The organism is Psychrobacter sp. 1U1 (assembly GCF_051847535.1).
Taxonomy (GTDB): domain Bacteria; phylum Pseudomonadota; class Gammaproteobacteria; order Pseudomonadales; family Moraxellaceae; genus Psychrobacter; species Psychrobacter saeujeotis.
The window spans coordinates 346,030-403,700 of sequence record NZ_JBPYDD010000003.1 but is presented as its reverse complement, the minus strand read 5'-3'; the positions used below and the strand labels follow the sequence as shown (position 1 = coordinate 403,700).

Here is a 57,671-nt window from a genome sequence, read left to right as displayed (position 1 = left end):
GTAGAATTAACAAAGAAAAATTGGTGCTCATTTAGATACGTTTTATTAGTAAAACTTACTACTGTATCTTTTTCTAACGATTATAATTAAACAAGCACTTATAATATAATTATATAATATTCGGGAGAGTTTTTATGTCAAAAGGACAAACATTACAAGATCCGTTCCTAAACTCATTACGTAAAGATCGTATTCCAGTGTCTATTTTTTTGGTAAATGGTATTAAATTACAAGGCCAAATTGAATCATTTGACCAATATGTCGTTTTATTAAAGAATACAGTTAGTCAAATGGTTTATAAGCATGCCATCTCAACTGTAGTTCCAGCACGTAATCCACGAGGCGCTAGTACTACTGCATCATCGAGTAGTGGTATGCAGACTCAAGGTACTAACGGCTACCAAGGCGGCAGTAATAACAGCGGGTTTGAAAGAGGTAGTAATACAGGCGCAGGTGGCGGCTTTGAAGAACGTGGCTTTGCCTCTAATCGTAGTGGTTTTAATCGTGGCGGCTTTGGTCAGGGACAAGATCGCGGGTTTGAACGTGGTGGTCTAGGTCAAAGTCAAGATCGTAGTTTTGAGCGCGGTGGTTTTGGTCAAGACCGCGGATTTGAGACACCAGCAGAAAACACGGGATTCAATGAAAAGCCCAGCAATGACTTTGATGACGATAACAACAATAACTAATTGATGCTATTTACGAAGGTATATTGTTGAAGTCTATTTTAATAAAAAGATCTGCTATTGAGTGGGTCTTTTTTTTATCAACAACTTCACTATTGTAAGACTATCAAGCATTTGAACGGGGCAGCTAATAAGATGTCTGAATATTCTTTAAACAATATAGTTGATATGTTTTTTTAATCAAGATTACATTGTACAGTTCTAAGTCATATTATTAAAATGGCTCTTAATATAGTAAAATATATTATTAATGATAATTACCGAGTCAAACCATGAGTAACTGTACAAACAATCTTACTGACGACCAATTTATGACCACTGCCATTGACGCTATTCAAACTGAGATAGCCGCGTTGGCGTTATTAACTGAACAGATAGACGATAGGTTTGTGCAAGCTTGCAAAATCATTTTGGCTTGTAAAGGTCGGGTAGTCGTGACTGGTATGGGTAAGTCAGGTCTGATCGGGCGCAAGATAGCAGCGACGTTTGCTTCTACTGGTACGCCAGCATTTTTTATGCATCCTGGTGAGGCAGGTCATGGCGACTTAGGAATGCTTGTAAAGGGTGATGTGTTACTGGCTATCTCCAACTCTGGAGAGTCGGATGAAATCAAGACCCTATTGCCAGTGGTTAAGCGTTTAGGCATTCCGCTGATAAGTATTAGCCGAGACAAGCGCGGTATGTTGCCACGCGCAGCCGATATTATATTGACCCTTGGCAAGTCACAAGAAGCTTGCCCGCTTAATCTGGCACCTACTTCTAGTACGACGGCAACTTTAGCGTTAGGAGATGCTTTAGCAGTGGCTTTGGTACATGCGCGTAATTTTACTTCAGAAGATTTTGCCTTATCGCATCCAGCAGGTGCGCTTGGTCGACAGCTATTAACACGAGTAGAGGATTTGATGCATAGTAATGTAGATAATTTGCCGCTTGTTAATCAAAAAGCGCCATTACAAGATGCATTATTTACGATGTCTGCAGGCCGTTTGGGCATGACTGTTGTAATCGACGATGAGCAAAAAGTCGTCGGTGTGTTCACAGATGGGGATTTGCGCCGTGGTTTGGAAAAACGCATTGATCTTGCAACACCCATACAAGACGTAATGAGTACTAATCCACGCCAAGTAAGTAAGTCAATGCGTGCATCTGATGCCTTAAGTGTCATGAATGAAAATGCAATCAGTCAACTACTAGTGATAGATGAAAAAGAGCATTTAGAAGCCATCATTACTGTGCATGATTTGCTACAAGCAGGTGTGAAATAAGCGCTTAGACTAAATAGGTTTCACATTTAAATAATAAGACTTTATAAGAGATAAATTATGCAAGACTTAATCGAAAGAGCAGGACAGGTTAAAATGTTGGTCTTGGACGTTGATGGTATCTTGTCAAACGGTCAGATTATCTATGATGCTAATGGTATTGAGACAAAAGCGTTTTCGGTACAAGATGGGGTCGGTATTAAGTCTTTGGCACGCTATGGTATTTTAACTGCTATTATTACTGGCCGTAGTAGCCCTATGGTCAATAAGCGTGCAGCAGAGACTGGCATCGATTATGTGGTGCAAGGTCGTGATGATAAGCTTATCGCTTTAAAAGAGCTACTCTCTACCTTAGATCCAGCGCTTAATATTACGGCTGCCGACTGCGCTTATATGGGTGATGATTTGCCTGATATTAAAGCCATGCAAACCGTCGGCTTTGCAGCGACAGTACCTAATGCGCATGCTGAGGTTGTCAATCGCAGCGATATGGTAACGACGTGCACTGGCGGGATGGGGGCAGTACGTGAAGTGTGTGACCTGATCTTAAAAGGTCATGGACAGTATCAAGACTTTATTTCACACTATACGCTTGATAAAGTGCCAGCGCAGGATGATTTATCGTGAATACTCGTGTCCTAGTTGTTTTGGCCTTAATTATTGCCGGTATTGCTGGTTGGTTTTTTCAACAACAAGGTAAGATCACACCGCCAGTAAACATAGAAGCTTCTGAGGTGGATTATGAAGCGACTGATATAAAAGCGGTACAAACCAATGAAGAGGGTGAGACCGAATACGAGTTAAATGCCGATTCACTTACGCATAATCCAGTGACCAATCAAGATGAGATGTCGGGTATTACCATGAACTGGGAGCCATCTGATGAACAGCGTTATCAAATTCAAGCAGGTAGTGCTACGATCAACCAACAAACAGGGGAGCTGCTTTTGTCTGGTGGTTTTACCTTAGTTAGCGAAGACAAAGCGAGTGGATCATCAGATATTGAACCTATTGAAGTCACAGGTCAAACGCTTAAAGGCAATACCAAGTCTCGTCAAGTCTATAGTGATGAGTCCGTCAAAGTTGTGCAGGGTATGAATCGCTTTGAGGCTTCTAGTATGCAGGCCAATCTTGAAACTGGCGAGTATGAGTTTGGACAAGTGGCTGTGACTTTCACACCTGCTGAGCGTCAGGATCAGGCTTTATTTTAATGTCTTGTATATTACGTATTATTGTCTTAGATAGTTTAAAATAGTTGGTAAAGGTAATAGCAGCAATTGGCTCGCTTATTGCTACTTATCCATTAAATCAATCTAGGTTGCTCGTACTACTTAATAGCTTTTGCTTTTCTACTACTTATTACCTTCTTATCATAAAAGAGTAACTGCTTATGAAATCTAACTTTTTGCCTGCCACTAGTCAAAATTATATGTCGCAAATTTTACGCGTATTGCCAATGGCTATGCTAATAGCATTACCACTATATAGTCATGCATTGCCATCAGATGCCAACCAGCCCATTAAGTTATTAGCAGATAAAGCGACCTATAGCGAGCGTACAGGTATTACCAGTTACTCCGGTAATGTCATTATTACCCAAGGCACATTAAAGCTTACCGCTAATGATATTACGGTAAATCTCTCGCAGCAGCGCAGCATTAATTCAGCAGTGGCAACCGGACGGCCAGCGACCATGCAACAAGTTATCACTCAAGAAAAAGGCCTAGCAAAAGGTCAAGCAAACAAGATTGATTACAATGCAGTGAGCGGTATTATTACTTTAACGGGTAATGCAAAACTGGTGCAAAACGGTGCTAGTTTTGCTGGTAATGTCATCCGTTATAGTCTCAAGGCTGGCGATGTTGAAGCGACAGCTGGTGGTAGCCAGCGTGTTGAGTTGGTATTGCCGCCAAATAATAGTACCAACCAAAATAGTATACGCTAAAATAATATACCAAATAAGCGCTTAAATTTGCCTTAGTACGAGTAACATATGAGTGATAATAGTAGTTTGAATAGCGACTTTGATAATCAAAACATATCTGTGATAAACAGTACGCCTACGCCCAGTGTTGAACGTCTAACAATGCAAAATCTAGGCAAACGTTACGGTAAGCGCTGGGTAGTCAAGGATGTCTCTTTTTCAGTCGAGCAAGGGCAAGTTGTTGGGTTATTAGGGCCCAACGGTGCAGGTAAGACAACCAGTTTTTATATGGTAGTCGGTTTGGTTAATATGGATAAAGGCCGTGTGACCTTAGGTAAAATGGATTTGTCTAAATATGCCATGCATGAGCGTGCTCGAGCTGGCATTGGTTATCTGCCACAAGAAGCTTCTATCTTTCGTAAGCTATCTATCGAAGAAAATATTTTAGCTATTTTACAAACTCGTAAAGAGCTATCAGCTACTCAGCAGAGGCAAGAGCTTGAAAAGCTCATCGGAGAGTTTCATTTAGAGCACGTGCGTCAATCACTAGGCATGAGTGTCTCAGGCGGTGAGCGTCGCCGCTGTGAGATTGCGCGCGCTTTGGCCGCTGATCCCAAGTTTATCTTGTTAGATGAGCCTTTTGCTGGGGTTGATCCTATTTCAGTTGGTGATATCAAGGAAGTTATTTTAACGTTGAAAAACCGAGGCATCGGTGTGCTCATCACCGATCACAATGTACGTGAAACACTCGCTATCTGTGAAAAAGCTTATATTGTCTCAGAGGGGGCCATCATTGCCGAAGGTACGGCAACTGAAGTCTTAGATAACGAACTGGTAAAATCAGTTTACTTAGGTAAGGATTTTCAAGTATAGATAACGGTTTGCGTTATCTTTTTATTGCCTAAAAAACTCTAGAACATATGATTAAGCGTACATCTATGAGGGTCTTAATTAACCTTGATTTCTTGCCTATCAGTACCATTTAATCAAAGTAATTCAACTATTTACTAATGGTCTTGGTCAATGCTCATTGGTAAACATTCAACATACTCAACCTCATTCTTTCTTCTCAAAACTATTATTAATTTACTATAAATTATAATGTCTCTTTTTCTATAAAGAACAGTATTTTGACCTTTTCTTATCTCGCAACTTAAACAGGGTGCATATACGATGGCAAAAAATAAAAGTAGCTACGTCTGTCAGCACTGCGGTGCGCATTTTGGTAAATGGTCAGGACAGTGCTCTGATTGTGGCGAATGGAACAGTTTGGTTGAAGCACCAAATGTCAGCATGCCACATCATAATAAAAATACAGCCAAACCCGCTGCGAATCGAGGAGCACCGCGCGGTGCAAATGGTGGTACTCCAGCAGGAAACTATTCAGGAACGCAAAGTGCGGTGATGCCGCTTAATGCCGTTAGCGTGACTTTAGATACACGATTACCAACAGGTATTAGTGAGTTTGATCGAGTATTAGGCGGCGGTTTGGTAGCGGGTTCTGTGGTATTGATAGGCGGTGATCCAGGCATTGGTAAATCTACTATTTTGCTTCAAACAGCGACCAATATGGCACGTGCCGATTCATTGGCAGGCAGTGCTCTGTATGTCACAGGGGAGGAGTCACTGGCGCAGGTTGCAATGCGAGCCAAACGCCTAGACCTACCAGCCGATCGCTTGCGAGTGTTGGCTGAGACTAACGTAGAAACCATTTGTGCTGCCTTGACCCAAGAGCAGCCTGCGATTGCTATCATTGATTCGATTCAGACCATTTATACCGATGCGATCAATTCAGCGCCCGGCGGCGTCAGTCAAATTAGGGAGTCTGCGGCTATCTTAACGCGCTATGCTAAGCAAACGGGTACGGCTTTATTTTTGGTGGGACATGTGACCAAAGAAGGCACGCTTGCAGGACCACGTGTACTTGAGCATATGGTTGATACGGTTTTGTACTTTGAAGGCCAGTCTGATTCACGATTTAGAATGATCCGTGCGGTCAAAAACCGCTTTGGCGCGGTCAATGAGTTGGGCATCTTTGGGATGACAGATATGGGTCTTAAAGAGGTTGCCAATCCATCTGCTATATTTCTAAGCCGCTATGATAAGCCTGTTGCAGGATCAGTGGTAATGGTCAGCCGCGAAGGTACACGTCCATTATTGGTTGAGGTACAGGCGTTAGTCGATGACTCACAAGGACAGCCAAGACGTATGGCTTTAGGGCTTGATTTTCAGCGTTTATCGATGCTGCTTGCTGTGATGCACCGTCATGGCGGTATCCATACTAGTGGACAAGACGTTTATGTCAATGTAGTTGGCGGCGTCAAAGTAATAGAAACGGGCTCTGATTTGGCAGTACTATTGGCTTGTGCATCCAGTATTAGAGAAAAACCATTACCCTCATCATTGGCGGTGTTTGGTGAGGTAGGTTTGTCAGGAGAGATTCGTCCTGTACCAAACGGACAAGAGCGCTTAAAAGAAGCTATGAAGCATGGTTTTACTCATGCCATTATTCCAAAATCAAATGCACCTGCTAGTGATTCACCGCAGTTTAAAGGTATTGTCGTACATGCTGTAGAGCGCCTAGATGATGCAATAGAAAGGGCGTTTGAAATTTATTAACTACGTCAATAAGACAATGTGTCAATAACATAACTGCTAAAAAAGCAGTCATAAAAAAAGTGTCAAACTTATACAAGCTTGACACTTTTTTGTATTTTAATCACTTTTCACACTGCTAATTTCCATACATCTAAATTCTAAAATCGTTTACAGACCTAATGCAATCTTATAGGTATCGATCTTAAAACTATGGACCTGAAACACGTTCAATTGATACATTACCAACACCTTTACTGGTAATACCCAAACGTTTGGCTGCACCATAAGACAAATCTAAAACGCGATTACCGTGGAATGGACCGCGATCATTTACTTTTACAACCACACTTTTGCCATTGGTTTTGTTTGTCACTTTTACATAGCAATTCAAAGGTAGGGAGCGGTGAGCGGCAGTCAAACCGTTCATATCAAAAGTATCACCGCTGGCTGTTTTGCGACCATGAAACTTACGTCCATACCAAGAAGCAAGACCAGTCTGTTTGAATTTACTGACAGAATTAGAAGCGACAGCAGTCAATCGCTCTAATACATCCTCATCATCAGTAACTTGGCTAGTATCATCGGCGAGCAAAGAGCTGTTAATAGCCAATGACACTGGTTGACGCGCAGATTTAACTAAGCTTGAAGCGTTATCATGTTGACGAGTAAGCTCGCCAAGGACACGATCAATATGAGAGGTGTTGTCTTGAGATAAAGTAGAGAGAGACGTTTTTGCTTCAATCGCATTAGTATTAGAGGCTACTGCAGAGCCAGCAAACAAACATACCGATATTGTAAGTAAACCAGATAGACGCTTATTCATAGGTACCTCTATAACTTATATATTAAGACCTGATATCTAAAACCTTGTATTGAGCGCAAAAAATTCAGCAAATTTATAAATGCGTCAATTTTTTTATCCTTTCCTACAACGTAAAAGCTAATACGTAGGAACAGTAATTAAACAGGCTTTAGGATAGGGATAATTTTTATGTTGGAAGTTTTTAATATAAAACCAATTATTAATCATATAAAAATGCAATTACTTGGATTTGTTATGAGTACGTTAACTTAGGTAGTAGCTTTGAAAGATAATTGCTGACTATACGTAATAGCTACGACTAGAATATAATTAATTGCAATCTTTCTTATTAGAACTGTATTGGTTATGTATCAAGTATTATAAAAAAGAGAGTAACGCAATTTTTTGTAAATCGCAAGTGTTAATACTGACTTACAAATGTTAGTTATTTAAGTAAATACTATAGTGCACTTGAATAATAAAATAAATATTTAGGCAATAATAACAATGTCTTATATATTATAAGCGATGAATTTTTGTCTATCTTTTACTTTAATCGCTTTTATGTTGCACAAAGATACTTTAGAACCTTTACAAAATTCGTTTGTATTCATTTATACGAATTTTATTATTTATAATATGTTTTTCTATATGCTATATATTGAATATATAATTAATCATTTATAAAATTTTTATTATGTATGCCAGGGCTTATTATTTTTTATAGACTTTTTTTGATTTTAAGTTGTACCTTCCCAACAGTTATTTAAAATTGCAGCCGACAACGTATCTTTTTACCTATAATATTTAGGATAAGCTGTATGTACTAGTTGGTTTAAGCAATAAAAATCTGCTACATGATTTTATGAGCAGATTTTGTATCGTATTATAGGATGATGAACTTTGTTTGAGTGTTTATTCAGCTTTGTGGGTATGGATGGACATTAAAAGACCAAATCCTCCCATTAATGTTACGATTGCAGTACCACCATAACTGATAAAGGGTAGAGGGACGCCCACTACCGGCAGAATACCTCCTACCATACCGACGTTGACGAATACATACACGAAAAATGACATGGCGATAGCGCCAGCCAATAGGCGACTATAAATATCAGGTTGCGTAAGAGCAATATAGAGTGCACGTATCAATAAGCACGCATATATTAGCATCAGTAATATGACGCCAAATAGACCAAATTCTTCTGAAAAGGCTGCAATAATAAAATCAGTATGACCTTCAGGCAAGAAATGGAGTTGTGATTGTGTACCTTCTAAGTAGCCTTTACCTGATAACCCGCCAGAACCTATGGCCGTCTTTGACTGAATGATATTCCAGCCGGCTCCTTGAACATCGGCTTCAGGGTTTAGCAATGTTAATACGCGTGTACGCTGATAGTCATGTAATAAAAAATTCCAAGCGATAGCGATGAGAGGTACGGCTAGGATGGCTGCAGCTGAAATCAGTCGCCAAGATAGACCTGCCAAAAATAAAACAAAGAGCCCGCTCGCGGCAACCAGCAAAGAGGTACCAAGGTCTGGCTCTTTTGCAATGAGTATGACTGGCACAATAATAATGCCCAAGGTAATTAAAATACTGGAAAATGATGGTGGCAAATCTCGTTTGGACAAAAACCATGCACACATCATTGGCATACCAAGCTTCATAAACTCTGATGGCTGAACGCTACCAAATCCTGGTAAATTGATCCAGCGCTGTGCTCCCATTCGTACTTCACCAATAATCTCAACCAATACCAGTAGTATCAGTCCCATGACATAAAATACAGGCGTCAATGTACGATAGAGGCTAGGCGGTACTTGAGCCATAATGAACATAACTGTAAAAGCCACGCCATAGCTGACCGTCTGCCTCAAAACCATACCAACGTCTTGAGTTGAAGCACTATATAAGATAGTTAACCCAATACAGCAGATAAGTAGTAACAGTATCGTTAGCCATGGGTCTATATGAATATGTTGCCACAGCGTTCGTTCATGACGTTGACCGAAATGATGGCTTTGGCGAGAAAAGCGGTACTGTGGGTTAAATGACATAGGCGAAAATGACTGTAATCATGGAAGGTGTATGGAAAGGACTGGTTTGTAAGTGCTTATTATATAGCGGTAAAAGAGTAATCTAATCATCAAACATGACAATGGCAGCGGTAAATAGCCAAATTATTCACTATTATTAGGAGCGATAGTTTAGCTTGCTTGCGTAAAATTTGATAGTATCGATAAAATATTTGTTGATGATAACGACCTACATGACTCACGTAAATAATAAGCTTGATAATTTTGTCCATAAATCTGTATGTAAACAGACCGAAATTTTTACTTCTCAAAAAGCCATCCCTCCTACAATACTAAAACCCTATATGACATCAATTATAAAACCCTTAGTTATATTTATTTTTTGTAGTAGCAGTGTTGTTGGCCATGCTGCGATTTTGAATGATAGCGAACGACGTATTCAAGTACGTCATAGCAGCAGTAATGCTTATATTGCACCTTCTGCCAGTACCAGTAGTCGAGCGACTGTACTGGGTGGCGATAGTATGCAGGGTTTAATCGAACAAAAACAACGCGAATATGAGCTTGATACCAAGCTATCGATCGAAGAGAACAAACGGATGAATGTTAATACTCGTCGTCCAAATTATAATACATCAAACATTAGAAAAGTGACTTATAGTCCTAAATACAATACAGCCAGTAATACTTATAATAGTATGATCAATATGGACTTTGATAGCTGGTTAAATAGCAATAGTTTTCGCGCGCAAGAGGTTGCCAATTATCATCGTTACCTGAGCGCACAGATTGGTGCTCAAAACGTACCGCCACTTAAAGAGCTGCTCACTACTGCTCGTAGTTGGGATAAATGTGGCTATGAACCTTATCAGCTACCGCCGCAAGAGCTGTGGTCAAATATCGTTCCTACTTTGAGACTTTATGCCAATCTAAAGAATCAGGGTATCTTACCTGCAAGTAGTAAAATACGCTCGGTATATCGTAGTCCAGGACTTAATGGTTGTGCAGGTGGTGCAAACAGTAGTAAACATATGACCGCAGGTGCTATAGATATTTGGGTGCCTGAATACGAGAATGATCTTTGGCAGTTAAGTAGTTTACAAGACAATTTATGCCAGTATTGGCAATATCAAGGTCAATCACACAACTTTGGACTGGGGTTATATTCAACCGGTGCAATTCATTTAGATACGCAAGGTTATCGAAAGTGGGGCTTTAATCATACTAGTAGTAGCTCATCATGTCGCTATTAAACACAAACAATATTGTGACTTAAAGGATAAAATACGGTAAAACTTACAATCTTAAATGTTTTAAGTATGATGACCCTGTCAAACAGGATTCGAGCGCGAGATAAGTGTCATATTATCGTGTGATTGAACCTTTAATCACTAAAAGCTGGTAACTTAGTCTCAAATAATGCTTTAATATTGATAAATAATTGTCCATATTTTATACAGTTTCTTGTTAAAAGACAGAAAACTCAGGTTTGACACAAGCAGGTTTTATGAAGTGTTTCCGGTCTATAATATCAAATGCCTACCGTACTCAATCAAATATGTCATATCTAGCCCTGATTGTTGTTACAGTATCAATTGTACTCTTTAGTTATTCTTGTAGTCCAAAACTATCTGTCGATAGTCAAGCTAATACTGCAACAAACACGCAAAAACAGCTTGAAGCAGCAAACATCGAAGATAACATTACCAACTCTTATGCAAGGCTGGCGGCTCAGCGTGCAGATATCTGCCCCAAACTGCTACAAAAAGACATGAATAGTAATGATATCGAGCGCGTAGCCGAAGTGATGGTCAATGATTACTGCGACTATTTTTTATATCTAAATACGGGGCAGCGTCTCGATGTCAATGTCGACAATAGACAAATAGAGGCACTACTGATTGTACCTACTTTACATAATTTTGCTAATGGGGAGTATGAAGTGGCATCTTATGATAAGCATGTGATTCGGTTAGCTTATAATGGCGCTACCTATAAGCCTAAACACTTGAGCTATGATGTGGCGATAACGGTTACGGACTAAATATCCGTAACACGGTTTCTGATCTTCTATTAATAATTTTTGCTAAAAACGCTACTCAGCATGCATTTCTTTGTTCTTCCAAGGATCATCCTGCCCAACTGTCACGATTAAGAATTTGTCTGGTTCAAGAGTATTGCGCAAAGTCTGGTTAACCCCTGATAGCTTTACATTGTCAATACGCGTTATATAGTCTGTCAGATAGTTATCTGGCAGTTGATAAAAATTCATCATTCCTAGCAAGCCATTAATCCCCGCATTACTTGCAAAGCCCATTGGGAAGCTATTCTTCATATTGTCCGTGGTCAGACGCATCTCATTACTAGTAATCCCACTATCTAACGTATCATCAATGACTGCTAGGCTTGCATCAATGGCGTCACGAGCCTTGTCATTGCGTGTTGAAAAACCTATCTGATAAGGACCACGAGCCAGCATTGGATTCATAGAGCCAGATATACCATAGGTATAACCGAGGTTTTGACGAATCTCTGTCATTAAGCGCGCATTAAAATTACCACCTGCTAATACTTCGTTGCCTACTGCAAAGTTGGTTTGTTGTTGCTGCGCTTGTGAATCGGTAGCGCGCTTATTACCTAATTGGCCCATCAATACTGTGGTTTGGGTGCTAGGAAAAGGGATATGGATATGCTGTGCTTGGGTGAGGGGTTTTGGCTCGGCTAAAGTGTCCGCTGCCACACCTTTAGGTAAATTAGCAGTAATGTCTTCAGCGAGTTTTTTAGCTTGAGCAAGCGTCAAGTTACCAGTCATTGCTAAGGATGCATTGGCAGCGACAAGGTAGCGGTTTTGAAAATCAGTCAGATCTTTTTTCTCGATGTTGGGCACAGTCTCAAGTGTACCCGATGAAGGATGGGCATACGGATGGCTGCCATATAAAGCTTCATCAAAAGCAAGACTGGCAAGGCTATTAGGATCTTGTTTTTGTTGTTGCAGACCGACGAGTAAGCGTGCTTTGTTACGCGCTAAAATTGACTGATCAAAATTTGGCTTGGTTAGTATTTGCGTCATCAGATCAACGGCTGGTAAAAGATGATCGTCATCAGAGAGGCTACGTAATGAGACGATAAACATATCTTTATAAGCACTACTATTTAACTGAACCCCTAATGTCTCAACCGCTCGCGTAAAGTCATCTTCATTCAAGCTCTCAGTGCCTTGTGTGAGCATGGTAGCGGTCATATTGGCAATGCCAAAACCGTTCGGGCGTATATTAGCATCGCGTGCGCTACCTGCGTTAAAACGCAAATCAATATCGACGATAGGTAGCGTGGTTGCGCGTACAAATGATACGGGTACGCCAGCTGTCGTTGTAAAGTGTTCGATAGTGGGTACAGTCACTTGTAACGGTTTGACGTTGTTAAGACTAGTCAGCTTAGACAGAGCAGCAATGGGCGCGTTTGCATCGACCGCAGCCGCAGGCTCACGATATTCTTCAGCAACGACTGCATCTGCATAAGCTGGAGCAATAAGCATCGTAAACCCTAACACGATGCTGGCATTGAGATAGGACTTACGAGTAGGTTTAGACTGTTTTATATCTTTATATTGAAGCGTTTTTTTTATAATGGGTATCGAGGTTTTCTGAGTCATATTTGTCTTCTTATAATGTTCTTAAATAACGAGTTTCTTAAAAATGGAGTGGAGTACAATCTTGTTCCCCGCACTGAGTTTTAATTATTGATGATCAATTATTTGCTTGAGCCTTACTTATCTTAGCTTTATCCATTTTTTCTTCAGGTGGCACGATATGCATGACAGTCAAATTATCTTTTACAAGATACTTTTTGCTAGCAGCCTGAATATCAGCGACGCTCACGCCATCAAGCTTGGTAGGTAAGCTTGCAAGCAGTCTGTCGTCAAGACCGATAGATTGTAGCGAACCTATCATGCGTGCTTGGCCTTGCATACTGTCTTGCGCATAAACTAAGCCCGTAACGGTGTTGGTTTTGGCACGACTTATTTCATCAGTATTGATAGGATCAGTGGCGAGTTTATTAATTTCAGCTGTAATAGCATCCTGTGCTTGCGTTAAGGTCACGCCCTCACGCGGAGTCGCCTGTATTAAAAACAGTCCATCACCGCGATCAAGCAGGTCATAAGAAGTTCCGACGCTGGTGAGTAAACCTTGCTCACGTATGAGTCGGCTTTCTAAACGCGCCGATAGACCACCATCTAAGACATCTTGGGCAAGTGATAGCGCATAAGCTTGCTTTTCATTATCCGCGCCAACGGTTGTTAGGCTAGGGACGTTGTAACCCATTAATAATACGGGCACTTGTACTGCCTGCTCAGAGTCAACTTTTTTATAACCACGGAAGCCTTGCTGCTTTACCGCTGGGCGTGTTGGTAATTTGCTGGAAGGTAAGTCACCAAAGTAGCGTTTGACTTGTGTTAAGACCTCCTTTGGCTTAACGTCACCCACGATAACTAAGGTTGCATTATTAGGGGCATACCAAGTCTGATACCAATCTTTTAATTCTGCCAGCTCAATCGATTCAAGCTCATTCATAGGTCCGATGACAGATTCGCCTTTAGGACTATCCGGTAAGGCTAATAGTCGAAACGATTCGTAAGCTTTGGCAAGTGGATTGTCATCAGTACGCTGGCGGCGCTCTTCCATGACCACTTGATGCTCTTTAACAAAAGCTTTTTCATCAAAGACTAAGTTGGTCATCCGATCTGCCTCTAATTCTAAGGCTAAAGGCATTCTATTAGCAGGGAATAGCTCATAGTAGCCCGTATAATCGTAGCTGGTAAACGCATTGTTAACGCCACCAAATTTAGCAATCAAGCGTTCATAATCGTCACTTGATACGTCAGCTGTGCCTTTGAACATCATGTGTTCGAGCAAATGCGAGATACCACCTTTGTTTAACGGCTCATCTGCTGAGCCAACCCGATACCAAATCTGCGTCATCGCGACTGGCGCTCGATGATCTTCTTTGATAATGATTTTTAGCCCATTTTCTAACTGATATTCATGCCGACCTGACATATCGATAGCCAAATCTGAGCTCGCGGCTGGCTTAGCAATTACTGTGTCAGACGTAGCTGTTTGCTGGAAGTTACTGGTTTGACATGCAGTCAAGGTAGTAGCAAGCGCTAAGGAACAGGCAATACGCAACGAGATAGCAGATAACGATGAAGACAAGGACATAGGGTTTTCTACTTATAAAACAGTGAATGATAGATTTGGAATAAAAATGAAGAAAAAGTATAAACGATCAAAAGCCAAGCATTAGGTACTGTGTACTATAGTGTTTTGTGTCCACCAACGATAACGCTGGCGGTTGGTTTAAATGCTTGCGTCGTACTACAACCTACGGCTGATAACAGTAGTATAGAGATAATTAATGCATATCCCATGTTGACAATAAGTGCCAAATGAAAAGGTTTTTTAGCAGAATTATTTTTAGTTTTATGAGTTGGTATGAATGTTACTGTTGATGACATAAGTATTCCTAATATTCTAAAACCCAGTTTGTATAAAGAATGCTCTTGTAAATTTATCTTTAATCTTAGTATAGCGTTACGAATTTACAAAATCTTCTTTAGATCATTAATCAAGTCAGCCGTTGGCTCTAATGCTTGCAAAGATGCGCAGCCGACTGTTGAGAAAGATAGTATTGCGACCAAAGATAGAGCTGGCCAATTGGCTTTTTTATTGTCGAAAGCATGTTTAGAGTCAGACTCTAATAAATATTTGCGCTGCGGCAAAGATGCATATTGTGAGATGCCAGTTTGCTTTAAAGGTGGCATAGCAGCTCCTATTCAATAAATAAAGAGATTGGATGAGTAAAAAATAGCTCAAAACAGATAAGTATAAGCTTGACTGTAGCGAAACCTACGTTTGGTAAAGTCAGATTTATGTGTCTAAACCTTAACCAAATTTTATAATAACTCTACTATTACTGTATCATTCGCTATCATGCTCCGCGCTAAGCGCTACTTGAATTATGCTAAACTAGCACAAGAATGAAGCTTTCGTTTTGATGATATTAGATATACTGATGTCAATTTACACCATTATTCATTACAAAATAAATATATTACTGACATTATTAACCTTTAGGGCAAGCTTATGAATAATCCAAATAATGCCAATCGCGTGGTCATCAACCTTGATGGTAGCCTTGATGATTTAGATGACGATGATATTACCTTACCAAGTCTGCCGACGCAATCAGTCCCCATTATTGATGAGCCTGACGGCGTTATTGAAGCTGATAGTCAAAACCACAAAGGCAGTCAGACGTCAAGTGCAGACACAGTAGGTGTAGAGGCAGCAGAACAAATAGCGTTAGGTGCACCGATTATAATGCCTGAGGCGCAGCATACGGGTGATGATGCATTAGTTAGCAATGACCAAATCGAAAACAAGATTAATCCTACTGCTATACCAAAGATGCCGCTACAAGAGCAGTGGACGGATACTGCTAGCCAGCATCTACCAGCTGACACTAAACAAACCAACACTGACGATGCTGTAAGACAAGCTGCACCAAGTACTTCTCAGGCACTGGCTGACGATGATGCAAACCAAATGGATCAGCTACAAGAAGACGAGACGCAAGGTCGCCAAAAAGGAAGCTGGTTTAACCGCATGAAGTCGGGACTTAGTAAATCACGTAAAAACCTTGCAGAAGGTATGGTGAGCATACTTATTGGTGGCAAAGAGATCGATGATGAGCTGTTGGAAGAGGTAGAGGACCAGCTATTAGTCGCCGATATTGGTGTCAATGCGACTAACCGTATTATCAAGAGTTTAACTGAGCAAACAACGCGTGGCGATTTGATTTATGCGCATTCATTATATAAAGCACTGCAAAGTGAGCTCGTTGATATCTTAACGCCAAAAGTTGCGCCATTGGTTGTCGATACGAGCAAAAAACCATTTGTTATTTTGGTTGTGGGTGTTAATGGTGTGGGGAAAACAACCACTATTGGTAAGCTTGCCAAGCGCTTACAAGGCGAGGGTAAGTCAGTTATGTTGGCGGCTGGTGACACTTTCCGCGCTGCCGCCACTGAACAGCTACAAATCTGGGGTGAGCGTAACAGCATTCCGGTTGTGGCTCAAGGCCATGGTTCTGACAGCGCTTCTGTTATCTTTGATGCCATGCAATCTGCAAAAGCCAAAAACATTGATGTATTGATAGCTGACACTGCCGGACGTTTGCAAAACAAAACGCATCTGATGGCAGAGCTTGAAAAAGTAGTACGTGTCATGCGTAAAGCGGATCCAAGTGCGCCCCATGAGGGAATGATCGTTCTTGATGCGGGTACAGGTCAAAACGCCATTAACCAAGTGGAGCTGTTTAATAAGGTAGTGCCGCTGACAGGCATCACTATTACTAAGTTAGATGGTACTGCTAAAGGTGGCGTGGTGTTTAACATTGCCGAAACCACTGATGTACCGATTCGTTATATTGGGGTTGGCGAATCAATCGATGATTTGCGTGCCTTTAGTCCAAAGCAGTTTGTCGCAGCACTTTTTGATACAAATGACAGCTAAGCCTTTTTGCAGTTTTGGTATTATTTTACTGGCACTAAGCTGGAGACAGTTATGATAGTCACTACAGCACGACTTGATCAATATCAACTCATTCTAATGGCTGGTGCCAGTAAAGATAATACGCCCAAGCTTACTGAAGTTAATTGGCTTATGGATGGTCAATCGTGGCGTCACTCCAAATCATCTGCCAAGCTTAAAAAACATTACCAGCTTAACGATGATGACTTTATATTTATAGACAAAAATGACTTGAGCAGTAGTGATGCTACTCAAGCTTTATTACTAGCAGCTATCGACCAGCTTTATGAGTATGCCAATGGCAAACGCCACACTTTTGACTTGCCATTAGACATCTCTTTGGGTACTCAGTTTCAGCAAAAAGTATGGCATGCATTACAAGGTATCAATCATGGCGAAACCATCAGCTATGCCGCACTGGCAAAGCGCGTTGGTAATCCTAAGGGCTTTCGTGCGGTCGCTAATGCTAATGGTAAAAACCCTTTTAGTATTATTGTTCCTTGTCACCGAGTGATTGCTAGTGATGGCAAGTTAGGTGGGTATACTGGTGGAGTAGATAAGAAGCGATATCTACTTGAGCTTGAAGAATTGACAGGTAAAGTTTAGTTTTGACACTCATGATAGAAGGTGGCTAAATGCAAAGAAGCCAAACGTTCTACAACGTTTGGCTTCTTTGTGTTAGATATGCCGTCCTAAAGGTAGGTTTAGATGACGAATAAAAACTATTGCTCTAGCTGAGCCATGACATCAGCAGAGAAGTTTACGTTGCTATAAACCTCTTGTACATCATCTATATCTTCTAACATATCAATCATTTTCATGACTTTTTCGGCATCATCGACATTGTCTATTTCAGCAATGGTGGATGGCGACATGGTCACCTCAGCATTGTCAGAGACCAATCCAGCTGCATTAAGGGCATCTTTGACTTGGCCGAAATTGTCTACATCGGTAATAACGAGTAGTGATGTTCCGTCATTTTCAATATCAAGAGCGCCTGCATCTAGTGCAGTGAGCATGACTTCATCTTCTAAGCTTACGTCATTAAAAGTGATTTCACCGCGCTTAGTAAATAAATAAGCAACTGAACCTGAAGTACCCAAATTACCATCGAATTTGGTAAAGGCATGACGTACTTCACTGACGGTACGATTGACATTGTCAGTCATCGTCTCGACCAATACAGCGACACCGCCCACACCATAGCCTTCATAGCTAATCTCATCCATATTTTCGGTATCGCCGCCACCTGTGCCGCGATCAACCGCGCGATTAATGGTATCGCGGGTCATATTGACCGATAAGCCTTTTTCTATAGCGGCGCGAAGACGTGGGTTTTTGTCAGGATCAGGATCTCCTTGCTTAGCGGCGGAAACGATTTCACGAATAACTTTGGTAAATACTTTACCTCTTACTGCATCCTGACGGGCCTTGCGATGTTTGATGTTTGCCCATTTTGAATGACCTGCCATAGTATGTCCTTAAGTGCTATATGCTTTTTAGTATGATATCAATGTGAGTCATACCTATTATATATACTGCGTTATAACCAAGTTTACATGTTTTAGTACATACCAATCTCAGCATAACTAAGCGCTGCATTTACTGTTGTGATGTTATAAGCTTACGCTGACATTAGCAATTTGTATGTTGTTGAGCGCTATTTTTTGCTACACTGTGGCATCTTACACGTTGCAACAATGGCTATAAGCGATCAATATTATAGACCAATTTTGCGTATTTTGACTAATTTGCGCTTATTCATCACACTTTAAATCATGAAGTGCTACCCAGCCATTGATTTTATGAAGCCACTGACTCTATGAAGCAACCAACCGCTGAAGCTATTACTCATTTGCGTAACCGCATTCACATTATTATTGAAGGCACAGATACTCGTTTGGGTAAGCTCTTTGATATTGTATTGTTGATTGCAATTTTGGCCAGTGTCGCCGTAGTAATGCTTGATAGTGTGTTATATATGCGCTTGCAGTATGGCACACTGTTTTTTTATGCAGAATGGTTTTTTACCATTTTATTTACGATTGAGTATAGTCTCAGGCTATTTTCGGCCCCCAATCGACTTCGGTATGTTTTTAGTTTCTTTGGTATAGTAGATTTATTGTCTGTACTGCCAAGCTATCTAAGTTTAATTTTTGTAGGGGTACAATACCTGCTGGTAATACGCATCTTACGTATTTTGCGTATTTTTCGTGTGCTTAAGCTCAAAGCCTACATGCAGCAGGCAGGTTTTTTGGCCTCTGCACTCAAAACCAGCCAGCAAAAAATCACCGTGTTTTTCTTGTCACTTGTCCTGCTAGTGACCATCTTTGGTTCGGTTATTTATGTGGTAGAAGGACCGGAGAATGGCTTTACAAGCATTCCATTATCTATCTATTGGGCAGTTGTTACCATGACCACAGTAGGTTACGGGGACATCTCGCCAAAGACACCGCTGGGTCAAGCAATTGCGACCATGGTCATGATTACAGGTTATTCGATCATCGCAGTACCAACGGGTATCTTTACATCAGAGCTGGCACGTAACATGCGACCACAGCTTAATCCTATTACTTGCCCTAATTGTGGAAAGTTTGGTCATGCCGTTGGCGCCACATTTTGCGATCGTTGTGGGCATGCGCTGCATGTCTAAACGTCTTTGATGCTACTATTGTATTTTTTATAGTTCAATGTATTCATCAACCAAAGATGAGAGATCGATTTCAACACCAAGGTTCACCAAATTCCAATATTGTCCTGACACAGTACGATCAAGCATCATTGTCGTTGCAGAAGGCTGAAACTGACCAAAGTATTTTAGGGACGTGCGCATTTGAGTGATGGCTTCATGATGCACCTGACTACTAGAAAAATCAAAAGCGTCTTGTTGATAAGGCAAAATAGATAAAGGTTTAAGACCAATAGCAAGCCACTCTTGGTAGAATTCGCCAGGAATGTCCGTATCATCAGTCCGGCGTATGCCTAGCGCAACCAAGTCCTGTTCAAGAGCAGTCACATCGGCTTTTATAGCATGCTTGGCAAACCGTCGAAATAACTGTACTTCGTTATCGCTATAGCTGCGAATACCACCAAAATCATAAGCGACTACGCTACCATCAGTCCGAAAAGCAAAATTACCTGGATGAGGATCACAGTGCATTCGGTATAAACCAAATAGCTGACCGGCGGTAAAATGAAACAATCTTTCTGCTATTTTTTGCTTGATATCATTATCCCAGGTCGCAGCTACCGTCAAATTTTCTCCGATCTCTTCTGTCAAGGTCAAAATTCGTTTGGAAGAATGGCTGCCTATGACTTTGGGTATTATAAGACCTTTATCTTCGGCGTGAAATGCACCAAATACCCGTAAGTTATGCGCTTCTTTATTATAGTCAAGCTCATCATAGAGGCTTTGCCGTATCTCATTAAATAGCTTATCTTGTAGCTCGCGGCTCATATTAAGCACACCAGCAATTTTTAGCGCCACACGTACTTGTTTTAGGTCACTGTCACAATTTTCATCCACATCGGGATATTGAACTTTTACCACGACCTTTTGGCCAGAGGGTAGAGTGGCTTTATGTACTTGACCGATAGAAGCAGCTGCAAAAGGGGTTTCTTCAAATTCATCAAACAGCTCATCAATGGGCGCTTTAAGCTCGCGCTCTACTTGTGCGCGTATCTGTGCATACTGCATGGGCGGCGCATCTTTTTGTAGTTTTTCAAGCGCAGTTGCCACTTCTGGTGGAAATACATCTTTGTATTGCGAAGCGATTTGTCCCACTTTCATGACAGCGCCTTTCATCTCGCCAAGGGTCTCAGCGATTTGAACACCCACATCTTGCATCAGTGCCGAGCGTGCCTCCAAACGTTTTTCTTCGTCACTAGAGAGATGCTTTAGTGAGTTTTTAGCGGCCTTTCCTGCAATACTTGCAGTCATACCAGCAAGCTTCATAAAGCGTTTTCCGGACGATTTTGCCATTCATATCACCGTATATTATTTCTTTGGTTTTTGTCCAAAAATTAAGAGTTGTTCTAAGAACAAGCCATGTTTGATGCAATTTTCCTACCAATAAAACATTTCATACCAAAACCAAGTTGGCGTTTTTTGACAATGTGTCTCACGAATTCTTATTTGCAGTAGGTAATAGTGCAGTATTATTCAGATCAATACCGTATAAATTTATCAACCAGTAATCGAGTGCCATCTGATAACCTAAGTGACCTAAACCACATATTACTCCCATTGCCACATCGCTCAAGTAAGAATGATGCCGAAAAGATTCACGAGTATGAACGTTTGAAAGATGCACTTCTATGAACGGCTTTTGGGTAGCCAGTAAGGCGTCGCGGATAGCAACTGATGTATGAGTGAATGCAGCTGGATTAATAATAATAGCATCTACTTGTAAGCTTACATCTGTCAATAATCCGTGTTGTTGAATAGCATCAACGAGCTGACCCTCATGATTGGACTGAACGCAAATAAGTTCAACGTCATGACATGCTGCTCGCGCCGCCAGACATTTTTCGATATCGATAAGTGTGGTATGGCCATAAATTTCAGGTTCACGTTTACCTAGTAGATTTAGGTTCACCCCATTGAGAAGTAGTATTCTACGTGTTTGTAAACTGTCCGTTTTTGCGCTCGTAGCTGATAAAGAGGGGGCACTCATAAGTTTCTCTGTGGATTAAAATGAATGTAGTGTTGGGCACTTGTAGTACAAATAAAAAAACTGCTATGTTAGATATGGGACTTTATCACAATAGCTCAATCATAAGTTTATAAAAAATTACATAGAAAGCTTACCTAAATAGCAAAAACCATGTTAAATGACTTTGTGTTGCTAAAAACACATGCTATGATATTTTTAAGTAGTAAGTCTTACAACTTTGTTGCTCTCGTCTTTAAAGCAGTTCTAAAGATCAATTATCTATAGACGATGACGCAGTATCGTTACTAGGCATATTAGGATATAACAATTTCATCTGAGAAAACGTTTTTATTATTTAATAAAAATAAGTGTCCTGATATATTTTAAGTGTAATTTTTAAATAACCTTATTTAAATTGTTGTTAGTTAAATAAGTGATTTCATAATCTTAGACCCCGTTTACATGCAATGCTGCAAAGGAAGTTGGGGCTAGGTGTAATTTTAGGAAGCAATATTATGTCAGATCGTGAGCAAGGTGTCGTTAAGTGGTTTAATGATTCAAAAGGCTTTGGTTTTATTCAACGCAATAGTGGTGAAGATATTTTTGTTCATTTTCGAGCGATTCAAGGGGATGGTTATCGCTCTTTAAAAGATGGCGAAAAAGTCGAATTCAATGTGGTTGAAGGCCAAAAAGGCCTACAAGCTGAAGAAGTTAGAAAAGTGGAAGACTGATCCGTCTATTATATCAGTTTAGGTTTAATAGTTTTATTGACTACTGATATACTACTGAGTCAAGCCTGTCTAGATTATCGATATTGCAATATTGATATATAGACCTTGGGCTTGGCTTTTTTACGTTAAAGCTTTACCAAAGTTTATGGTAGGCTTGTTATCATGCGAGTCTGTCATTACTACTATATAAGGATAATTTTTTGAGTCACTTTACAACATTTACTGATCTACCACTTTTGGCGCCAACATTGCGGGCAATCAGTGATTTGGGCTTTACTGAATTAACGCCTATCCAAGCTCAAATATTACCCCATACTTTGGCACATCAAGATGCAATTGGACAAGCGCAAACGGGAACAGGAAAGACGGCAACTTTTTTGATTACCATCATGGAGGCCTTGCTTAAGCGTCCTTTTCAGGAAGAAGAAGAGCGTCACTTGGGAGAGCCGCGCGCAGTAATAATGGCACCGACACGTGAGCTTGCCCAGCAGATTTTTGACGATTGTATTGCTTTGACCAAATATACAGAATTACACAGCGTATGTATTATGGGTGGCACCAATTATGAGACTCAGCAGCACGAGCTCGAACGTCAGTATGTCGATATCTTGGTTGCAACACCGGGGCGTTTGATAGATCTTATGCATAAAGGCATGCTTTATTTGGATCGAGTAGAGGTGCTGGTATTAGACGAAGCGGATCGTATGCTTGATATGGGTTTTATCCCTGATATCAAGCGCTTAGTAGGTCGAATGCCAGCCAATACGGATCGTCAAAGCTTACTATTCTCAGCGACATTTAACCAAGATGTTATGAATCTTGCTTATCGATGGTTGCATGAGCCAGAGTTTGTCGAAATCGAGCCTGAGCACAAGACCAGTGAGCTAGTAGACCAACACTTTTACTTATTAACAGAAGATCAAAAGCTAGAAGCGTTGCAGCGTATTATTACCGATAAGTCAGTAGAAAAAGTCATTGTCTTTGCCAATCGAAAGGATCAAGTAAAACGTTTGTATCATAAACTGCGTCAATCTCACAAAATCGTTATGTTATCAGGCGATGTGATTCAGCAAAAGCGTGAAAAATATTTGCAGCGTTTTAAAGATGGTAATGCCTCAATCTTAGTTGCAACCGATGTGGCAGGGCGCGGCATTCATGTTGATGATATTAGCCATGTGATTAACTATACTTTACCAGATCAGCCCGATGATTATGTACATCGTATTGGCCGTACTGGGCGCGCTGGCCAAACAGGTATTAGCATCAGCTTTGTAAGTGAAGACGATGCTTTTAATTTGCCAGCGTTAGAGAAGCATTTAGATACCAAGTTTAGCCTTGAGCAATGGCAGCAGTAATTGTATCAATATTAAAAAGTTAGTACTGACAGAAAAAAGCCTGCAGCGATATTAACGTTGCGGGCTTTTTTCGACATGCTTATATTTTCTTACAAGCTCATAGGAGATTGGTTTTTTATGAGCGTAACTATTGAGAGTGGTTCATAGTGTCTGCGTCAGTATCCATATTATGCATACTATGGTCCATCTGACTCATATCATGATGATTAGAGCCGCCTGCTTCAGATGTTATAGCAGCAGGGTTGCCATGACTCATGTGTGTATCGCCACCATGTCCGCCGTGCATATTAGCCATGATAATGGGCACAAACATAACAGCCATTCCTGATAGTACCATCACTACACCATTTAGCTGGCGCAAGCGAAAGCGCCCAATTTTATCACGCATCCAACTAACTGTTTCATGAGTGGCAACTAACATCGGTACTGTACCTAGACCGAATACAAACATCAGTGCTGCGCCTCCTAAAGGGTTATGAGCGACGACTGCGATGAGTAGAGCGCCATACACGAGTCCACAAGGTAAAAATCCCCATAACAGACCAGCGGTCAATGCGCGTGGAAAAGTAGTGAGTGGAAATACCTTTTGGCGTAGCGGCCCAAGAAATTGCCAAAAGCGCATACCAAAACGCTCAAGCTTGGTCAAAAATGGCGCGCCCAGCATAGTGACACCAACCAGCACTAAAACCGCGCCCAGTAAAAGACGCGGCATGCTATTGCCCATCATCAGAGGCTCAAGTACGGTTGTACCGATCAATCCTGCCAGCAAACCCAAAAACGAGTAGCTAAGTAGACGCCCAAGATGATAAGTGGCGACCAAACCTCGGCGCTTGGCCGGGCTTACGTCCTTCATCGACAATCCAAAGGCAGTAACCAGTCCGCCACACATGCCTAAGCAGTGCGGTGAACCAAAAAACCCCATCAATAATGCTGCAACTAATAATGCTGTGGTCATAAGCAGCACCTCTTAAAATATGTAGTAAACGAAAATAGTATTTTATTAAAAGTCAAAATAATAACGCACTGATAAAATCAAAGTTTTTAAAAATCTAATGCTATTCTTTAGTATCGAGATCAGTATTGCTATCAGTATTTAGTGGTTTACGAGCATCCAAATCCAAGCTTTCGGCATCAGCGGCAGTAGACATAGTATCCGTTTGCTCAGAAGAATCAGCTGATTTATGCGACTGGATAACTTGACGACGCTCTTGACGATCATCTAAGATAATGCGCTGTGAGGCATTATCTAAGTCCTCAAATTGATTGGATTTTACGGCGTAACGAACAGCCCAAATAGCTACCACGAACAGCATCAAGCTTAGTGGAATCAATAAAAATATACTGAGCATGGCAAACCTCTTGAATAGCCGCTTATTCTATTATTATACACTTATCGCAAGTGTAATAAATTTAACTTTATGATTGAAATTTATGCAATGAAATCTGCATAGCTTTGAGATACCTAAATCATTAATCAAAGGTTTTAACCGCATTACCTCGAGGCGTTAATAATTGTTGAATACTAACGTCTTCTGCAAGCCGGCAGTCTAATTGCGGGCGCAAGATATCACGTAGGTAGGCAGCTATTTCATAAACAGCACGTCTTGAATGGCTCAAGTTTTGTGCAGGCTCCATCCAATCAAGTGACACAGGTAATGGCGCGTTTATAGGCGTACTATTGACCCCATTTAAAGCAAATTGTCTGCGAGCTCGCGCCATATGGTAATTATCGGTAATAAGGTACACATGGTATAAAGGCACACGCTTGGCAGTAAACCGAGCGTTTTCACAGGTGTTCATACTGGCATTTTCGCTAATGGGTTCATCGATACCATGCTCTATAAGCCATTGACTCATCCAAGGTGCCTCAGCGCCACTGATGATAATAGGTAGGGGCAAGTCATGATAGGCAATGGCAGCAGTACGGATACGGTTGAGACTATAACCATTGAGAATGATTTGGTTACTATTGTCGTTAGTGAGACCGCCGCCAAGGACAACGTAGGCAGAGGGTGGTGAGCTCATAGCATCAGCTGGTATGGCAGGTAGCGTTAGATGATCGAACACATAAATGACTGCGCGAGAAAATAGCGGCGTGAACAGACTAACGAGTATTAATATGATGGCCGTCGAACCCAATAAGAAAGTTATATTGATAATACGGAACAACTTAATCATGCGTTCAGCGGAACGTAAGTAGTGGCGAGATAGCCTATGAGACCATGAACGCTTAGACCTCATGCTCACCATATCCAACTGTACCATCAGCATTAACCCAAACCGGCTCACGAGCTAAAGTGATAGCAAACTTTTCATAGATATAGTTTATGATATGGTTTTGGGCAGCTAACACATCAGCTTGAGTGGCTTGATAGGGACTATGATTGGTAAGGACTAACGCTTGTTTTTTATGAGTAATGATGGGTTCAATACCACCACCTTTTAAGCCTGCTTGCTCTATTAACCAGCCTGCTGCAACTTTAACTGTCGCATCTGGCATCGGGTAGCCGATGATATTAGGGTAGATGCTCTGTAATGATGTAAACAGGCTTAGATTGATTATAGGGTTTTGAAAAAAACTACCACAATTGGGAAGCTGCGCCGGGTTAGGAAGTTTTTGTTGACGAATATCGATGATAGCATGCATTACATCGACAGGCGTCAATTGTCCGCGTCCTTGCAGCTTGGCATAGTGTTGAGCCACTGTCTGTACATCACCATAGCTTGCCAAAACCTTTGTCGCATCAGTATGCAAACGAAAGCCCACCCGGCTAATCAGCCAAGTATTTGGTGTGCGCTTAAAAACACTATCGCGATAACCAAACTTACAATCAGTAGCAGTAAGATGATGCCAAGTTTTGGTCGGTAAATGATAAGCGCGAACATACTGCAGGGAGTCCTCTAACTGCACGCCATAAGCACCGATATTTTGCACAGGAGCTGCCCCAGTGAGGCCTGGTATCAACGCTAAATTTTCTAGCCCGTACCAGCCTTGATTGACGGTATGAATAACCAGATCATGCCAGTTTTCACCTGCCATCACTTCAATATCGACATGATCTTGGGTCTGATCGATAAGGATAATACCACGCATGTGTGGTCGTAATACAGTCGCTTGCAGTTGCGTGGGCAATAAGACGTTGCTACCACCAGATAGCACAAACAATGAGGAATTAAGTTCACTATCGTCTGTATAACTTGCCATAAAATGGTCTAACTGTGCCTCGCTTGTCAAAGTCACTACAGTGTCAGCGATGCAAGCGAGCGCCATTGTGTTGGCGTAAGACAGATCATGCAAGCAATCGTACTGAGCATTAGGAGCATGGTGCAAATCTGTAGTCATAACACGACCTATTAGACAAATAAATAAAAAACATCAAAGCAGTAGCCAGGTATAAGCTAGACTTTAATACGCTGGCTATTATAAGGGATATACGGTATAAAAGCAGATAAAATGCTTAAGTTTTAGTGCTTGGTATCGTGATGCTGAGAAATCTAAATCTCCCTTACATGGCTTTCCAGCTTTCAATCCATGCTTTGGCGCTCGATTCAACACGTTCAATGACGTCTTCAAAATCATCTCCATCACCCTTATAAGGATCTGGAACGTCGTCGCCGCCATAAGTAGGATCTTCTTCGCTAAATAATGCCAATTTAGCTAGAGGCGCTTGCGATGTATTATTAATACTATCTTTTAATGCTTGCAGGTCAGCCAAGTTCTGAGCATCCATTGCTAGAATCAAATCAAATTCGCGAAAATCATCAGCATTTATCTGCCGTGCAACTAGCTTACTAATATTATAACCGTGACCTTTAGCGTGACGCTGAGATCGGACATCAGGAGCATTACCAATGTTCCAATCACCTGTACCTGCTGAGTCTACCTTGATAGAGAGTCCTGCAATGGCAATCTGTTGACGAAAAATTTCCTCAGCAGTTGGTGAACGACAAATATTACCTAGGCAAACCAATAGAACAGAAGATGGAGCGGAAGCTTTTACCAGCATAACATGACCTTTTATGACAAAAATGCTCTATAAGACCCATATGAAATGTATGGCTTATTAGCATGTCAATAAATAAATAAGTGAGGGCTAATTTATAACAATAACCGGCGGTACTCTTGCAAATTTTAACGATTTTACTTGAAGACTATTATTATTTAGCGTGGCTTGATAAGCGTAACGATTAACGTCACAAATAACAAGCACACAGAGTCATCAACAAGCTTTGTTAATCTTGTTGATGTTTAAAGCGTTGTAAATCACGGCGCTGCTTTTTGTTGGGTTTATTATCAGGACGTGCAAGGTTGGCAAGTTTGCGCTGTTCAGCGTAGTAGGCACGGCGCTCTTCGCTCTCTTCAGTCTCTGAATACAACACTTGGGCAGCAGTTGCGTTGCCACGTTGCGCAGTTAATGCCTCGACGATGACGGTCTTTTCAGTCATAGCAGTGGCCGAGCCTTGCCTGATACTCAGCTCATCTCCAACCGTAATCTCCTTGCTCGTTTTGACACGGCTACCTGCATAATGCACACGCCCACTTTCGATCGCTTCTTTGGCAAGCGTACGAGTGCGATAAAACCGCGCTGCCCACAACCATTTATCGAGCCGCATACGCACAGTATCAGGTTTGCTGTGACTGGGCTGATTATGGTTTTTATTATGTTTACTCATCAAAACCTCATAGATATCAACTAAGTAAGATAATAATGGTGTTTTTTTTACAAATTAAAAGAGTAATGGTCTAAGTTAACATCAGTTACACCATTGTTTTTCACATGGTATACCATCGTGGTTACCGTCCATTTTTGTATTTGGGCAGTTATTTGTAAAGTATGTAGCTTCTGCACATGAGGTCATCTGAGAGCAATGCTTTCTGCCATCGCATGAGAAGCTTGGTGCTGCTGGCTGCGACGTTAATACTGGACTTGCTGCCAAGATTGATGATGAAGTTGAATCCAAATCAACGTACGTTGGTGGTATATTATCAAGGTCATCAGACGTGGAAGCCACGCCAGTTGATGTATTAGTCGCAGTATTAGATATAGGATCACTCGTGACATTTTTGGGTTGAAGGACTCTGTAGCCTACCATTGCTAATGTCAGCAATACACCGATCATCAATATTTTCTTTATCACTGCTCAATACCTATTAATAATATTTACCATAAATGAACGCTATAAGTTCATCAATGGTAGTTTTTCAATTGATTATAAAACCACCATTGATAATGATAACTTATGTCTATTTTACTACTTTAAAAACAACTGATAGCCGATATTGTCGTTTAGCATCGTACAGTCATAACCGATATCGAGTAGGGCGTCTTGTAATTGACGAGAGTTGCTCTCAGAAGCTTGTAAGCCGACCAACACGCGACCTTCGGCGGCGCCATGATTACGGTAATGGAAAAGCGTAATATTAAAGTCGTCGCCCAGCTTTTCTAAAAATGTCAATAAAGCCCCCGGACGTTCAGGAAAGGTGATTTTTAGCAACTGCTCGTTTTCAACATGAGCATGACCGCCAATCAGATGACGAATATGCGATTTGGCGATATCGTCATCTGTCAAATCATGTGCTGTATAGCCGTCAGCCGTCAGTTGATTGTTAATCGTTTGACGTTCTCTCTCACCTTCTTTTAAGGCAATACCAACAAAGATTGAGGCAGGCTCCATTGAGTCTGGTGATTTTTTGCTATCAGCGCGGTAATTAAACTCAGTAATATTTCGTCCATGCAGACTACGGCAGAAGTTTAAGAAAGCACCAGTCTGCTCAGGGATAGTGACACCAAAGATGGCTTCTTTTTTCTCCCCGATCTCAGTACGTTCAGCGATATAACGTAGGCGATCAAAATTCATATTGGCACCGCAAATGATACCAACGCAGTTTTTACCTTGTAAATCATTGGCTTCAATATACTTTTTCATACCAGCGACTGATAATGCGCCAGCAGGCTCAACAATACTACGGTTTTCTTCAAAAATATCCTTAATGGCAGCGCAGACTTCATCGTTGGTACAGGTCACAACTTCAGGCTCGACAATCGGTCCTGAACGATCGATTTTTTGCGTACGTACGACGTCAAAAGGCAACTCACCAATTTGAGCAACTGCCACCCCATCGACGAACAAGCCAACTTGCTCAAGTCTGACTCGCTCGTCTGCTTCAAGCGCCGCTTTGAGAGATGCTGATTGTTCCGCTTCTACGGCGATGACTTTGACATGGGGAGCCACTTCACCCAAAAATGCTGCAACGCCAGAAATCAAACCGCCACCGCCTACCGCAACGAAAACATAATCCATATTGCGCCACTGCTGCGTCAGCTCAAGTCCGATAGTACCTTGGCCGGCAATGACCAATTCATCATCGTAAGGTGGGATAAAAGTTAAGCCTTCACGCTCAGCACGATCAATTGCATAACGGTTGGCTTGATCGAAGCTGTCGCCGTGCAAGTCGACATTACCGCCAAGCGCTTTCACCGCATCGACTTTGATATCCGGTGTGGTCGTTGGCATAACGATGATGTTGTTCAACGCTAATTTGCGTGCAGAGTAAGCAACGCCTTGCGCATGGTTGCCTGCTGAAGCGCAAATGACGCCGCGCGCTTTTTGCTCATCGCTTAATTGACTAATGCGGTTATAAGCCCCGCGCAATTTAAAGGATTTAACCGGTTGTAAGTCTTCACGTTTAAGTCGAATATCATTGGTAAAACGCTGGGTCAGCTTGGGTGCAGCCTCAAGTGGCGTTTGAATAGCAACGTCATAAACCGTGGCTTGCAAGATGGCTCGTACCCAATGAGATAGCATAATATTCCCTAAACAAGTAATGAATGAAGATAAAAACGAAATAGATTAGCCTATGCTGATTTTGGCTATCTTGCAAGACTCAATTGCAAGTTTTACTCAGAAATTGACGCTATATTCATGTCAAATAATGAATCATTCCGAATAGTGCAATAAAGCAAGGACTCAATGAGAATTGGTATTACGCTAACATCGATTAAAATCATCGGTTATAATAGCCGCGCATTTTACCTTTTTATAGTGTTAAGTTTATTTTGCCAAGGATTTATGATGAGTGATCAGCAAGCACAAAAGCAAGCCGCAGCCAAAGCTGCTCTAGGTTATATTGAAGATGACATGATACTTGGAGTAGGAACGGGCAGTACGGTCAACTGTTTGATTGAATTATTGCCTGCCTTAAAACTTGCTGGTGCTGTTGCCAGCTCACAAGTGACCGAAGATAAACTTCGCGCTTTGGGTATCGAGATTGTCGATCTAAACTTTGTCGGAACGCTTGATGTCTATATCGATGGTGCTGATGAAGTTAATGAACATCTACAGTTGATCAAGGGTGGTGGTGGAGCACTCACACGTGAAAAAATCGTCGCCGCAGCGTCTAATAAGTTTATCTGTATGGTCGATGAAAGCAAACGTGTAGATATATTGGGCCGAGATTTTCCAGTGCCGATCGAAGTGCTGCCGCAAGCACGTTCGTATGTTGCGCGTCAACTAGCAGCTTTGGGCGGTGAGCCTGTTTATCGTGAGGACTTTGTCACAGATTATGGCAATGTGATTTTAGATACTTATGATTTGGATGTTAGCAATCCAATCGCTCTTGAGAAAGAGTTGAATAATATCGTAGGCGTGGTGTGTAATGGTATTTTTGCGGCCAACCAAGCAGATGTATTGCTAAAAGCGGGTAGTGATGGCGTGACGACATTGACTCGTTAAAAAAGGCTCGTTGAATACTCAACGAGTTACTAATGGTAGACCAAATACTAAAAAGGCAGAACACTATAAATGTGCTCTGCCTTTTTTATGGATAATATCTGATTAATAGTTTGCTTAGTTATCTATGTTAGTCGTCTATGAAGGCAACTTGATTTTATCTTTTAATAAAAATTCCATCAAAGCTTTTTGTGCATGTAGGCGATTTTCTGCTTCATCCCATACTACTGAGCGTGGATCATCGAGCATATCGTGAGAAATTTCTTCGCCGCGATGGGCAGGTAAGCAGTGCATAAACACCACTTCAGGATCGGCCTTATCCAATAGCGACGGTGTCACTTGATAAGGAGCAAAACGACGCGCGCGAGTATTTTGCTCGGACTCTTGCCCCATACTTGCCCAAACATCAGTGACGATTAGGTTAGAATCTTTTGCGGCATCTTGAACATTTTCAACCAAGCTGACACAGTGAGAAAAGCGCTCCATTAATTTAGGATCTGGCTCAAAACCGTACGGCGCTGCGACACGTAGCTCAAAACCAAATTGATTAGCGGCTTGCATAAATGATGAGCACATGTTGTTACCGTCACCGACCCAGGTGACGATTTTATTTTCAATACTGCCGCGATGCTCATAGTAAGTTTGCATATCAGCGAGCAGTTGACAGGGATGAAACTCATCGGTTAGAGCGTTGATAATTGGGACGCCTGAGTACTTGGCAAAGGTTTCAACCTTTTCATGACCAAAGGTGCGAATCATTATAATATCGACCATACTTGAGATTACGCGAGCTGAGTCTTCTAACGGTTCGCCGCGACCAAGCTGCGTATCGTTTGGCGACAAAAAAATAGCGCTACCGCCAAACTGCCCCATACCCGTCTCAAAGGAGATACGCGTGCGAGTTGATGACTTCTCAAATATCATACCAAGCGTACGTCCGACAAAGGGCTGATATATCTCGCCTGCATGCTGCATCTTACGCAGCTCGCTTGCACGTTTGATCAGGTTTTCTAGCTCTTGTTTGGTTAAATCAGATAAGGTCAAAAAATGGCGCAAACTCATAGCAGTCCTAGCAGTCGATCACAGTCAATGAAACGTTATCAGCCGTCAATGGCGACAGTCAGCTTTAAGCTGTAGTGACAACAAACTTTTAGTATAGCGTAATTACTTTCAATGTAAACGCCAAATTTCGATAACCGTTGGCAGTCAGGTAGTGGGCCTGTAGCAGTAGGTTAAGCAAGAATACAGCTGCCCTATGCCCGCTTAGGACGAGCACTCAATCTACATAGTAGCTCGTAGCCAATCGTGCCTGCATGACTGGCCACTTCATCAACATGTGGCATGGTACCCCATAACACAACTTTGCTATCAAGCGCGATATCTACAGGAGCTGCACTCAAATCAACCACAATCATATCCATAGCAACTCGTCCACGGATAGGACAGTGGTAGCTTATATTACTATTGGCATCGACAATACAAACATAAGCATCGTCGCTAATGACACGTGGATAGCCGTCTCCATAGCCGATACTGACGAGAGCCGTCCTGGTGTCTTGCTCTGCAGTCCAGCGGCTGCCATAGCCAATGGCCTCACCAGTATTGACTATATGCATCGCCATAATCCGAGCGCTAAACTCCATTGCAGGTCGTAGGTTTAAATCATCAGCTGATTGATCAATGACAGGAGAGCTACCGTACAGCATGATACCTGGACGTACCCAATCATGATGGTGTTCAGAGAAGTTTACTATGCCTGCTGAGTTACACAACGAGCCTTCGACATTTGGGGTTATATGCTGTTGCAGATACTTCAACATGTCAGAAAAGCGCTGTATTTGAGTGGCGTTTAGCGGATGGTCACGATTATCAGCATTGGCAAAATGTGTCGTAAGAATAAGATGATAACCTGCATCGTGTAAACGCTGTGCCGCTTCTATCACTGTCTTTTCATCAAAACCTAAGCGATTCATACCCGTATTGTATTTTAGCCAGACCTGCAGCGCTGGGCTATCCGCTGCTGGAACGTTCTCTAACGCCCAGTTTAACTGAGGTGCGTGGTGAATCACGCAGCTACAAGCCTGATCGATAGCCTGCTGCCATTCATCAGCGCTAAATACCCCTTCGACTAGGCCAATTGCTTTATCCCAGCCCAATTGCCGTGCCTCCAATGCCTCAGTAAACGTTGCCACACCAATACCATCTGCTTGCTTTAATGCTGGCAATACAGCGGCCACGCCGTGCCCATAAGCATTGGCTTTTACCATCGCCAGTACTTTAGCGTTAGGCGCACGTTTTTTGACTTGAGTTAAATTATGGGTAAGAGCAGCAGGGTCAATAGTAATGTTAGCGGTGCGCATAGTTCGTTTCTTTATTAGTGTTTGGACGTTAGATAGTAGTGATAAATAGCAGTTGTAGTCAATTCGCTATAAAAACGATATAGCGAGACTGGTATAAGTTTTTCGCAGCCGCTGTCAGCGTAGACACAGCAAGCAAGAAAATTTATACCAGTTGCGCATCACGTTACAACGTAACGATTTTATAATAAATTAATAGTTATTAATTGGGTATTATTCATCGTCAAAAGTCACCCCTTGATAGTACTCAGGGGTCAGGTTGATAAATCGAGTAAATTGACCTTCAAAGCCTAGTCGTATGGTACCGATAGGTCCATTACGCTGCTTACCAATGATGACTTCAGCCACACCTTTATGGTCTGAGTTTTCATTGTAAACTTCATCGCGATAAATGAACATAATCAAATCGGCATCCTGCTCGATCGCGCCAGACTCGCGTAGATCTGACATGATTGGACGTTTGTTAGGCCGATTTTCTAGGCTTCGGTTCAGCTGCGATAGGGCAATGACTGGGCATTCAAGCTCACGTGCTAGCGCTTTTAGGCTACGAGAGATTTCCGATATTTCTCCAACACGGTTACCATCAAGACTGGGGACTTTCATCAATTGTAGATAATCGACAATGATAGCGCCAATCTTACCATCGTGGTTTTTTGCAATACGGCGGCAACGTGAGCGTAGCTCTGATGGCGGCAGGGCAGTACTGTCGTCAATATACAAATGCTTAGATTGCAGATGCTGAATGGCATTCATCATCTTTGCCCATTCATCTTCGTTCATTTGTCCTGAGCGTAGGTTGGTTTGATTAATCGCGCCCCACGAAGACAACAGACGCATGACGATAGACTCTGCGGGCATCTCCATAGAAAATACCACAACAGGCAGGTTTTCGTTAAACAACACGCCTTCTGCCAAGTTCATTGCAAAAGTGGTCTTACCCATAGACGGGCGTGCGGCGACAATGACCAAATCGCCCGCTTGCAGGCCTTGAGTTTTGTTATTTAGCTCAGCGAATGGGGTTTGCAGTCCAATCATACCGTCGGGATTGGATTTGAGCTCTTGAATTTTATCAATTACGTTAGTCAATACTGAGGTGATACCCACCGGTCCGCGCTGCTCAGCACGTTTGTTATGCTGCTCATTGATACTAAAAATTTTACCTTCAACACTATCTAAAATATCACTAACGCTTTGATCTTTTGGGTTATATGCTAGAGTCAACATGTCGTTGCCAGTGGTAATAAGTTGGCGTAGGGTTGATAACTCTCGTACACGCTGAGCGTAGGCGGTCAGATTAAATAAGGTCGCTGGACTTTGGCTTAAAATATCAGCCAAATAGCTGTCACCACCAGCAGTTTTGAGCAGCTTTTGAGCCTCCAGCCAGTCATGTACCATAACAGTATCATAAGGCTCATTTACCGCTGCTAAGTGAGCAATGGCATCAAAAATATGCTGATGACGCCCTGCATAGAAGTCATCCTTGGTGACGATATCGGCAATCTTGTCATAGGCCTCTTCAATACTCATCAAAGAAGCCAGCAACGCTTTTTCAATATCTATGTTGTGCGGAGGCTGCTGATTGAGTAAGTCGTCGGTTTTACTGGTGTCTGCCATGTGTACCTAAGTGTATATATGAGTTGATGTATTAATAAGTTAATGCCGCTAAAAAAGACACAGACATTGTGCTTGCTATGGACGTCGCATTAGACGCTATATCATAAAATGGCGCATCCAGCATTAAGAGTAAGTACCATAAAATAAGCTTCAAATAATGCTACAATCAAAAGCGAAATTCTAGCACATTATGATTACCATAAGGCTGTTTATAGATACTTTTCTCTATCTTTGTCAGGCATATAACGGGTATATTTGGTAGGTATTACCATTATCCAAATGATTAACAGATATATATAAAATACGGTAAAATCAAATAGTTAAATAAAAATAAGAGGTGGATGTATGAGTCAAAAACAACCCTTATTAATCACCACAGGTGAGCCTGCTGGTATCGGGATGGACGTGGTTTTGTTACTTGCGCAAGAAGGTAAGCTACAAAATTTTAATCGACCAATCTGGATCACAGCTGATGCCAATGCTATGCAGGCACGTGCAGAGCAACTACTAACTACTGGCGCACTAAAAAGCTGTCCAACTTGGCAAAGTATTACAGTGACTCCATCATCAATGACTGATGTAAATAATGCGGATTTTAATGTAGCAAATAATGCATTCTTATTGTTGGATGTACCTTGCCCTGCACCTGTGCGGGCAGGTCATATTAACACCAAGAATGCAGCAATGGTCGCCAAGCAATTAGAAATCGCTCATCAACTTGCAACAAATGAAACGGTAGCCGCTATCGTTACTGGACCGTTACAAAAATCTGCGTTAATTGACGCCGACATTAAACTTTTAGATGGCATGATGTTTAGTGGGCATACCGAGTTTTTTATGCAGCAAAGTGGTTGCAAAAAAGTAGTCATGATGCTGGCCAATCAGGCAATGAAAGTTGCGCTGGTGACCACTCACTTAGCGCTAAGAGATGTCCCTGCCGCTATCACCGCAGACAATGTCCGCCAGACAGTGCAAATTGTACTTGATGATATGCAATCGAAATTTGGTATGGCGAGTCCACGTATATTAGTTTGCGGGCTCAATCCACATGCGGGTGAAGGTGGACATCTAGGCATGGAAGAGATTGAAATTATCAATCCAGTATTACAAGAATTTATTGCCGCTGGCGTAGATATCTCTGAGGCCATGCCCGCCGACACGTTGTTTACCACTAGACATCTGAATAATTGTGATGTGGTGATTGCTATGTATCATGACCAAGGACTGCCTGTGTTAAAGTCGCATGGTTTTGGCGATACGGTTAACTTAACACTAGGATTGCCTTATATTCGCACCTCAGTCGATCATGGTACAGCGCTGGACTTGGCAGGTCGCGGCGAGGCAAGTGCCACAAGCTTGTATCAAGCATTAATCATGGCGAATGAAATGGCTGATAAATCATTGACTACATCATAAATGCGTAATTTAGCTCAGTGCTAAAATACAGCCGGATTATAAGCTATGGTATAATTTTGCACCAAGCACCAATAACAAAGCTATAAAAGTCACCTTTTTCATCGTATTATATTGTCGATGTTCAAGACCAAGCTATTGTGTTGCTCTGTACCCTCATTTTTATTTTATTATTTTACTAATTAAGAATCTTTTATGTCCACAAACTCGTTTGATGCCAAGACATTAGCAGCTAGCTTACGAACTGCCAAACACCAACCGCGAAAACGCTTTGGTCAGAATTTCTTGCATGACAGCAGTATTATTCGCCAGATTGTTGATAGTATCCGTTTGGATCGTAATGACAACTTAATAGAAATTGGTCCTGGTATGGGCGCGTTAACTGAGCCTTTATTGGCAGAAGTGGATGCGATGACTGTGGTCGAGCTTGACCGTGACTTGGCTGATAGTTTACGTATACGCATTGGCGCAAACAGTCATCCTAATTTTACCATCGTAAAAGAAAACGCGATGAACGTGGACTACCGTGAATTTTATAGCACCGATCGTGGCAAGTTACGTGTGGTGGGTAACTTGCCTTATAACATCTCAACACCGATACTTTTTCATCTACTTAGCTATTCTGATGTCATTCAAGACATGCATTTTATGCTACAAAAAGAAGTGGTCGAACGTATCACCGCCGATGTCGGTAGCAAAACTTACGGCCGTCTGTCAGTCATTATGCAATATTACTGTGAAACGGATTATTTGCTGACCGTCCCTAAAGGCGCATTTAACCCACCACCAAAAGTGACCAGTGCTGTGTTTCGTTTGACGCCTCATATCGAAAAGCCCATTGTTGCAGAAGATGAGCAATATTTTGCTATCGTAGTACGTGAGACCTTTAACCATCGCCGCAAAACGCTACGCGCTATTTTCAAAAAATCCACTCTACTGCCAACATTGAGTGAAGAGGACTTTGCCGCTTGTGGTATCGATCCACAATCCCGTCCAGAAACTCTGAGTGTCAGTGACTTTGTAGCTTTGAGTAATCAGGCAAAAGTACAGAAGAATAAGACAACCATCGAGGAATTATGAGTTTTCGCCATCAATATGTTATCGGTGACTTGCAAGGCTGCTATGCAGCGTATCAAAAACTACTTGAAACTTTAAAGTTTGATCCTACACAAGATAAATTGTGGTTTGCAGGTGACTTGGTTGCACGCGGAGAGGATTCGCTAAGTACTTTGCGTCACGTAAAGATGCTATGCGAGCAAGGAGCAGCCGCAACCGTCTTAGGAAATCACGATTTAAACTTGCTGGCAGTATGGCGGGGCGCAGCTAAGATTAAGAAAAAAGATAAAACGGCGCCGATTTTTGCGGCAGAAGATGGTGAGGAATTATTGCAATGGTTACGGTGTCAGCCAATTTTGGCGTATCCTGATAAGCATACTGTATTGGTACATGCTGGAATACCACCGCACTGGAGCATTGATGCCGCTGCACAATATGCGCAGCAATTAGAAGCGCAATTAAAGGGTAGCTTAGATCAACTTGATCGTTTGCTACCGCATTTGTATAGTAAGAGCGCCGATGAGTGGCATGATGGTATTAATGGCTTTACTAAGATGCGGGCGATATCCAATTACTTTACCCGGATGCGGCTGTGCAAACAAGACGGAACACTAGAGTTTAGCTTTACGTCCAGCTTAGATCAGCACATGCCCGATGATTTTATGCCTTGGTTTGAATGGCAAGTACCGCGGACGCGTAAGATATTATTTGGTCATTGGGCAGCTCTAAAGGGTGAAGTGGACTTACCGCATGCTCGCGCGCTCGATGGTGGCTGCGTTTGGGGTAACTCTCTACTGGCTTACCGACTTAGCGATGGTAAAGTCATTAGCTCAAGCGCCCACTGTCCAAGCCCGTAACGAGGACTATAGCTAACCGCTGACCTTGATATATAAGGCTAAATAAGCAGTCTGTTTTAGATGGTCTATTAATAGGTTTAAGTAACTGGCTTTGCTAGGGTATAGTCAGGCCAGATTGGCGAGTCACCAATCCTCTCTATTAAGAAGTCGATAAAAACCCTAACTTTTACCGTCAGAACATTCGATTTTGGATAGATGAGCCACAGGCCCGTCTGGTCATCAATCGTGTAGTCGGGTAGGACATGGATCAGCGAGCCGTCAGCCAGTTCGCGGTGAACACTCCATAGTGAGTTCATTGAAATGCCTGCTCCAGCAATGGTTGCGACTTTCTGACTCAAGCCATCGTCAACGATAAGCCGGCTCTCGGTCAGTCGTGGATCGAACTCCTCAGTACTGCCATCATACCCAACAAACTTAATCGGTGACGGCTCTTTGAATACAATGAATTGATGCGTCGCAAGGTCATCTGGTTGCGTGGGCGTGCCCTGCTGTTTCAAATATTCGGGTGAAGCGCAAAGGATTCGCATATCGTTAGCCAATTTTCGCCCTTTTAAGCTGCTATCTGATAGTGTTGAATTGCGCAATGCAAGATCAAAACTGCCTTGGATAAGATCAAACTCCATATCCGTAAGCCGCAGGTCAAGAGTGATACCTGAGTACAACTGTAGGAACTCAGGCAGGATAGGCGCGATGTAGAGCTGGGCAAAGGTGCTTGGAGCCGTGAACCTTAGGGTACCTGTCACAGTTGCATTGCCATGACCTAAAGCTGCGCGTGCAGCATCTTCTTGAGCTAAAATTTCCTTAGCATAAGGCAAAAATTCCGCCCCTTCCAAAGACAAAGCCACCTTGCGCGTGGAACGATGCAAAAGATCCGCACCTAACAACTTCTCTAGTTTTGCTAATTTGGCACTGGCCATAGATGGCGCCATACCCAGTTCCCGACCAGCGGCACTGATATTGAGTTTGTCGGCCGCCAAAACAAATAGACGAACGCTTTCTGTATCCATTAGATTATATCCAAATTACGAATTCTGTAATTCATAATAGCCAGTTTATTTCATTTTTACAAAATATTATACTGATTCTAACAATTAATCTTTAGGAGAAGCCCAATGAAAGCAATGATACTTAATGAATATGGTGACAATGCTAAATTTCAATTAGATGAGCTACCTCAACCTGATGCAAAAGCTGGACATGTAGTAGTGCGAGTGGCTGCAACTAGTGTAAATACAGTTGATACCATGATCCACCACATGGGTAATGATCTACCGTTTTCACCCGATCTGCCGGCAGTACTCGGTATGGACTTTGCAGGCACTATTGAAACTGTTGGTGAGGACGTGACCGACTTTGCTCCAGGCGACGAAGTATATGGCTGCGCTGGAGGACTCGCAGACTTGCAAGGTACGCTGGCAGAATTCATGCTAGCTGATGCCAAATTGATTGCTCAAAAACCAAAAAGCCTGTCAATGCGTGAGGCTGCGGCATTACCATTGGTTGGTATTACTGCCTTTGAAGGTTTGCAGAGAGCGGGTACTGGTGCAGGACATAAGGTACTAGTTCACGGCGGCGCAGGTGGCGTAGGACACGTTGCTGTACAATTGGCCAAACATTTCGGTGCTGACGTCTATTCAACTGTCTCCAATGAAAAGCAGATGGCAGTCATTGAAGGTTATGGTGCCACGGCCATTAATTATAAGACTGAAGACGTGGTAGATTATGTCGAAAAATATACCGACGGTGCGGGTTTTGATATTGTGTTTGATTCTGTTGGCGGGGAAAATCTAACCAAGTCTTTTGAAGCGGCTGTACTGAACGGACAGGTTGTAACGACGGTTTCTATGCTGGAACTGGATTTAACGCCGGTGCATTTTAAAGGCTTATCGTTGCACGTTGTCTTTATGCTTATTCCAATGCTGCAAAACTATAAGCGAGAAGATCATGGCGCTGCTTTAGCGAAATTAGCCAAGATTGTGGATATGGGTGCACTTAAACCATTACTTGATGAAACGCAGTTTGATCTCAAAGAAGTTGGCAAAGCATACGACCGGCTAACCAGTGGACAAGCAATCGGTAAAGTGGTTGTAGAAGTCTGAAGCATTGCTAAAACTGACTTGTCGCTTTAGCACATATTAAGCTGAATAAGTCTTTGACGACTAAACCGCCAAAACAGCCGTATTAACTTGGCAGCTTGGGCGGTTTTTTAGGCTATAGCTATTACAAACTAATCAACCAACAACTAAGTTTTCAACAAACCATTCCCATACCGCGTCTACAGCAGGTCGTGATACTGATGTGCGTTTACGAATAAGGTAGTAATCAGGCTCAACGGTTAGATCTAACTCACTGACTTGTAGCAAACGCCCCGCAGATAAATCCGCTTTTACAAACGCCTGACAAGCAATCGCAATCCCTTGTCCTGCTAAAGCCGCATCTAAAGCCAGCGCGGTTTGGTTAAATACGGCACCTGGCAGCTTATCTGTCGTATTAAGAAAACGTGGCCAATGGTTGTGTGAGTCATGCAGCAGTGGCATTCCTTTTAATTGCTTGAGTGACATAGGAAGCGTGATGTCAGCGACAAAATAAGGATTAGCAACGGCGACCAGCTTTTGTTTGAACAATAACTGCGTATCGAAAGAGGATGGAAATGGTGGACGTGTGAGCCGTACCGCGATATCTACCTGATCACGGTCGAAATCTGCAATAGACTCAGTAGCGACAGTACGTAAGTCAACGTCAGGAACAGCGGTAGATAGGGCTGAAAGATTGGGCAGTAACAGCTTAGTAGCAAACGTCGGTGTCACACTAATAGTGACCGTCTTAGGTTCTTTGAGTATTTGAGTGGTAGCCTTTTTTAAAATCTCAAAAGCTCGCGTGACTTCTGCAAAGTAGATTGCGCCTTGACTAGTAAGAGCCACCCCCTTTGGTAGCCTTTGAAAAAGAGCAAACCCCATGTATTCTTCTAATATACGCACCTGCTGAGCGACAGCTCCTTGGGTTACAAAAAGTTCATCGGCTGCGGCTCGAAAATTCAAGTGACGCCCCGCTGCTTCAAATGCACGTAAGGCATTTAAAGAGGGTAAAGTGCGATAAGCGTTTGTCATAGTCATTCCTTAGACAATATATTTGACGATAGATTTTCTACAGTCTATCACCTTTTAATATCATGCGAGATATCTGCAGCCATTAGTTATGATAGATAAATCAATCACTAATGGAGAAAATCATGACTATAGAAAAAGTAGCGCTTATTATGGCAGGTGGCTCAGGTATGGGTGCAGCGGCAGCGCGTAAGCTCGCTCAAGATGGTTATAAGGTCGCTATCTTATCGTCCTCAGGTAAAGGAGAAGCCTTAGCAAAAGAGCTCGGCGGAGTCGGTGTCACCGGTTCTAACTTGGTAGATGCCGATGTACAGCGCTTAGTTGACTTAGCAATGGAAAAATGGGGCCGTATTGATGCGTTGGTAAACTCTGCCGGCCACGGTCCACGTGCGCCTATTTTAGAGATTACCGATGACGACTGGCATCAAGGGATGGAGGTTTATTTTCTTAGTGCGGTGCGTCCGATTCGCCTAGTGACACCGATCATGGTGGCACAAGGCGGCGGCGCTATTGTCAATATTTCCACGACTTGGGTAACAGAGCCGACAGCCACCTTCCCAACCTCGACAGCGTTTCGAGCCAGTCTTGGTGCGTTTACTAAGATTTTCTCTGATGATTATGCGCCGCAAGGTATTCGCATTAATAATGTCTTACCTGGTTGGATCGATAGCTTACCGGAGGTTGATGAGCGCCGTGAAAATGTTCCGATGGAACGTTATGGTAAAGCTGAGGAAATCGCTGCAACGATTGCCTTTTTATTATCAGAGGCGGCTGGATATATTACGGGCCAAAGCATACGCGTTGATGGCGGTGTGACGCACTCTGTCTGATAAAGGCCAATACTATGTTTAGAGCCTATACAGCGCTAGTATTACTTGGTGTGATTTGGGGGTCTAACTTTATTTTTATGAAGTGGGCCACCGCTGTGATAACGCCTTCTCAAACTGTCTTTCTGCGAGTGCTGTTTGGGTTTATACCTTTAGTACTTATCGCATGGCGTCATAAAGCCATTACTCGGGAGCAGCTTGCGTATTTGCCGCATTTTATCGTCATGTCTGTGCTTGCAACCTCCTTTTACTATTATGGGTTTATTGCTGGTACGGCGTTGTTACCCAGTAGTATTGCAGGGTTATTGAGTGGTTCGATACCGATATTTACTTTTTTAGGGGCGGCGCTTTTCTTACCAGAGGAGAGGTCTACTAAACAGATGGCGCTAGGGGTTGCCTTAGGATTTGCGGGTATTGCATTAAGTGCACGTCCATGGCAAGGCGGCATGAATATATCTTTCATAGGTGTTTTATGGATGCTCGCTGGTTCTTTGAGTGTTGGCGCGTCATTCGTTTATGCGCGGCGTTTTTTATCGCATCTAAAACTATCACCATTGGCATTAGCCACATGGCAGATTGGACTTGCAGTGATAACGCTTGCCTTGCTCATTGATTTCGACGGAATCACTGATATAGCGACAGATGCCCAAGCACTGTGGGGCACTGTATTAGGACTTGGTGTTTTAGGAACAGGCGCCGCTTTTTTAATTTACTATTTTATCATCGAGACATTAGGCTCTGTGCGTGCCGCTGGTGCGACGTATATTGCGCCTATCGTTGCTGTAATAATTGGTGCGATTATAGGAGAGGCTATCACTTATGTAGAAATTATCGCCTTGCTACTTATTCTGGGTGGTGTACTGCTCATTCAGACAGGCAGAAAGTAGGATGAGCCAGCGTGACTTTGAAGGTTTAGGTGGCAAATATCAATGAAGTATCAAGAAAACATTGTTAGACCTCTTATCAGCAGTAATATCAGCAGATGACCAAGTATAAAGCTACCAAAACTGCCCTATTAATTAGGCAGTTTGGGCGGTTTTTTAGGTTTCGGCAAGGGCGTTTTTGCATCCCCTGTAGCCTTGTTATCAGCGTTTTTATCATGATTGCTGGTTTTGTTACTATTAACGTCCCCTAGTGTTTTGGTGGTCTTATCATATTGAATATCACTATAGTAAGGCACGCTATTTAGCTCTTCGTCTACTAATCCATCATCAAGGTCGACAACCTTTTTAGCCACGTTCTTATCTACAGCACCCTCCTGTCCATGATCTTGAGACTGATTTTCATAATATATGTCTGTGGTTGTTCGTTCACCTTTTGCGTCAACAGAGACTGAGTTAGGTATGATTTTGACATCAGATAAGCGCCGTATCACATAATTACTGGGTAATGGTTTACCGCCTTTTTGTCCGGCAGTATCATCAAATATCATATGACCTTGACTATCAATACGGGCATACTTCATCGGTTTGTCACGCGGCCAAAAAAAGTCAGATGGATGACTGACAATATGTCCAAAAACAAGCTTGGATAGTCTACGCCACTCAAAAAAGCGGACTTCTTTTGATCGTAAGGCGACTAGAAGTGCCAAGGAAAAACTGACCATTAAGTTGACGATACCGATAAGTGCGACGCCAAAAATAGAGATCAAAACCACATCCCAACTTATCTGAGCCGCTGACATATTGAACAGTCCATGAGCCAAATTGGCAGACGCAAATGCAATATGACGAATATCAATCGGTAAACCAAATAAATAACCAATGGTCGCCGTGCTACCTAAAAATACGCCGAATAAAAAATTGCCCATGATAGCGCCAAGATTGGCCTCTATAAAGCCGCTCAAGCGTCGAAGCCATCTTTTGGGTAATAAACGCTGAAGTAGCCAATGCCTATTAATGCGAGCGCCAATTTTATTGTAAACCGCCAAATTGTCATAGTAGCCTGCAATAAGACCGGATAAAAACAGATATACCCCAGCGATGGCCGCATGAGGCAGTGCTAGCGATCGAAAAGGGTCTAGATCATGAAGTAGGTGCCCCGCTTTTTCGGTATCAATCATCGGCGCACCTGTATATTGTAACCATGCAAAAGAGATGATCAATGCAACAGGAATCGCTAGCATGATATTACCCATGATAGCGATAAACTGGGTGCGCAAGATATCGACTACTAGCTCCGATAACTTCGTCAGCTGGTGTGATTTTTTACCTGAGCCCTCTGATATGGTTGAGGCAATAGCGGCAGCAGTCATCGCTGGCTGCTTAGTTGCCACAGTACCATGAACAATATGAATAAAAACAAAACCTAAGCCATAGATCATGCTGTTTATAAAGGCTCGGCCCATTGGTGCAAGGGCCAAATGATAGGCTAAGATTTTAATAGTAGCCATAAAGGCAATAAAAAACCCACCAATGGACGCTTTTTTGAACATTTTTTGATAACCAGCTTTGTCTGTGCTGATATAGTGCTCACCCACGCGGCTGGCGTTTTCAGTGACTTTACGTGATAACAGCTTAGTATTGTTATCGATTAGGTAGCCGATACTATAACGACGATTGGCAGTGGTAATGAGAGTTTGAATCAGGTTGATTACCGCTTTGTCGCGATTCTGACCGCTATCAGCCACCAGCTCCGTTAAAATACGCATGCGTTGTAAGCTTTGATCAAGTCGTAACATCATATTGGTCAAGCGAATGGAGATACCAGTTTTATAGATGCGTTTGCGTACCGTTGCAACGATATCTTCACATTGCTCAAGCATGACCAGTAGCGGAGCAGGATTGACCGCATGTTCAGGCGTAATGTCCGTTAAAGTGTCAAGCTCATGCGCTTGTCGATACTGATTGACAAACAATACGGCTTCTTGGTTTTGAGCAACAAAAGATGCAGAATAGTTCAAAATCTGCGGATAAGCTTCCATTAAGTTAGGATGCAGACCAATACCGCTAATACGGTAGGATAAAATGACTATCGCATTTAAAATACTGTTTTTGGCGGTCGCTACTAAGTATAAATGCTCTTCTTTAACATTAAGTAGATCAACCAACGCTTCCCATTTGTCTTTTTCGATGTTAGCAAGCCAACGTTCATCTTGACGTTTATAGAACAGATAACCGACCAATTCAACGACAGAATCATCTTGGGGCAGGAGCGGTAAGAACCGATGACCAAGCAAGCGGCGTAAGCTACTAAAAAACCCCTCATCTGACATGATACCAGTATCAGTATATAAGGAAATTTGACGATATTGGATAATGAGTTTTAGTACAAAGCTTGCAAGACCATCACTATATTCTGGATGCTGACGCAAGACATCGATAAGGGCTTGGATGTTTTGATTGGCAAGTGCAGGCTCGTTTTCAGTGACCCGTAGCTCATCGATTAAACGCCGAAGTACAGATGGCTCTGGCACGTCACTTAAGGCGGTAATTTGTTGTAAAATGCGTTTTATCTCTGACACAGCGTACTCTTTATCGTTATTGTTCTGTTGGTTAATGTGCTACTGTTTTGACAGTTGTGATAGGGATTGTGAGGTACTATTTTTAGTGGTTATACAGAGAGTTTGTATTGATATATTTGTTGAGTGTTAGATACAAATATCGGTGTTAAGTTGATAGCTAATGCAGGTTATTTTAATCGGAAGTGCAAGGTCATGTTTAGTTATTTTGTTAGCAGTTGTTTTAAATATAGTTTTGGCAAAAAAAGGACAGTAATTATACTGTCCTTTCTCATTAATGAATATATCGATAATTAAATAACTATCAATTCTATAAACTTTGTTTAGCTGGCAGGTACGTTAAAATAGTCTAAATCAAAGTTCATCATCGGATCACTACCAGCTTTGACCATCTGTGCATGGGCATCGATGCGCGGTAAAACGCGACCAACAAAGTAATCAGCAAGCTTGGCTTTATTGGTATAAAACTCGCCATCTTTACCGTTAGACGCTTCAACCATCAAGGCAAACATGTATGAGTAGCATAGGTAGCCGACCGCATGCATGTAATCAACCGCGCAGCCATTAATCTCATTTTTACGAGAGCCAATATTGGTTAATACTGTTTTAGTCAGCTCTTCAACGGTATCAGCAGCATCTAATGTCGCTTGCTTGATGCCATGATCAACTTGCATCGTACTAACATAATCACGGATTTCGCCTAAAAAATGAGCAATATATTTACCATCATTACGAGCGACTTTACGGCCTAACAGATCAAGTGCTTGAATACCGTTTGCACCCTCATAAATCTGGGCGATACGCGTATCACGTACGATTTGCTCCATGCCCCATTCGCGGACATAACCATGACCACCAAAGACTTGCTGGCAATCGATAGTAGCTTCTAATGCTTTATCAGTTAAGAAGGCTTTTGCGATCGGCGTTAGTAAGGCCACACGTGCAGCAGCGGCTTGAGCTGCTTCAGGATCTGTGCTGAATTTTTCAGTATCGAGTTGTTTTGCAACATACATCGCAAAACAGCGTGATGCCTCACTATTGGCTTTAGCATTCAATAGCATACGGCGCACATCGGCATGATGAACGATAGCATCGGCTGGTTTTTCTGGACTTTGTAGTTGAGTATCACTACGACCTTGAGCGCGTTCAAACGCATAAAGCGCTGCATTTTGATAAGCAAGCTCAGTACCGCCAAGTCCTTGCAGACCCATCGTTACGCGCTCATAGTTCATCATAATGAACATTGACGATAAACCAGTATTCTCAGCACCAACCATCCAGCCCTTGGCATCGTCAAAGTTCATGACACAAGTGGCTGAAGCTTTGATACCCATTTTATGCTCGATTGAGCCAGCTGATAAGGTATTACGTTCGCCTAAGCTGCCATCATCATTGACTAAAAATTTTGGTACAACGAATAAAGAGATACCTTTTGAGCCTTCTGGCGCATTTGGGGTTTTAGCCAATACTAGATGAACGATATTCTCAGTTAAGTCGTGTTCACCGCCAGTGATAAAGATTTTGGTACCAGAGATATTATAGCTACCGTCGTCATTTGGTATGGCTTTGGTTTTGATAATACCTAAATCAGTACCTGCATGCGGTTCGGTTAAACACATAGTACCTGACCATTCACCTGAATACATTTTTTCTAAATATGTCTGCTTTTGCTCTTCTGAGCCCGCCGCGTTAAGACACAAGGTTGCACCAACTGTTAGGTTGGGGTAGAGCGTAAATGACTGGTTGGTGGTAAAAAGCATCTCTTCGGTAAGCATAGTAACCATTTTTGGAAAACCTTGGCCACCGTACTCAGGATTACCGCCAAGTCCGACCCAACCTGACTCAGCATATTGCTGATAAGCTTCTTTAAAGCCTTTAGGGGTAGTGACGACGCCATCACCATGATAAGTCGCGCCTTCTTCGTCGCCAGTACGATTGATAGGCAACAGAACGTTTTTACTTAATTTGGCCATTTCTTCTAAAATCATATCGACTGTTTCCATGTCGACATGAGATAAGTTGTCATTGTTTTGCCAAAACTCAGGCGCCTTAAAGACATCGGTTAAGATAAAACGCATGTCAGTTAGAGGGGCATTATAAACAGCCATAAACATTCCTTTGGTTTAAGATTAATAAAGTTATATACATATTTGCTTATATTTATCATGATGTTCTTTAACTATCATGGCAAATAACGCAATGATTTTTATTGATTTGAGTCTGTGATAATCAGTAAAGTTTAGCAAATTAATGGCTAAGCTTGTGTATCTCTTAGTGAATAGTGCGTACACTAAAAGTTGACTACTGCTATTGTAGTGCTCAACTAAGAAGTTGCTACGTTATGTGAAGCTTCTCGACTGGTATTAATTTTCTTTCCTGCTGTGTCTACACTGACAAAGGCTACAAAAAGTTCATACCAGTCTGGTGCAATGTTTGTATATTAAACCAATTATAATTATTGATTAAAGAAAAACCGCAGCATCTCTTTTGATGCATCTGGTCCTTTAGGGTCAGTGTAAGACCCGGCGCTATTGCCGCCCGCCCAGCTATGCCCAGCACCGTGGATTTTCCAATATTCTAACTGGCTAACTCCTTTACTGTCACGAATCTCTAACTGAGTACTACGACAGTTTTGCTCAGAACATTGCTTATGTTGGTGAGTGGTTAAACCAGTTTCTTGCGCTTGTAAGCGCTGCTTTGCTTGCTCAAAGACCTGCTCGCCATTACGAATACTTACCGTATGATCCTGATCACCATGAAACACAATCATTGGAACGAATTTATTATTACTTGCAGGTTTTAAAGGAGCAGAACCGCCTTGTCGCATCGTCATCATTGCAGACGGCAAATCGGTGGCACTGCGATAAGCCAACCCTGAATGAACGCCAACTGCAGCATACATCTTAGGATAGTTCTCTGCCATAATCACAGCCATTGCAGCGCCTGCAGATAGCCCTGCAATATACACCCGTGATGAGTCCACTGCGTAATCCTCAATAATGGATGTAGTCAAGGCTGCAAGCCATGCAGGCTCGCCTTTACCTTGTTGTTGATCAGAAGGTTTAAACCAGTTCCAACAGCGATTGGGGTTAGCAGAAGCTGGCTGAGAAGGGTAGACGATCAGGCAACGATGCTTTTCTGCCAATTCATTCATACGTGTACCTACTGCAAAATCTTCTGGTGATTGCGTACAGCCGTGGAGCATGACTATTAAAGGTAAGCGTAGGCCGTCTTCCACCGCTTGCGCATAGTTTGAGGGAATATATAGCCGGTAGTCGTGACTGCCTTGAGACGACTTCAGGTTGCCTTTGAGAAACTGTGCATTGTCAGGAATGAACGGCTCACTATGTGTACTGACCCCAGTACGTAAGGCACTTATATCCATAACTGATGGCAAGTCCAGCTTAAAATGCTTCATTTTATCTGTAAAATCTTGCAATTTATCAGGCAGCTTACTAAATAGCTCATCAGTGCCTGTTGGCTTGTCTGTCGGGGACGTGCGATCTTGTGACATTGGCACATCAGATGTTACATCAGGCGCCACATCCTTGATAGGCGTCACATCTTTAATAGGGTTTTTGTCGGTATGGCTGGCTGGTGCTGCCCCACTTAAGTTCTTTTGAATGGCAATGGTGGCTTCTTTTAGCTGACCAGATTTCATAAGTTCCATTGCTTCTTTGAGATGCGGCGGTGTCATATTAAATTTTGAAAAATTCATTGGCTATTTTCCTTGATATATCTATAAAATTTGGGGGAGATAGTAAAAGCAGATGCTTAAACCATTTTGTTAGCCAAAACTGCTTTTATCTCTGGGCTTGCCTGCAGGACGCCTAATACGGTAATGCTTTCAATAGTGGCTTCCACCAGTTCTGGAGTTACATCGGCGGCGATGGTCGCCAGACCCAATACTTGAATATGTAATTTTTCATTACGCTCTTGAACGGCTTCAAGATCGGCGCGTGTGTAATGACGTAGTCCTAACTCTAAGGTTTTACGAGCAACGGTTTGCTGTACCACATCAGCATGTATGGTTAGCTGATTACGTATCGCAGTTCGAATAAAATCCGTGCGATTAGAATAGAAACCCTCCTGTACCATCAAATCTACTTGCCCAAGATCTACGTAGCCTAGGTTGATTGTGACCTTTTCTGTCTCGCCTGCGCGAGCGCGAATAGGCGTTGTATTTTTGCTTGCCATCATATGATCCTTAGAATAAAACTACTTGATATAGCCATAATACTCTATTTATACTCCAATTAGAATCTAATTAGAGTATAAATAAGATATTTTGTAAAAATGATATCTTGCTTAGTCTGTAATCTTAGATAGTTGAGGGTAAAGTAATAGTATAAATTTGCACAGAATGAACAAGTCAATACCAAAAAAATCGACAACACACCGAAGTATGTTGCCGATAGTAGTACCGCGTCTAAATCCTCAGTCGATCAAAAGTAGTAGTATTTAATCGTAATATAATCTATTACAGCTCGATTCTAAAAAGCAAATTGATCAACGTTCATAGTCATGTATGGCTCAACACCTGTACTGATGCGCTGTACGTGCGTCGTAGTACGCGGTAACAACTTAGCAAAATAGAATTGTGCTGTCTTCACCTTGGCATCATAGAAGGCATGTTCACTGTTGCCATTTTTAATTTCAGTTTGAGCAATAAGTGCCATACGTGCCCATAAGTAGGCAAGGGTAACATAGCCACTAAAATACATGTAATCAACGGCAGCACCGCCAACGGCGTCTGGGTTTTCAGTGGCTTGCATACCAATACGTGAAGTCAAGTCACCCCATTCTTTTAGATGCCTGGCAAGTGGACGGATGAACTGTCCCATCTCATCATTGTCTTTATTTTCTTCACAGAACTTCTGAATAATATCGACAAAGTTTGCCAGCAACTTACCTTGTGAGCCTAAGACTTTACGACCAAGTAAATCAAGCGCTTGAATCTCAGTGGTACCTTCGTACAGGCAAGCGATACGGGTGTCACGGACGTTTTGCTCCATACCCCATTCACTGATAAAGCCATGACCACCATAGACTTGTACGCCATGATTGGCGGCCTCTAGACCCGTTTCGGTTAAGAACGCTTTAGCAATCGGCGTCAACAGTGACAGCATTTGGTCAGCAAATTTTAGGTCATCGCCTTCACCTTTTGCGACCGTATCGGCAAAATGAGAGAGATAATATACTAGCGCACGGCCACCTTCAGCAAAGGCTTTTTCAGTCAATAGCATGTTGCGAACAGCTGGATGTACAATGATAGGATCAGCGACTTTGTCTGGTGCTTTTACACCTGATAATGAACGCATTGCTAAACGATCTTTGGCATAAGTCAATGAACCTTGGAACGCATATTCTGCAGCAGTTAAGCCTTGAACAGCAGTACCAATACGTGCCACGTTCATAAAGGTAAACATGCACTGTAGGCCACGGTTTTCAGGACCAATCAAGTAGCCTTTGGCACTATCAAAGTTCATTACACAAGTGGCAGAGGCTTTGATACCCATTTTATGTTCGATAGAGCCGCAAACAACGTTGTTGTTTTCGCCTAAGCTATTGTCTTCATTAACTATCATCTTTGGCACGATAAACAGTGAGATGCCTTTAGTGCCAGCAGGCGCACCTGGCAGACGAGCTAAAACGATATGAATGATGTTTTCAGCCAAGTCATGCTCGCCAGCTGAAATAAAAATCTTTTGACCAGTAATGCTATAGCTACCGTCATCATTCGGCTGCGCTTTGGTACGAATAATACCCAAGTCAGAACCTGCATGTGCTTCAGTAAGACACATAGTACCTGACCATTCGCCAGTGACCATTTTTTCTAAATATGTTTCTTTTTGGCTATCAGTACCGTGGTGCTCAATGGTTTGGATAGCACCATGTGATAAGCCTGGGTACATAGAGAATGACCAGTTAGCCGTACCTACCATCTCGTTGATGACCGTAGATAATGAAAAAGGCATGTTTTGACCGCCAAATTCTTCTTCAGCAGAAAGTGCAGGGAAACCAAGCTCACAGTACTGTTTATAAGCTTCTTTAAAGCCTTTAGGTGTGGTGACCTTGCCATTATCAAAATGACAGCCTTCAGCATCGCCGCTTTGATTCAGTGGTGACAACTCATTTTCAGCAAAGCTTGCAGCCATCTCAAACAGACTGTCCATTAACTCGCGATCAGCTTCTTGAAATTTTGGTAAGCGTTTATAGTGGCTTTCGCTATCAAGTAGCTCATGCATGACGAATTGAATATCACGTAATGGGGCTTTGTACTGCATAACTTCCTGTCCTTTTTTTTGGTATGACCGACAGCAAACAAACGACTTGGTTTGTGGTTATTTTGACTGTTAGTATGTTACTGATATCAGATTTGCCTACACAAAAGACTTAGGGCTACGATATCGGTCATATAATATAACGTTGAAAAATGCTAAAAGAATTATGACTGTATTAGTAAATTCACCTCAAAAGATAGGCGTTCACTAGAAATTATACAAGTTTGGTTATAATACTGATAAGTCATCAACCTAACTTGCATCCTTTATATAATCAGCGTTGAAGGACAAAAAATAGTGCTAAATACGGTACACAGAAAAGCTATATACACAGAAAAGCTATATAAGCCAATCACTATAGTAGTGGTGATAGATTAAATTAATTGAGTCATGCGTCTGGAAGAGACGCATGACTCAACATTTTAGTTGCTATGTCAGCTGAGACAGGGCGACCAAACCAGTAACCTTGCCCATAATCGCAGCCCATTTGTAATAACAAATCACGTTGCTGCTCAGTCTCGATACCTTCGGCGACGGCACTCATATCCAAAGCAGTAGCCAAGTCTAAAATAGCTTTAACAATGGCAGACTGTGTCCGATTATTCACTATTTTATCGATAAAGCTCTTGTCAATTTTAATAAAGTCGAAGGGGTACTCTTGTAAGTAACTAAGAGAGGCGTAACCCGTACCAAAATCATCTAATGACAAACAGACTCCCAGCGCTTTTAGCGCAATAAGCTGTTGCTTAACACTTGCATGCCGCAGCATTAAAGATGACTCAGTAACTTCAATATGTAACTGATGAGGTTGAATAGAATGGTGCGTGAATAGATTGGTTACAAAGTCAAAAAATTCAATATGGCTAAATTCTGCAGCATCGGCATTGATGCAGACATGTTGCGTAAAATTCATCGACTCCCAAATACGAAGCTGCTCAGCGATTTGAACAGCCATCTGACAAAATAAATCAAATGACAGTTTGTGCTTAATAATAGCTTCAATAAAATCTTTTGGTTGTAGCAATCCACGCGTAGGATGCTGCCAACGTACGAGTGCTTCAAAACCAGCGATAGCGCCCGATTCTAAAGTGACTTTAGGCTGATAATAGGGCACGAACTGCTTGGCCGATATGGCTTCACGTAGCTCAGTCTCTAACTGCAAACTGTCGATTGATTCGTGGTTTATCTCGTCGTTATACCAGCAGACATCATCTCCGCCATGCTCTTTGGCATAATGTAACGCTTTTTCAGCTTTATTTAGCAAACTGCTTAACTGGTTACCGTCTTTAGGATAATAACTGACCCCAACCGATATCTGTAAATAAATACTGGTATTTTTTAATACAAATGGTCGCTCGCACATATGCATCAAGCTATCAAGCTCGTGGCGTACTAGATGAGCATCACTAAACTCGAACAATAGCCCAAAATCATCACCGCCTAAGTGTGAAAAACATAGTAGCTGGTTGAGCTCAAGGGCGTTTACTCTAGCAACAAACTCTTTTATAAGCTCATCAACATTGTCTTGTCCAAGGTTATTGACCAAAATACGATAACGATCAATATTTGCTCGAATAATCACTACTTCTTGGAAGCTATCCATTAAGACATCATTGGTCTGACTCAAAAATACTTTACGATTGGGTAGTCCTGTTAACTGATTATGATTGAGTAGATGCGCAACTTGTTGTTGGTCTTCGACGACAGAGGAGATATCGCGTACCATTCCAATATAATAGACAGTTTTGTCTACATAAATCCTGCGATAAGATATATGACAATTGAGTGTGCGTCCATAACGGTTTAGTAGAGCAAAGTTATTTTCATAAAAACCCTCACCATCTAGTCGATTGGAGATATCTTTTAAGATAGACTGCTCTTTTTTTGATAAGAACTCAGCAGCGTAGATACCAAGAGGTCGTCCAATCATGTATGGCTCTTCAAAACCAATCATTATCTCATAAGCAGGATTGATGGACAGGTAGCGTAAATTGGCGTCTAAAATAAATACAGCGTCTTCGAGACGCTCGCACAGCTCCGACATTAGTTGCTGCTTAACTGATGGTGAAAGGGGCGCAAAGGTAGTCATAATTGAGACTCAATAGTCAAGCAAGGATATTAATATTATATTAAAGTCATAAGATAGCGATGGTATATAGAATATAGACAATTGTCTACTAAAGATTATTTTTGATGAGGACTCATGTTTTTCGTTGGTGCAAATAATGAAGCGCATGTAATGTGGCTAGAGCGACAACAGGGGCGGTTTCGGTACGTAAGACTCTGGTCCCAATTTGCCAAGGTGCAAATCCAAAATTGGCGGCTTGCTGGCGTTCATTCTCGCTAAGACCACCCTCAGGGCCAATCAACAGTTCAATATAAGGTGAAGCTTGTGTCAGTACTGTTGGCAACGACTCAGGCATGACAGGTTGATCTGGCGCCGGTACGCTAAGCTGCATACGTAGATCAGCTGGTTGTCGCAATATCTGATAGTAAGGGTCTTGGCTAAGCGTGGAGACAATAGAGCTAACAATCACTTGTAAGTCTGTATCGTTGGTGTCCAAGCCTTGCAGCCAGTCGTCAATAGAAATCGGAGCAAAAATAAGGGGTGGCCGATTTAGTCCGCACTGTTCGCTTGCGGCAATAGCTACTTGCTGCCAGTGTAGTAGCTTTTTATCTACTTGCGCTGGTTTGAGATTCACCTCACCATGATGACTGCTTAACAATTGAATACCAGTCACACCCAGCTCAGTAGCCTTTTGAATCGCATAATCCATCCGATCTCCACGACTCATGACCAAGCCTATTTTGGTATGGATAGGAGCATTGCGATCTTTGTCTGTATGAGCCAACAACGTCACCGTAGCGTTTTTTTTGCCGATGTTTTGCAGCTTTACATGATACTCGCCGCCAAAGCCATCAAATAAAATACCTTCATCTCCGACATTTGCACGCAGTACGCGGCCCCAATGATGTACGATGCTTTCTGTTAAGGCAATATCTGTACCAATGGAGAAAGTACTTAATTTAGGGTAGTTGGCATCAATATCACTGCTAGTAGCATAAAAAAAACGTCTCAAAATGACTGAATCCTATATTTAAACGACAATATTTCTTATATATTTTAGCAAAATATTGTTTAGATAAAAGTATCTCTATAGTAAATAGAGCTTAATATAAAAGTAATTTTTTTATAAAGTTATAACGGTTTGAATGTTTTATATTTAGCATAAAAAAACTGGCACTCCGAAGAACGCCAGTTATGATAAATAATCTGTTATAAGAACTAAGAGACAAGGCCTAAGGCTTCTACTAAGCGCTTGTTTGGCTCAACTTTATTCATGCTATAAAAATGCATGGCTGGCACGCCCTCACTGATAAGACGCTCGCACAAACGATAAACCACCTCAAAACCAAACTCGCGAATAGCGGTGCGGTCATCGCCAAAGTCAGCCAACCGTTTACGCACATAACGTGGAATATCAGCGCCACAACTATCGGCAAAGCGAACGAGGTTACTTGAGTTGGTAATCGGCATGATACCTGCAACCAGCGGCTGAACAGCAGTATCGATACCACGTTTTTCTAAGGTATCTCGCAGATATAAATAGCTATCAGCATTGTAAAAAAACTGCGTAATAGAAGCATTTGCACCAGCTTGGTACTTATTGACCAAATTATCAACATCGAACTCGAAGCTTCGCGCTTGCGGATGCATCTCAGGATACGCAGCCACTTCGATGTGAAAATGCTCGCCTGAGTGCTCACGAATAAACTTAACCAAATCTAGCGCAAACGGTAGCTCACCCATACCGACCTGACCTGACGGTAAATCACCGCGTAGGGCGACCAGCCGCGTGATACCTAGACTCTTATAATGCGTTAGAAGCTCAGCAATCTCGGCCTTGTCGTCACCGATACAAGACATATGCGGTGCAATATCAGTCTCACCGCGCGCGCACAATGCTTGGACAATATTTAAGGTACGGCTACGAGTCGAGCCACCTGCACCATAAGTCACCGAAAAGTAGCTCGGCGACAGTTTATTGAGCTCATCATAAGTACTAAGTAGCTTTTCGTGTCCCAGCTCAGTTTTGGCTGGGAAAAACTCAAAAGAAAAAGCAGGCTTACTCACAATCGCGCTCCTTAGTATTTATAAGCATCAGGCTTAAACGGACCTTCAGCTGGAACACCTAAGTACTCAGCCTGTTTCTCAGTCAGCTTAGTCAATGTACCGTTAAAGCCTGCAACCATCGCAGCAGCGACTTCTTCGTCAAGCTTTTTCGGCAATACTTTGACATATAAATTATCGAAGCGCTCATCAACAGGAAGCTCAGCAAATCTTTCTTCGAACAGATACATTTGGGCTAATACTTGGTTGGCAAATGAGCCGTCCATCACGCGTGATGGGTGTCCTGTGGCATTACCTAAGTTGACTAGGCGACCTTCGGCAAGCAAAATCAGATAATCGTTTTCATCATCTGAGCGGAAAATTTGATGCACTTGTGGTTTGATCTCAACCCAGCGCCAGTTGTCACGCATAAACTGAGTATCGATTTCGGTGTCAAAGTGACCGATGTTACAGACGACGGCACCAGGCTTTAGCGCCGCTAGCATATGTTTATCGCAAACATGATAGTTACCAGTCGTGGTAACAATCAGATCAGTATCTTCTAACAGGCGAGTGTTGATGTTATCCGCGCCGCCAGTGTTGTCACCATTGATATACGGAGACAATACTTCGTAGCCATCCATACAGGCTTGCATAGCACAGATAGGATCGACTTCTGATACTCGTACGATCATGCCTTCTTGGCGTAAGCTTTGGGTTGAGCCTTTACCCACATCGCCATAACCGATAACTAATGCGCGGCGACCAGCAAGGAACATGTCAGTAGCACGTTTGATAGCGTCATTTAAGCTATGACGGCAGCCATATTTGTTGTCGTTTTTAGACTTGGTAACCGCATCGTTGACGTTGATTGCAGGTACTTTTAGCGTGCCTTTACCCAGCATCTCAACCAAGCGATGCACGCCAGTGGTGGTCTCTTCTGAGATACCGTGGATGTTATCAAGCATCTGGGCATAATCGTTATGAATTAACGCGGTTAAATCGCCGCCATCATCCAAGATTAAGTTAGCATCCCAAAGCTGACCTGATTCTTCGCCGCCAACGTGGATTTGTTGACGCAAGCACCATTCGTACTCTTCTTCTGTTTCGCCTTTCCAAGCAAATACAGGCACACCCGCAGCAGCAATAGCTGCAGCAGCATGGTCTTGAGTTGAGAAGATGTTACATGAAGTCCAGCGTACTTCAGCACCTAGCGCG

At 42.2% G+C, this 57,671-nt stretch carries 52 protein-coding genes and 1 pseudogene (1 of these 53 running past the window's edge); 22 read left to right on the top strand and 31 right to left on the bottom strand.

Annotated elements, in window-relative coordinates; genetic code table 11:
- Nucleotides 1-134: 134 nt before the first annotated feature.
- The 7 genes from hfq (at nt 135) to radA (ending at nt 6,488) form a co-directional block, all read left to right on the top strand.
- Complete coding sequence (gene hfq / locus ACS8FB_RS06215) at nt 135-686, top strand: RNA chaperone Hfq (RefSeq protein ID WP_439261552.1); 552 nt, start codon at nt 135-137, stop codon at nt 684-686.
- A 269-nt stretch (nt 687-955) separates the two neighbouring features.
- The gene (locus ACS8FB_RS06210) at nt 956-1,948 is read left to right on the top strand and encodes a KpsF/GutQ family sugar-phosphate isomerase (RefSeq protein WP_299220151.1); all 993 of its coding nucleotides are present in this window, start codon (nt 956-958) and stop codon (nt 1,946-1,948) included.
- A gap of 57 nt (nt 1,949-2,005) precedes the next feature.
- Complete coding sequence (locus ACS8FB_RS06205) at nt 2,006-2,572, top strand: KdsC family phosphatase (RefSeq protein WP_439261551.1); 567 nt, start codon at nt 2,006-2,008, stop codon at nt 2,570-2,572.
- The gene (lptC, locus tag ACS8FB_RS06200; RefSeq protein WP_439261550.1) at nt 2,569-3,156 is read left to right on the top strand and encodes an LPS export ABC transporter periplasmic protein LptC; all 588 of its coding nucleotides are present in this window, start codon (nt 2,569-2,571) and stop codon (nt 3,154-3,156) included. Before ACS8FB_RS06205 ends, lptC begins: the two co-directional genes overlap by 4 nt.
- 218 nt (nt 3,157-3,374) lie before the next feature.
- Nucleotides 3,375-3,890, top strand: coding sequence for a lipopolysaccharide transport periplasmic protein LptA (gene lptA / locus ACS8FB_RS06195; RefSeq protein WP_420884190.1), 516 nt, complete (start codon nt 3,375-3,377; stop codon nt 3,888-3,890).
- Between the two features lie 141 nt (nt 3,891-4,031).
- Nucleotides 4,032-4,742 (top strand): LPS export ABC transporter ATP-binding protein, encoded by a 711-nt coding sequence (lptB, locus tag ACS8FB_RS06190; protein ID WP_439261642.1) that lies wholly within the window; start codon nt 4,032-4,034, stop codon nt 4,740-4,742.
- Nucleotides 4,743-5,042: 300 nt separating this feature from the next.
- Nucleotides 5,043-6,488 (top strand): DNA repair protein RadA, encoded by a 1,446-nt coding sequence (radA, locus tag ACS8FB_RS06185; RefSeq protein WP_439261549.1) that lies wholly within the window; start codon nt 5,043-5,045, stop codon nt 6,486-6,488.
- Between the two features lie 187 nt (nt 6,489-6,675).
- On the opposite strand, the gene ACS8FB_RS06180 is transcribed toward radA, so the two are convergent.
- Together ACS8FB_RS06180 and rodA are read right to left on the bottom strand one after the other, a co-directional pair.
- Nucleotides 6,676-7,290, bottom strand: a complete 615-nt coding sequence (locus ACS8FB_RS06180; RefSeq protein WP_439261548.1) for a septal ring lytic transglycosylase RlpA family protein — start codon at nt 7,288-7,290, stop codon at nt 6,676-6,678.
- A gap of 894 nt (nt 7,291-8,184) precedes the next feature.
- Nucleotides 8,185-9,327 carry a rod shape-determining protein RodA gene (rodA, locus tag ACS8FB_RS06175; protein ID WP_439261547.1) on the bottom strand — a complete coding sequence of 381 codons (1,143 nt, stop codon included), beginning with the start codon at nt 9,325-9,327 and terminating at the stop codon, nt 8,185-8,187.
- A gap of 395 nt (nt 9,328-9,722) precedes the next feature.
- Here rodA and ACS8FB_RS06170 point away from each other — a divergent pair, with 395 nt between their 5' ends.
- Nucleotides 9,723-10,559: a D-Ala-D-Ala carboxypeptidase family metallohydrolase gene (locus ACS8FB_RS06170; protein ID WP_439261546.1), complete on the top strand. Its 837-nt coding sequence runs from the start codon at nt 9,723-9,725 to the stop codon at nt 10,557-10,559.
- Between the two features lie 305 nt (nt 10,560-10,864).
- Nucleotides 10,865-11,350 carry a hypothetical protein gene (locus ACS8FB_RS06165; RefSeq protein WP_439261545.1) on the top strand — a complete coding sequence of 162 codons (486 nt, stop codon included), beginning with the start codon at nt 10,865-10,867 and terminating at the stop codon, nt 11,348-11,350.
- A gap of 51 nt (nt 11,351-11,401) precedes the next feature.
- Here ACS8FB_RS06165 and ACS8FB_RS06160 read toward each other — a convergent pair whose 3' ends face one another.
- The 4 genes from ACS8FB_RS06160 to ACS8FB_RS06145 form a co-directional block, all read right to left on the bottom strand.
- Complete coding sequence (locus ACS8FB_RS06160) at nt 11,402-12,958, bottom strand: M16 family metallopeptidase (RefSeq protein WP_439261544.1); 1,557 nt, start codon at nt 12,956-12,958, stop codon at nt 11,402-11,404.
- A 94-nt stretch (nt 12,959-13,052) separates the two neighbouring features.
- A complete protein-coding gene (locus ACS8FB_RS06155) occupies nt 13,053-14,525 on the bottom strand; it encodes a M16 family metallopeptidase (protein ID WP_439261543.1) in 1,473 nt (490 codons plus the stop codon).
- A gap of 95 nt (nt 14,526-14,620) precedes the next feature.
- Complete coding sequence (locus ACS8FB_RS06150) at nt 14,621-14,821, bottom strand: hypothetical protein (protein ID WP_439261542.1); 201 nt, start codon at nt 14,819-14,821, stop codon at nt 14,621-14,623.
- Nucleotides 14,822-14,905: 84 nt separating this feature from the next.
- Nucleotides 14,906-15,127, bottom strand: a complete 222-nt coding sequence (locus tag ACS8FB_RS06145) for a hypothetical protein (RefSeq protein ID WP_439261541.1) — start codon at nt 15,125-15,127, stop codon at nt 14,906-14,908.
- A 784-nt stretch (nt 15,128-15,911) separates the two neighbouring features.
- Here ACS8FB_RS06145 and ftsY point away from each other — a divergent pair.
- The gene (gene ftsY / locus ACS8FB_RS06140) at nt 15,912-16,880 is read left to right on the top strand and encodes a signal recognition particle-docking protein FtsY (RefSeq protein ID WP_439261641.1); all 969 of its coding nucleotides are present in this window, start codon (nt 15,912-15,914) and stop codon (nt 16,878-16,880) included.
- Nucleotides 16,881-16,931: 51 nt separating this feature from the next.
- Nucleotides 16,932-17,504, top strand: coding sequence for a methylated-DNA--[protein]-cysteine S-methyltransferase (locus tag ACS8FB_RS06135; RefSeq protein WP_439261540.1), 573 nt, complete (start codon nt 16,932-16,934; stop codon nt 17,502-17,504).
- Nucleotides 17,505-17,620: 116 nt separating this feature from the next.
- Here the strand turns inward: ACS8FB_RS06135 and ACS8FB_RS06130 are convergent, their stop codons facing one another.
- Nucleotides 17,621-18,370 (bottom strand): YebC/PmpR family DNA-binding transcriptional regulator, encoded by a 750-nt coding sequence (locus tag ACS8FB_RS06130; RefSeq protein ID WP_439261539.1) that lies wholly within the window; start codon nt 18,368-18,370, stop codon nt 17,621-17,623.
- Between the two features lie 350 nt (nt 18,371-18,720).
- On the opposite strand from ACS8FB_RS06130, the gene ACS8FB_RS06125 reads away from it, so the two are divergent.
- A complete protein-coding gene (locus ACS8FB_RS06125; RefSeq protein WP_299220185.1) occupies nt 18,721-19,551 on the top strand; it encodes an ion transporter in 831 nt (276 codons plus the stop codon).
- Nucleotides 19,552-19,578: 27 nt separating this feature from the next.
- Here ACS8FB_RS06125 and ACS8FB_RS06120 read toward each other — a convergent pair whose 3' ends face one another.
- Nucleotides 19,579-20,880, bottom strand: a complete 1,302-nt coding sequence (locus ACS8FB_RS06120) for an ABC1 kinase family protein (protein ID WP_439261538.1) — start codon at nt 20,878-20,880, stop codon at nt 19,579-19,581.
- 139 nt (nt 20,881-21,019) lie between these two features.
- On the bottom strand, nt 21,020-21,574 hold the full coding sequence (gene aroQ, locus ACS8FB_RS06115; RefSeq protein ID WP_439261537.1) for a type II 3-dehydroquinate dehydratase: 555 nt from the start codon (nt 21,572-21,574) through the stop codon (nt 21,020-21,022).
- A gap of 494 nt (nt 21,575-22,068) precedes the next feature.
- Here aroQ and ACS8FB_RS06110 point away from each other — a divergent pair, with 494 nt between their 5' ends.
- Complete coding sequence (locus ACS8FB_RS06110; protein ID WP_058368907.1) at nt 22,069-22,284, top strand: cold-shock protein; 216 nt, start codon at nt 22,069-22,071, stop codon at nt 22,282-22,284.
- A 200-nt stretch (nt 22,285-22,484) separates the two neighbouring features.
- Nucleotides 22,485-23,639 (top strand): DEAD/DEAH box helicase, encoded by a 1,155-nt coding sequence (locus tag ACS8FB_RS06105; protein WP_439261536.1) that lies wholly within the window; start codon nt 22,485-22,487, stop codon nt 23,637-23,639.
- Between the two features lie 127 nt (nt 23,640-23,766).
- On the opposite strand, the gene ACS8FB_RS06100 is transcribed toward ACS8FB_RS06105, so the two are convergent.
- From ACS8FB_RS06100 to ACS8FB_RS06070, 7 genes and pseudogenes are all read right to left on the bottom strand, one after another.
- Nucleotides 23,767-24,594, bottom strand: a complete 828-nt coding sequence (locus ACS8FB_RS06100) for a sulfite exporter TauE/SafE family protein (protein WP_439261535.1) — start codon at nt 24,592-24,594, stop codon at nt 23,767-23,769.
- A 100-nt stretch (nt 24,595-24,694) separates the two neighbouring features.
- On the bottom strand, nt 24,695-24,988 hold the full coding sequence (gene ccoS / locus ACS8FB_RS06095; protein ID WP_439261534.1) for a cbb3-type cytochrome oxidase assembly protein CcoS: 294 nt from the start codon (nt 24,986-24,988) through the stop codon (nt 24,695-24,697).
- A 121-nt stretch (nt 24,989-25,109) separates the two neighbouring features.
- Nucleotides 25,110-25,880, bottom strand: coding sequence for a YdcF family protein (locus ACS8FB_RS06090; protein ID WP_439261533.1), 771 nt, complete (start codon nt 25,878-25,880; stop codon nt 25,110-25,112).
- Nucleotides 25,870-26,982, bottom strand: a complete 1,113-nt coding sequence (gene murB, locus ACS8FB_RS06085) for a UDP-N-acetylmuramate dehydrogenase (RefSeq protein ID WP_439261532.1) — start codon at nt 26,980-26,982, stop codon at nt 25,870-25,872. Before murB ends, ACS8FB_RS06090 begins: the two co-directional genes overlap by 11 nt.
- Nucleotides 26,983-27,145: 163 nt before the next feature.
- A complete protein-coding gene (locus ACS8FB_RS06080) occupies nt 27,146-27,646 on the bottom strand; it encodes a low molecular weight protein-tyrosine-phosphatase (RefSeq protein WP_299220204.1) in 501 nt (166 codons plus the stop codon).
- 226 nt (nt 27,647-27,872) lie between these two features.
- Nucleotides 27,873-28,313: an RNA-binding S4 domain-containing protein gene (locus tag ACS8FB_RS06075; RefSeq protein WP_439261531.1), complete on the bottom strand. Its 441-nt coding sequence runs from the start codon at nt 28,311-28,313 to the stop codon at nt 27,873-27,875.
- 81 nt (nt 28,314-28,394) lie between these two features.
- A pseudogene (locus tag ACS8FB_RS06070) lies at nt 28,395-28,532 on the bottom strand (excalibur calcium-binding domain-containing protein); the annotation flags it as partial.
- On the opposite strand from ACS8FB_RS06070, the gene ACS8FB_RS06065 reads away from it, so the two are divergent.
- Nucleotides 28,490-28,669 carry a hypothetical protein gene (locus ACS8FB_RS06065; RefSeq protein WP_439261646.1) on the top strand — a complete coding sequence of 60 codons (180 nt, stop codon included), beginning with the start codon at nt 28,490-28,492 and terminating at the stop codon, nt 28,667-28,669. The pseudogene ACS8FB_RS06070 and the gene ACS8FB_RS06065 overlap by 43 nt on opposite strands.
- A 223-nt stretch (nt 28,670-28,892) precedes the next feature.
- On the opposite strand, the gene ilvA is transcribed toward ACS8FB_RS06065, so the two are convergent.
- A complete protein-coding gene (gene ilvA, locus ACS8FB_RS06060; RefSeq protein ID WP_439261530.1) occupies nt 28,893-30,446 on the bottom strand; it encodes a threonine ammonia-lyase, biosynthetic in 1,554 nt (517 codons plus the stop codon).
- A 267-nt stretch (nt 30,447-30,713) separates the two neighbouring features.
- Here ilvA and rpiA point away from each other — a divergent pair, with 267 nt between their 5' ends.
- Nucleotides 30,714-31,373 carry a ribose-5-phosphate isomerase RpiA gene (gene rpiA, locus ACS8FB_RS06055; RefSeq protein WP_439261529.1) on the top strand — a complete coding sequence of 220 codons (660 nt, stop codon included), beginning with the start codon at nt 30,714-30,716 and terminating at the stop codon, nt 31,371-31,373.
- A 135-nt stretch (nt 31,374-31,508) separates the two neighbouring features.
- Here the strand turns inward: rpiA and argF are convergent, their stop codons facing one another.
- The 3 genes from argF to dnaB all read right to left on the bottom strand — a co-directional run bounded on the left by argF (nt 31,509) and on the right by dnaB (nt 35,341).
- A complete protein-coding gene (gene argF / locus ACS8FB_RS06050) occupies nt 31,509-32,432 on the bottom strand; it encodes an ornithine carbamoyltransferase (RefSeq protein WP_439261528.1) in 924 nt (307 codons plus the stop codon).
- Nucleotides 32,433-32,623: 191 nt separating this feature from the next.
- Entirely contained in the window at nt 32,624-33,730 is a 1,107-nt protein-coding gene (alr, locus tag ACS8FB_RS06045) for an alanine racemase (RefSeq protein WP_439261527.1), read from the bottom strand.
- A gap of 210 nt (nt 33,731-33,940) precedes the next feature.
- Nucleotides 33,941-35,341, bottom strand: coding sequence for a replicative DNA helicase (dnaB, locus tag ACS8FB_RS06040; protein ID WP_299220218.1), 1,401 nt, complete (start codon nt 35,339-35,341; stop codon nt 33,941-33,943).
- Nucleotides 35,342-35,686: 345 nt separating this feature from the next.
- Between dnaB and pdxA the strand changes: the two genes are divergently transcribed.
- From pdxA to ACS8FB_RS06025, 3 genes are all read left to right on the top strand, one after another.
- Nucleotides 35,687-36,757 (top strand): 4-hydroxythreonine-4-phosphate dehydrogenase PdxA, encoded by a 1,071-nt coding sequence (gene pdxA / locus ACS8FB_RS06035; RefSeq protein ID WP_439261526.1) that lies wholly within the window; start codon nt 35,687-35,689, stop codon nt 36,755-36,757.
- A gap of 192 nt (nt 36,758-36,949) precedes the next feature.
- The gene (gene rsmA / locus ACS8FB_RS06030) at nt 36,950-37,834 is read left to right on the top strand and encodes a 16S rRNA (adenine(1518)-N(6)/adenine(1519)-N(6))-dimethyltransferase RsmA (RefSeq protein ID WP_439261525.1); all 885 of its coding nucleotides are present in this window, start codon (nt 36,950-36,952) and stop codon (nt 37,832-37,834) included.
- Nucleotides 37,831-38,667 carry a symmetrical bis(5'-nucleosyl)-tetraphosphatase gene (locus tag ACS8FB_RS06025; RefSeq protein WP_439261524.1) on the top strand — a complete coding sequence of 279 codons (837 nt, stop codon included), beginning with the start codon at nt 37,831-37,833 and terminating at the stop codon, nt 38,665-38,667. The genes rsmA and ACS8FB_RS06025 overlap by 4 nt, the downstream gene beginning before the upstream one ends.
- Before the next feature lie 77 nt (nt 38,668-38,744).
- Here ACS8FB_RS06025 and ACS8FB_RS06020 read toward each other — a convergent pair whose 3' ends face one another.
- Nucleotides 38,745-39,674 (bottom strand): LysR family transcriptional regulator, encoded by a 930-nt coding sequence (locus ACS8FB_RS06020; RefSeq protein ID WP_439261523.1) that lies wholly within the window; start codon nt 39,672-39,674, stop codon nt 38,745-38,747.
- A gap of 105 nt (nt 39,675-39,779) precedes the next feature.
- On the opposite strand from ACS8FB_RS06020, the gene ACS8FB_RS06015 reads away from it, so the two are divergent.
- Nucleotides 39,780-40,766 carry a zinc-dependent alcohol dehydrogenase family protein gene (locus ACS8FB_RS06015; protein ID WP_439261522.1) on the top strand — a complete coding sequence of 329 codons (987 nt, stop codon included), beginning with the start codon at nt 39,780-39,782 and terminating at the stop codon, nt 40,764-40,766.
- A 132-nt stretch (nt 40,767-40,898) separates the two neighbouring features.
- Here the strand turns inward: ACS8FB_RS06015 and ACS8FB_RS06010 are convergent, their stop codons facing one another.
- Complete coding sequence (locus ACS8FB_RS06010) at nt 40,899-41,774, bottom strand: LysR substrate-binding domain-containing protein (RefSeq protein WP_439261521.1); 876 nt, start codon at nt 41,772-41,774, stop codon at nt 40,899-40,901.
- Between the two features lie 122 nt (nt 41,775-41,896).
- Here ACS8FB_RS06010 and ACS8FB_RS06005 point away from each other — a divergent pair, with 122 nt between their 5' ends.
- Both ACS8FB_RS06005 and ACS8FB_RS06000 read left to right on the top strand, forming a co-directional pair.
- A complete protein-coding gene (locus ACS8FB_RS06005; RefSeq protein ID WP_439261520.1) occupies nt 41,897-42,601 on the top strand; it encodes an SDR family oxidoreductase in 705 nt (234 codons plus the stop codon).
- 14 nt (nt 42,602-42,615) lie between these two features.
- Complete coding sequence (locus tag ACS8FB_RS06000; RefSeq protein ID WP_439261519.1) at nt 42,616-43,485, top strand: DMT family transporter; 870 nt, start codon at nt 42,616-42,618, stop codon at nt 43,483-43,485.
- 128 nt (nt 43,486-43,613) lie between these two features.
- On the opposite strand, the gene ACS8FB_RS05995 is transcribed toward ACS8FB_RS06000, so the two are convergent.
- The 9 genes from ACS8FB_RS05995 to ahcY form a co-directional block, all read right to left on the bottom strand.
- Nucleotides 43,614-46,061 (bottom strand): site-specific recombinase, encoded by a 2,448-nt coding sequence (locus tag ACS8FB_RS05995; RefSeq protein ID WP_439261518.1) that lies wholly within the window; start codon nt 46,059-46,061, stop codon nt 43,614-43,616.
- Between the two features lie 320 nt (nt 46,062-46,381).
- Nucleotides 46,382-48,166, bottom strand: coding sequence for an acyl-CoA dehydrogenase C-terminal domain-containing protein (locus tag ACS8FB_RS05990; RefSeq protein WP_439261517.1), 1,785 nt, complete (start codon nt 48,164-48,166; stop codon nt 46,382-46,384).
- A gap of 347 nt (nt 48,167-48,513) precedes the next feature.
- The gene (locus ACS8FB_RS05985) at nt 48,514-49,776 is read right to left on the bottom strand and encodes an extracellular catalytic domain type 1 short-chain-length polyhydroxyalkanoate depolymerase (RefSeq protein WP_439261516.1); all 1,263 of its coding nucleotides are present in this window, start codon (nt 49,774-49,776) and stop codon (nt 48,514-48,516) included.
- 56 nt (nt 49,777-49,832) lie between these two features.
- A complete protein-coding gene (locus tag ACS8FB_RS05980) occupies nt 49,833-50,255 on the bottom strand; it encodes a hypothetical protein (protein WP_439261515.1) in 423 nt (140 codons plus the stop codon).
- A gap of 296 nt (nt 50,256-50,551) precedes the next feature.
- On the bottom strand, nt 50,552-52,345 hold the full coding sequence (locus tag ACS8FB_RS05975; protein WP_439261514.1) for an acyl-CoA dehydrogenase C-terminal domain-containing protein: 1,794 nt from the start codon (nt 52,343-52,345) through the stop codon (nt 50,552-50,554).
- A 385-nt stretch (nt 52,346-52,730) separates the two neighbouring features.
- Complete coding sequence (locus ACS8FB_RS05970; RefSeq protein ID WP_439261513.1) at nt 52,731-54,431, bottom strand: putative bifunctional diguanylate cyclase/phosphodiesterase; 1,701 nt, start codon at nt 54,429-54,431, stop codon at nt 52,731-52,733.
- A 112-nt stretch (nt 54,432-54,543) separates the two neighbouring features.
- Nucleotides 54,544-55,422, bottom strand: coding sequence for a 16S rRNA (uracil(1498)-N(3))-methyltransferase (locus tag ACS8FB_RS05965; protein ID WP_439261512.1), 879 nt, complete (start codon nt 55,420-55,422; stop codon nt 54,544-54,546).
- 206 nt (nt 55,423-55,628) lie between these two features.
- Nucleotides 55,629-56,477 (bottom strand): methylenetetrahydrofolate reductase, encoded by an 849-nt coding sequence (locus ACS8FB_RS05960; RefSeq protein ID WP_439261511.1) that lies wholly within the window; start codon nt 56,475-56,477, stop codon nt 55,629-55,631.
- An 11-nt stretch (nt 56,478-56,488) separates the two neighbouring features.
- A protein-coding gene (gene ahcY / locus ACS8FB_RS05955) for an adenosylhomocysteinase (protein WP_439261510.1) crosses the window boundary here: on the bottom strand, nt 56,489-57,671 show its 3' portion. Its footprint extends 242 nt past the window's final position; only the last 1,183 of its 1,425 coding nucleotides appear in the window; its start codon lies beyond the right edge, outside the window; its stop codon occupies nt 56,489-56,491.

Bases quoted from the DNA above. Each gene is read 5' to 3' on its own strand.
- hfq (WP_439261552.1), top strand. From the start codon at position 135: ATGTCAAAAGGACAAACATTACAAGATCCGTTCCTAAACTCATTACGT.
- ACS8FB_RS06210 (WP_299220151.1), top strand. From the start codon at position 956: ATGAGTAACTGTACAAACAATCTTACTGACGACCAATTTATGACCACT.
- ACS8FB_RS06205 (WP_439261551.1), top strand. From the start codon at position 2,006: ATGCAAGACTTAATCGAAAGAGCAGGACAGGTTAAAATGTTGGTCTTG.
- lptA (WP_420884190.1), top strand. From the start codon at position 3,375: ATGTCGCAAATTTTACGCGTATTGCCAATGGCTATGCTAATAGCATTA.
- lptB (WP_439261642.1), top strand. From the start codon at position 4,032: ATGCAAAATCTAGGCAAACGTTACGGTAAGCGCTGGGTAGTCAAGGAT.
- radA (WP_439261549.1), top strand. From the start codon at position 5,043: ATGGCAAAAAATAAAAGTAGCTACGTCTGTCAGCACTGCGGTGCGCAT.
- ACS8FB_RS06180 (WP_439261548.1), bottom strand. From the start codon at position 7,290: ATGAATAAGCGTCTATCTGGTTTACTTACAATATCGGTATGTTTGTTT.
- rodA (WP_439261547.1), bottom strand. From the start codon at position 9,327: ATGTCATTTAACCCACAGTACCGCTTTTCTCGCCAAAGCCATCATTTC.
- ACS8FB_RS06165 (WP_439261545.1), top strand. From the start codon at position 10,865: ATGTCATATCTAGCCCTGATTGTTGTTACAGTATCAATTGTACTCTTT.
- ACS8FB_RS06160 (WP_439261544.1), bottom strand. From the start codon at position 12,958: ATGACTCAGAAAACCTCGATACCCATTATAAAAAAAACGCTTCAATAT.
- ACS8FB_RS06155 (WP_439261543.1), bottom strand. From the start codon at position 14,525: ATGTCCTTGTCTTCATCGTTATCTGCTATCTCGTTGCGTATTGCCTGT.
- ACS8FB_RS06150 (WP_439261542.1), bottom strand. From the start codon at position 14,821: ATGTCATCAACAGTAACATTCATACCAACTCATAAAACTAAAAATAAT.
- ACS8FB_RS06145 (WP_439261541.1), bottom strand. From the start codon at position 15,127: ATGCCACCTTTAAAGCAAACTGGCATCTCACAATATGCATCTTTGCCG.
- ftsY (WP_439261641.1), top strand. From the start codon at position 15,912: ATGGATCAGCTACAAGAAGACGAGACGCAAGGTCGCCAAAAAGGAAGC.
- ACS8FB_RS06135 (WP_439261540.1), top strand. From the start codon at position 16,932: ATGATAGTCACTACAGCACGACTTGATCAATATCAACTCATTCTAATG.
- ACS8FB_RS06130 (WP_439261539.1), bottom strand. From the start codon at position 18,370: ATGGCAGGTCATTCAAAATGGGCAAACATCAAACATCGCAAGGCCCGT.
- ACS8FB_RS06125 (WP_299220185.1), top strand. From the start codon at position 18,721: ATGAAGCAACCAACCGCTGAAGCTATTACTCATTTGCGTAACCGCATT.
- ACS8FB_RS06120 (WP_439261538.1), bottom strand. From the start codon at position 20,880: ATGGCAAAATCGTCCGGAAAACGCTTTATGAAGCTTGCTGGTATGACT.
- aroQ (WP_439261537.1), bottom strand. From the start codon at position 21,574: ATGAGTGCCCCCTCTTTATCAGCTACGAGCGCAAAAACGGACAGTTTA.
- ACS8FB_RS06110 (WP_058368907.1), top strand. From the start codon at position 22,069: ATGTCAGATCGTGAGCAAGGTGTCGTTAAGTGGTTTAATGATTCAAAA.
- ACS8FB_RS06100 (WP_439261535.1), bottom strand. From the start codon at position 24,594: ATGACCACAGCATTATTAGTTGCAGCATTATTGATGGGGTTTTTTGGT.
- ccoS (WP_439261534.1), bottom strand. From the start codon at position 24,988: ATGCTCAGTATATTTTTATTGATTCCACTAAGCTTGATGCTGTTCGTG.
- ACS8FB_RS06090 (WP_439261533.1), bottom strand. From the start codon at position 25,880: ATGAGGTCTAAGCGTTCATGGTCTCATAGGCTATCTCGCCACTACTTA.
- murB (WP_439261532.1), bottom strand. From the start codon at position 26,982: ATGACTACAGATTTGCACCATGCTCCTAATGCTCAGTACGATTGCTTG.
- ACS8FB_RS06080 (WP_299220204.1), bottom strand. From the start codon at position 27,646: ATGCTGGTAAAAGCTTCCGCTCCATCTTCTGTTCTATTGGTTTGCCTA.
- ACS8FB_RS06075 (WP_439261531.1), bottom strand. From the start codon at position 28,313: ATGAGTAAACATAATAAAAACCATAATCAGCCCAGTCACAGCAAACCT.
- ACS8FB_RS06065 (WP_439261646.1), top strand. From the start codon at position 28,490: ATGAGGTCATCTGAGAGCAATGCTTTCTGCCATCGCATGAGAAGCTTG.
- ilvA (WP_439261530.1), bottom strand. From the start codon at position 30,446: ATGCTATCTCATTGGGTACGAGCCATCTTGCAAGCCACGGTTTATGAC.
- rpiA (WP_439261529.1), top strand. From the start codon at position 30,714: ATGAGTGATCAGCAAGCACAAAAGCAAGCCGCAGCCAAAGCTGCTCTA.
- argF (WP_439261528.1), bottom strand. From the start codon at position 32,432: ATGAGTTTGCGCCATTTTTTGACCTTATCTGATTTAACCAAACAAGAG.
- alr (WP_439261527.1), bottom strand. From the start codon at position 33,730: ATGCGCACCGCTAACATTACTATTGACCCTGCTGCTCTTACCCATAAT.
- dnaB (WP_299220218.1), bottom strand. From the start codon at position 35,341: ATGGCAGACACCAGTAAAACCGACGACTTACTCAATCAGCAGCCTCCG.
- pdxA (WP_439261526.1), top strand. From the start codon at position 35,687: ATGAGTCAAAAACAACCCTTATTAATCACCACAGGTGAGCCTGCTGGT.
- rsmA (WP_439261525.1), top strand. From the start codon at position 36,950: ATGTCCACAAACTCGTTTGATGCCAAGACATTAGCAGCTAGCTTACGA.
- ACS8FB_RS06025 (WP_439261524.1), top strand. From the start codon at position 37,831: ATGAGTTTTCGCCATCAATATGTTATCGGTGACTTGCAAGGCTGCTAT.
- ACS8FB_RS06020 (WP_439261523.1), bottom strand. From the start codon at position 39,674: ATGGATACAGAAAGCGTTCGTCTATTTGTTTTGGCGGCCGACAAACTC.
- ACS8FB_RS06015 (WP_439261522.1), top strand. From the start codon at position 39,780: ATGAAAGCAATGATACTTAATGAATATGGTGACAATGCTAAATTTCAA.
- ACS8FB_RS06010 (WP_439261521.1), bottom strand. From the start codon at position 41,774: ATGACAAACGCTTATCGCACTTTACCCTCTTTAAATGCCTTACGTGCA.
- ACS8FB_RS06005 (WP_439261520.1), top strand. From the start codon at position 41,897: ATGACTATAGAAAAAGTAGCGCTTATTATGGCAGGTGGCTCAGGTATG.
- ACS8FB_RS06000 (WP_439261519.1), top strand. From the start codon at position 42,616: ATGTTTAGAGCCTATACAGCGCTAGTATTACTTGGTGTGATTTGGGGG.
- ACS8FB_RS05990 (WP_439261517.1), bottom strand. From the start codon at position 48,166: ATGGCTGTTTATAATGCCCCTCTAACTGACATGCGTTTTATCTTAACC.
- ACS8FB_RS05985 (WP_439261516.1), bottom strand. From the start codon at position 49,776: ATGAATTTTTCAAAATTTAATATGACACCGCCGCATCTCAAAGAAGCA.
- ACS8FB_RS05980 (WP_439261515.1), bottom strand. From the start codon at position 50,255: ATGGCAAGCAAAAATACAACGCCTATTCGCGCTCGCGCAGGCGAGACA.
- ACS8FB_RS05975 (WP_439261514.1), bottom strand. From the start codon at position 52,345: ATGCAGTACAAAGCCCCATTACGTGATATTCAATTCGTCATGCATGAG.
- ACS8FB_RS05970 (WP_439261513.1), bottom strand. From the start codon at position 54,431: ATGACTACCTTTGCGCCCCTTTCACCATCAGTTAAGCAGCAACTAATG.